This is a genomic window from Pseudomonas sp. RP-B7 (assembly GCF_059803535.1).
Map to the genome: position 1 here is coordinate 1 of NZ_JAPFHC010000020.1, position 57,512 is coordinate 57,512.

General features: G+C 61.6%; 50 protein-coding genes and 2 pseudogenes (1 of these 52 running past the window's edge). 21 read left to right on the forward strand and 31 right to left on the reverse strand.

Annotation, left to right across the window (positions count from 1 at the left end; all coding sequences use genetic code 11):
* Positions 1-136 precede the first annotated feature (136 nt).
* Positions 137-1,180: an LLM class flavin-dependent oxidoreductase gene (locus OPU96_RS18290; protein ID WP_498559455.1), complete on the reverse strand. Its 1,044-nt coding sequence runs from the start codon at positions 1,178-1,180 to the stop codon at positions 137-139.
* Positions 1,181-1,479: 299 nt separating this feature from the next.
* Positions 1,480-1,965 carry a flavin reductase family protein gene (locus tag OPU96_RS18295; RefSeq protein WP_498559456.1) on the reverse strand — a complete coding sequence of 162 codons (486 nt, stop codon included), beginning with the start codon at positions 1,963-1,965 and terminating at the stop codon, positions 1,480-1,482.
* A 323-nt stretch (positions 1,966-2,288) separates the two neighbouring features.
* Here OPU96_RS18295 and OPU96_RS18300 point away from each other — a divergent pair, with 323 nt between their 5' ends.
* The 3 genes from OPU96_RS18300 (at position 2,289) to OPU96_RS18310 (ending at position 7,198) form a co-directional block, all read left to right on the forward strand.
* Complete coding sequence (locus OPU96_RS18300; RefSeq protein WP_498559457.1) at positions 2,289-3,695, forward strand: purine-cytosine permease family protein; 1,407 nt, start codon at positions 2,289-2,291, stop codon at positions 3,693-3,695.
* 74 nt (positions 3,696-3,769) lie between these two features.
* On the forward strand, positions 3,770-6,100 hold the full coding sequence (locus tag OPU96_RS18305; protein WP_498559458.1) for an AAA family ATPase: 2,331 nt from the start codon (positions 3,770-3,772) through the stop codon (positions 6,098-6,100).
* A 3-nt stretch (positions 6,101-6,103) separates the two neighbouring features.
* Complete coding sequence (locus OPU96_RS18310) at positions 6,104-7,198, forward strand: HNH endonuclease (RefSeq protein ID WP_498559459.1); 1,095 nt, start codon at positions 6,104-6,106, stop codon at positions 7,196-7,198.
* A gap of 17 nt (positions 7,199-7,215) precedes the next feature.
* Here the strand turns inward: OPU96_RS18310 and OPU96_RS18315 are convergent, their stop codons facing one another.
* From OPU96_RS18315 to ribBA, 5 genes are all read right to left on the reverse strand, one after another.
* Positions 7,216-8,370 (reverse strand): ABC transporter ATP-binding protein, encoded by a 1,155-nt coding sequence (locus tag OPU96_RS18315; protein ID WP_498559460.1) that lies wholly within the window; start codon positions 8,368-8,370, stop codon positions 7,216-7,218.
* Positions 8,371-8,386: 16 nt separating this feature from the next.
* Positions 8,387-9,196, reverse strand: a complete 810-nt coding sequence (locus tag OPU96_RS18320; RefSeq protein WP_498559461.1) for an ABC transporter permease — start codon at positions 9,194-9,196, stop codon at positions 8,387-8,389.
* Positions 9,197-9,202: 6 nt separating this feature from the next.
* Entirely contained in the window at positions 9,203-10,108 is a 906-nt protein-coding gene (locus tag OPU96_RS18325) for an ABC transporter permease (RefSeq protein WP_498559462.1), read from the reverse strand.
* A complete protein-coding gene (locus tag OPU96_RS18330; protein ID WP_498559463.1) occupies positions 10,105-11,130 on the reverse strand; it encodes an ABC transporter substrate-binding protein in 1,026 nt (341 codons plus the stop codon). The genes OPU96_RS18325 and OPU96_RS18330 overlap by 4 nt, the downstream gene beginning before the upstream one ends.
* A 166-nt stretch (positions 11,131-11,296) precedes the next feature.
* Positions 11,297-12,406 (reverse strand): bifunctional 3,4-dihydroxy-2-butanone-4-phosphate synthase/GTP cyclohydrolase II, encoded by a 1,110-nt coding sequence (ribBA, locus tag OPU96_RS18335; RefSeq protein WP_498559464.1) that lies wholly within the window; start codon positions 12,404-12,406, stop codon positions 11,297-11,299.
* 70 nt (positions 12,407-12,476) lie between these two features.
* Between ribBA and OPU96_RS18340 the strand changes: the two genes are divergently transcribed.
* Positions 12,477-12,767, forward strand: a complete 291-nt coding sequence (locus tag OPU96_RS18340; RefSeq protein ID WP_498559505.1) for a DUF1330 domain-containing protein — start codon at positions 12,477-12,479, stop codon at positions 12,765-12,767.
* A 714-nt stretch (positions 12,768-13,481) separates the two neighbouring features.
* Here OPU96_RS18340 and OPU96_RS18345 read toward each other — a convergent pair.
* From OPU96_RS18345 to OPU96_RS18370, 6 genes are all read right to left on the reverse strand, one after another.
* A complete protein-coding gene (locus OPU96_RS18345) occupies positions 13,482-14,045 on the reverse strand; it encodes an NUDIX hydrolase (protein ID WP_498559465.1) in 564 nt (187 codons plus the stop codon).
* 2 nt (positions 14,046-14,047) lie between these two features.
* Positions 14,048-14,800, reverse strand: a complete 753-nt coding sequence (locus tag OPU96_RS18350; RefSeq protein ID WP_498559466.1) for a GntR family transcriptional regulator — start codon at positions 14,798-14,800, stop codon at positions 14,048-14,050.
* A 114-nt stretch (positions 14,801-14,914) separates the two neighbouring features.
* Positions 14,915-15,400: a flavin reductase family protein gene (locus tag OPU96_RS18355; RefSeq protein ID WP_498559467.1), complete on the reverse strand. Its 486-nt coding sequence runs from the start codon at positions 15,398-15,400 to the stop codon at positions 14,915-14,917.
* A gap of 12 nt (positions 15,401-15,412) precedes the next feature.
* Positions 15,413-16,894, reverse strand: coding sequence for an aldehyde dehydrogenase (locus OPU96_RS18360; protein WP_498559468.1), 1,482 nt, complete (start codon positions 16,892-16,894; stop codon positions 15,413-15,415).
* Complete coding sequence (locus OPU96_RS18365; RefSeq protein ID WP_498559469.1) at positions 16,891-17,724, reverse strand: alpha/beta fold hydrolase; 834 nt, start codon at positions 17,722-17,724, stop codon at positions 16,891-16,893. The genes OPU96_RS18360 and OPU96_RS18365 overlap by 4 nt, the downstream gene beginning before the upstream one ends.
* Before the next feature lie 44 nt (positions 17,725-17,768).
* Complete coding sequence (locus tag OPU96_RS18370) at positions 17,769-18,359, reverse strand: amino acid synthesis family protein (protein ID WP_498559470.1); 591 nt, start codon at positions 18,357-18,359, stop codon at positions 17,769-17,771.
* 250 nt (positions 18,360-18,609) lie between these two features.
* Here OPU96_RS18370 and OPU96_RS18375 point away from each other — a divergent pair, with 250 nt between their 5' ends.
* Positions 18,610-20,079: a DUF262 domain-containing protein gene (locus OPU96_RS18375; RefSeq protein ID WP_498559471.1), complete on the forward strand. Its 1,470-nt coding sequence runs from the start codon at positions 18,610-18,612 to the stop codon at positions 20,077-20,079.
* The gene (locus tag OPU96_RS18380; protein ID WP_498559472.1) at positions 20,076-22,049 is read left to right on the forward strand and encodes a DUF262 domain-containing protein; all 1,974 of its coding nucleotides are present in this window, start codon (positions 20,076-20,078) and stop codon (positions 22,047-22,049) included. Before OPU96_RS18375 ends, OPU96_RS18380 begins: the two co-directional genes overlap by 4 nt.
* A 240-nt stretch (positions 22,050-22,289) precedes the next feature.
* Here OPU96_RS18380 and OPU96_RS18385 read toward each other — a convergent pair whose 3' ends face one another.
* Entirely contained in the window at positions 22,290-23,249 is a 960-nt protein-coding gene (locus tag OPU96_RS18385; RefSeq protein ID WP_498559473.1) for a sugar phosphate isomerase/epimerase family protein, read from the reverse strand.
* Between the two features lie 188 nt (positions 23,250-23,437).
* Here OPU96_RS18385 and OPU96_RS18390 point away from each other — a divergent pair, with 188 nt between their 5' ends.
* Both OPU96_RS18390 and OPU96_RS18395 read left to right on the forward strand, forming a co-directional pair.
* Positions 23,438-24,460, forward strand: coding sequence for a LacI family DNA-binding transcriptional regulator (locus OPU96_RS18390; protein WP_498559474.1), 1,023 nt, complete (start codon positions 23,438-23,440; stop codon positions 24,458-24,460).
* Between the two features lie 104 nt (positions 24,461-24,564).
* Positions 24,565-25,341: an ABC transporter substrate-binding protein gene (locus OPU96_RS18395; protein ID WP_192300873.1), complete on the forward strand. Its 777-nt coding sequence runs from the start codon at positions 24,565-24,567 to the stop codon at positions 25,339-25,341.
* Positions 25,342-25,511: 170 nt separating this feature from the next.
* On the opposite strand, the gene OPU96_RS18400 is transcribed toward OPU96_RS18395, so the two are convergent.
* From OPU96_RS18400 to OPU96_RS18415, 4 genes are all read right to left on the reverse strand, one after another.
* Positions 25,512-26,141 (reverse strand): helix-turn-helix transcriptional regulator, encoded by a 630-nt coding sequence (locus OPU96_RS18400; protein ID WP_192300874.1) that lies wholly within the window; start codon positions 26,139-26,141, stop codon positions 25,512-25,514.
* Entirely contained in the window at positions 26,141-27,274 is a 1,134-nt protein-coding gene (locus tag OPU96_RS18405; protein WP_498559475.1) for an NAD(P)/FAD-dependent oxidoreductase, read from the reverse strand. Before OPU96_RS18405 ends, OPU96_RS18400 begins: the two co-directional genes overlap by 1 nt.
* Positions 27,271-28,215 (reverse strand): ornithine cyclodeaminase family protein, encoded by a 945-nt coding sequence (locus OPU96_RS18410; protein ID WP_498559476.1) that lies wholly within the window; start codon positions 28,213-28,215, stop codon positions 27,271-27,273. The genes OPU96_RS18405 and OPU96_RS18410 overlap by 4 nt, the downstream gene beginning before the upstream one ends.
* A 68-nt stretch (positions 28,216-28,283) precedes the next feature.
* Positions 28,284-29,222, reverse strand: a complete 939-nt coding sequence (locus OPU96_RS18415) for a LysR family transcriptional regulator (RefSeq protein WP_192300877.1) — start codon at positions 29,220-29,222, stop codon at positions 28,284-28,286.
* A 122-nt stretch (positions 29,223-29,344) separates the two neighbouring features.
* Here OPU96_RS18415 and OPU96_RS18420 point away from each other — a divergent pair, with 122 nt between their 5' ends.
* From OPU96_RS18420 to OPU96_RS18430, 3 genes are all read left to right on the forward strand, one after another.
* Positions 29,345-30,844: a CoA-acylating methylmalonate-semialdehyde dehydrogenase gene (locus OPU96_RS18420; protein ID WP_498559477.1), complete on the forward strand. Its 1,500-nt coding sequence runs from the start codon at positions 29,345-29,347 to the stop codon at positions 30,842-30,844.
* 252 nt (positions 30,845-31,096) lie between these two features.
* A complete protein-coding gene (locus tag OPU96_RS18425) occupies positions 31,097-31,834 on the forward strand; it encodes a hypothetical protein (protein ID WP_498559478.1) in 738 nt (245 codons plus the stop codon).
* 29 nt (positions 31,835-31,863) lie between these two features.
* Positions 31,864-32,196 carry a hypothetical protein gene (locus OPU96_RS18430; RefSeq protein WP_305392428.1) on the forward strand — a complete coding sequence of 111 codons (333 nt, stop codon included), beginning with the start codon at positions 31,864-31,866 and terminating at the stop codon, positions 32,194-32,196.
* Positions 32,197-32,326: 130 nt separating this feature from the next.
* On the opposite strand, the gene OPU96_RS18435 is transcribed toward OPU96_RS18430, so the two are convergent.
* The 5 genes from OPU96_RS18435 to xylA all read right to left on the reverse strand — a co-directional run bounded on the left by OPU96_RS18435 (position 32,327) and on the right by xylA (position 38,294).
* Entirely contained in the window at positions 32,327-32,623 is a 297-nt protein-coding gene (locus OPU96_RS18435) for a DUF6124 family protein (RefSeq protein ID WP_226456003.1), read from the reverse strand.
* A 479-nt stretch (positions 32,624-33,102) separates the two neighbouring features.
* Entirely contained in the window at positions 33,103-34,239 is a 1,137-nt protein-coding gene (locus tag OPU96_RS18440) for a sugar ABC transporter permease (RefSeq protein ID WP_305392429.1), read from the reverse strand.
* The gene (gene xylG / locus OPU96_RS18445; protein WP_498559479.1) at positions 34,240-35,790 is read right to left on the reverse strand and encodes a D-xylose ABC transporter ATP-binding protein; all 1,551 of its coding nucleotides are present in this window, start codon (positions 35,788-35,790) and stop codon (positions 34,240-34,242) included.
* Between the two features lie 5 nt (positions 35,791-35,795).
* Positions 35,796-36,788 (reverse strand): D-xylose ABC transporter substrate-binding protein, encoded by a 993-nt coding sequence (gene xylF, locus OPU96_RS18450; protein ID WP_192300882.1) that lies wholly within the window; start codon positions 36,786-36,788, stop codon positions 35,796-35,798.
* A 189-nt stretch (positions 36,789-36,977) separates the two neighbouring features.
* Positions 36,978-38,294, reverse strand: a complete 1,317-nt coding sequence (gene xylA / locus OPU96_RS18455; RefSeq protein ID WP_498559480.1) for a xylose isomerase — start codon at positions 38,292-38,294, stop codon at positions 36,978-36,980.
* Between the two features lie 139 nt (positions 38,295-38,433).
* Between xylA and OPU96_RS18460 the strand changes: the two genes are divergently transcribed.
* Complete coding sequence (locus OPU96_RS18460; protein ID WP_305392431.1) at positions 38,434-39,603, forward strand: XylR family transcriptional regulator; 1,170 nt, start codon at positions 38,434-38,436, stop codon at positions 39,601-39,603.
* Here OPU96_RS18460 and OPU96_RS18465 read toward each other — a convergent pair.
* Positions 39,600-40,313: an autoinducer binding domain-containing protein gene (locus tag OPU96_RS18465; protein WP_192300885.1), complete on the reverse strand. Its 714-nt coding sequence runs from the start codon at positions 40,311-40,313 to the stop codon at positions 39,600-39,602. The two genes, OPU96_RS18460 and OPU96_RS18465, sit on opposite strands and share 4 nt — an antisense overlap.
* Before the next feature lie 175 nt (positions 40,314-40,488).
* Between OPU96_RS18465 and OPU96_RS18470 the strand changes: the two genes are divergently transcribed.
* Both OPU96_RS18470 and OPU96_RS18475 read left to right on the forward strand, forming a co-directional pair.
* Positions 40,489-41,073: an acyl-homoserine-lactone synthase gene (locus OPU96_RS18470; RefSeq protein ID WP_305392432.1), complete on the forward strand. Its 585-nt coding sequence runs from the start codon at positions 40,489-40,491 to the stop codon at positions 41,071-41,073.
* 12 nt (positions 41,074-41,085) lie between these two features.
* Positions 41,086-41,784 (forward strand): lysophospholipid acyltransferase family protein, encoded by a 699-nt coding sequence (locus OPU96_RS18475; protein WP_192300886.1) that lies wholly within the window; start codon positions 41,086-41,088, stop codon positions 41,782-41,784.
* Here the strand turns inward: OPU96_RS18475 and OPU96_RS18480 are convergent.
* Positions 41,781-43,046 carry a carbohydrate porin gene (locus tag OPU96_RS18480; protein ID WP_498559481.1) on the reverse strand — a complete coding sequence of 422 codons (1,266 nt, stop codon included), beginning with the start codon at positions 43,044-43,046 and terminating at the stop codon, positions 41,781-41,783. The two genes, OPU96_RS18475 and OPU96_RS18480, sit on opposite strands and share 4 nt — an antisense overlap.
* 56 nt (positions 43,047-43,102) lie before the next feature.
* Positions 43,103-45,511 (reverse strand): glucose/quinate/shikimate family membrane-bound PQQ-dependent dehydrogenase, encoded by a 2,409-nt coding sequence (locus tag OPU96_RS18485; RefSeq protein WP_498559482.1) that lies wholly within the window; start codon positions 45,509-45,511, stop codon positions 43,103-43,105.
* A gap of 196 nt (positions 45,512-45,707) precedes the next feature.
* Between OPU96_RS18485 and ltnD the strand changes: the two genes are divergently transcribed.
* From ltnD to otnI, 5 genes are all read left to right on the forward strand, one after another.
* Positions 45,708-46,682 (forward strand): L-threonate dehydrogenase, encoded by a 975-nt coding sequence (ltnD, locus tag OPU96_RS18490; RefSeq protein WP_498559483.1) that lies wholly within the window; start codon positions 45,708-45,710, stop codon positions 46,680-46,682.
* Between the two features lie 10 nt (positions 46,683-46,692).
* A complete protein-coding gene (otnK, locus tag OPU96_RS18495) occupies positions 46,693-47,985 on the forward strand; it encodes a 3-oxo-tetronate kinase (protein ID WP_498559484.1) in 1,293 nt (430 codons plus the stop codon).
* Positions 47,982-48,626 carry a 3-oxo-tetronate 4-phosphate decarboxylase gene (gene otnC, locus OPU96_RS18500; protein WP_226455993.1) on the forward strand — a complete coding sequence of 215 codons (645 nt, stop codon included), beginning with the start codon at positions 47,982-47,984 and terminating at the stop codon, positions 48,624-48,626. The genes otnK and otnC overlap by 4 nt, the downstream gene beginning before the upstream one ends.
* A 91-nt stretch (positions 48,627-48,717) precedes the next feature.
* A complete protein-coding gene (locus tag OPU96_RS18505; protein ID WP_226455992.1) occupies positions 48,718-50,178 on the forward strand; it encodes a GntT/GntP/DsdX family permease in 1,461 nt (486 codons plus the stop codon).
* Between the two features lie 15 nt (positions 50,179-50,193).
* A complete protein-coding gene (gene otnI / locus OPU96_RS18510; protein ID WP_498559485.1) occupies positions 50,194-50,967 on the forward strand; it encodes a 2-oxo-tetronate isomerase in 774 nt (257 codons plus the stop codon).
* Between the two features lie 39 nt (positions 50,968-51,006).
* Here the strand turns inward: otnI and OPU96_RS18515 are convergent, their stop codons facing one another.
* From OPU96_RS18515 to OPU96_RS18535, 5 genes and pseudogenes are all read right to left on the reverse strand, one after another.
* Positions 51,007-51,822 (reverse strand): DeoR/GlpR family DNA-binding transcription regulator, encoded by an 816-nt coding sequence (locus OPU96_RS18515; RefSeq protein WP_192300894.1) that lies wholly within the window; start codon positions 51,820-51,822, stop codon positions 51,007-51,009.
* A 94-nt stretch (positions 51,823-51,916) separates the two neighbouring features.
* Positions 51,917-52,432 (reverse strand): annotated as a pseudogene (locus OPU96_RS18520) (methyl-accepting chemotaxis protein); the annotation flags it as partial.
* Positions 52,433-52,777: 345 nt separating this feature from the next.
* Positions 52,778-53,965 (reverse strand): annotated as a pseudogene (locus OPU96_RS18525) (HAMP domain-containing protein); the annotation flags it as partial.
* A 42-nt stretch (positions 53,966-54,007) separates the two neighbouring features.
* Positions 54,008-54,898 carry a bestrophin family protein gene (locus tag OPU96_RS18530; protein WP_226457796.1) on the reverse strand — a complete coding sequence of 297 codons (891 nt, stop codon included), beginning with the start codon at positions 54,896-54,898 and terminating at the stop codon, positions 54,008-54,010.
* An 85-nt stretch (positions 54,899-54,983) separates the two neighbouring features.
* Entirely contained in the window at positions 54,984-55,295 is a 312-nt protein-coding gene (locus tag OPU96_RS18535) for an ArsR/SmtB family transcription factor (RefSeq protein ID WP_498559486.1), read from the reverse strand.
* Positions 55,296-55,375: 80 nt separating this feature from the next.
* Between OPU96_RS18535 and OPU96_RS18540 the strand changes: the two genes are divergently transcribed.
* Positions 55,376-56,467 (forward strand): NADH:flavin oxidoreductase/NADH oxidase, encoded by a 1,092-nt coding sequence (locus OPU96_RS18540; protein ID WP_192300898.1) that lies wholly within the window; start codon positions 55,376-55,378, stop codon positions 56,465-56,467.
* 212 nt (positions 56,468-56,679) lie between these two features.
* Positions 56,680-57,512 carry the start of a TonB-dependent siderophore receptor gene (locus OPU96_RS18545; RefSeq protein ID WP_498559487.1) on the forward strand. The gene runs 1,303 nt beyond the window's last position, so 833 of the gene's 2,136 nt are visible here — the first part of the coding sequence; it begins with the start codon at positions 56,680-56,682; its stop codon lies beyond the right edge, outside the window.

Sequence of the window (57,512 nt, forward strand, 5' to 3'; positions counted from 1 at the left end):
CACCAATCCTCTGTGGGAGCTGTCGAGCTTTAGCGAGGCTGCGAAGGCGGCGGCACTGTTGGTAGACGTGTTGGCTGGACCACCGCTTTCGCAGGCAAGCCAGCTCCCACACTGGCCAGGTTTCACGCAGTACCGCTCAACGAAACGCCGGCACCACATGCTTGATAAACAGCTCCAGCGACTTTTTCTTCTCGGCATGGGGCAAGCTGTTGTCGCACCAGAAACTGAACTCATCCACCCCCAGTTCCTGGTAGTACCTGATGCGCGGGATGATTTCTTCTGGTGTGCCGATCATCGCGGTCTTGTGCAGGCTTTCCAGCTCGAACTCGGGGCGGGCGGCGAATTTCTCTTCCGGGCTGGGCTCCAGGAACCCATTGACCGGCACCGTCTTGTTGCCGAACCAGGCATCAAAGGTGCGATAGAACTTGGAGATCGCCTTGGCCCCGACTTTCCAGCCTTCGGGATCGTCGATGCTGTGCACGTGGGTGTGGCGCAGCACCATCAATTGCGGGCGCGGCACGTCCGGGTTGTTGTCGAGGGCGGCCTGGAATTTGTTTTTCAGGTCGAGGACTTCTTCGTCGCCCTTCATCAGCGGCGTGACCATCACGTTGCAGCCGTTGGCCACCGCGAAGTTGTGCGAGTCCGGATCACGGGCGGCGATCCACATTGGCGGGTTGGGTTGCTGGATAGGCTTGGGCACGCTGGTGGAAGTGGGGAATTTCCAGATGTCGCCGTCGTGGGCGTAATCACCCTGCCACAGGGCGCGCACCACCGGCACCATCTCGCGCAGCGCCTGGCCGCCGGATGAGGCGGGCATGCCGCCGGCCATGCGGTCGAACTCGACCTGATAGGCGCCACGCGCCAGGCCGACTTCCATGCGGCCGTTGCTGATCACATCGAGCAACGCGCATTCGCCGGCCACCCGCAGTGGGTGCCAGAACGGCGCGATGATCGTGCCCGCGCCGAGGTGAATAGTAGTGGTCTTGGCCGCGAGGTAAGCCAGCAGCGGCATCGGGCTTGGCGAGATGGTGTATTCCATGGCGTGGTGTTCGCCAATCCACACGGTGCTGAAACCACCGGCTTCGGCCATCAGGGTCAGTTCGGTCAAGTCTTCGAACAACTGGCGATGGCTGATGCTTTCATCCCAACGCTCCATGTGTACGAACAGGGAAAACTTCATGACGCTTACCTCGGATCTATTGTGATCGGCCTGTCGACTGCAGGCCCTTGAGTGCTCTCGCCGAGGGTGAGTCAGCGGATTAATTTCTGGTATACCATAATACAAATAAACCGCAAATCATTTCTCTTCAAGGGTTTCACACTGACCTCACCCGTCGTGTGGGAACACGGTCAACTGTGGGCGCTGGCTTGCCTGCGAAGACGGCGGCACAGGCGACATCCCTGTAGGCAGGCCCACCGCCTTCGCAGCCTCGCTATAGCTCGACAGCTCCCACAGGTTGTCTTGTGGTGCTTTGGACATCAGGCCACTGCCGGCAGCGCCCCCATCTTGCCACTGCAATACACCAGCGGCCCGGCGTTCTGAGCCGGCACGATCAGGTTCTTCACCGCCCCGACCATGATCGCGTGATCACCGCCTTCATATTCACGCCACAACTCGCATTCGATCACCGCCGTGGCATTCGCCAGGATCGGGTTGCCCAGCGCGCTCAACGTCCACTCGATGCCCTGTGCCTTGTCCTTGCCCTTGCGCGCAAACGCATAGGCCTCGTTCTGCTGCCCACCGGACAGCACGTGTATCGCAAAACGCTTGTTCTTGATCAACACCGGGTACGAATCCGAACTGTAGTTGGGGCAGAACAGCACCAGCGCCGGGTCCATCGACAACGAGCTGAAGGCGCTGGCGGTCAGGCCGACGATTTGCCCGTCGTCATCCAGGGTGGTGATCACGGTGACTCCGGACGGAAACGAACCCATCACTTGTTTGTAGATGGCGGCATCGATCATGGGGCGGTCCTCTGGCGGTAATGCGGGTTTTTATAGGTTTGTAGGTCTGATGGTATACCGTAATACGGTCGATGCAAGGGCTTTTTCAACCCGCCGATAAACGCGCACCTTTGGTCTTATAACCAATAAATACGGGGCTAAAGGTGCGAAAAAGCAAGGGGCCGTATGGCACACTTGCGGATCAGATGGACGTCAGGACTACGGATCAGTCTTGTGAAAATGTTGGAATACCATAATATGGTGTTCGTCTGAGGGGCTGCCAGAGAGCGCCCCCGGTTTGGCGTCAAACAACTATAAGATCAGACCAACGCGAGTTCATTTCCATGCCCCAGATGTCACGGCAAGACCCCCTGATCGAGAATCACACGGTCGATTACGTCCCCCTCGCAGAGCGCCATGGAAAGGCCCGCGACCTGTTCACCTTATGGTTCAGCACCAACATCGCGCCATTGCCCATCGTCACCGGCGCGATGGTCGCCCAGGTGTTCCACCTCAACCTCGTATGGGGCCTGCTGGCGATTGCCCTCGGCCACCTGCTCGGCGGCATCGTGATTGCCCTGGCTTCGGCCCAGGGCCCGCGCATGGGCATCCCGCAGATGGTGCAAAGCCGCGGCCAGTTCGGCCGTTACGGTGCACTGCTGATCGTGTTTTTCGCCGCGCTGATCTACATCGGCTTTTTCATCTCCAACATCGTCCTGGCCGGCAAATCCATCGTCGGCATTGCGCCCTCGGTGCCGGTGCCCGCCAGCATCCTGATCGGCGCCCTCAGCGCTACCGCCATCGGCGTGATCGGCTACCGCTTCATCCATACCCTCAACCGCATCGGCACATGGGTGATGGGCAGCGCGCTGCTTGCCGGCTTCCTCTACATCTTCGCCCATGACCTGCCGGCCGACTTCCTCACCCGCGGCGGTTTCAACTTGGCTGGCTGGCTGGCCACCGTGTCCCTCGGCGTGATCTGGCAGATCAGCTTTTCGCCCTACACCAGCGACTACTCGCGTTACCTGCCCGCCGACATCGGCATCAGCCGCCCCTTTATCGCCACCTATCTGGGCGCCACCCTTGGCACCATCCTGTCGTTCGCCTTCGGCCTGGTGGCTGCGCTGGCAACGCCGGAAGGCACCGAAGCCATGGTCGCCGTCAAGCAAGCCACCGGCTGGCTCGGGCCGATCCTGATGGTGCTGTTCCTGCTCAACATCATCAGCCACAACGCCCTGAATCTGTACGGCGCGGTGCTGTCGATCATCACCTCGATCCAGACCTTCGCCAGCCACTGGACCCCGAGCATCAGAGTGCGCGTGGTGCTTTCCGGCGTGATCCTCGCCGGTTGCTGCGTAGTCGCGCTGGGTGCTTCGGCGGATTTCATCGCGCAGTTCATCGGCCTGATCCTCGCATTGCTGCTGGTGCTGGTGCCGTGGGCGTCGATCAACCTGATCGACTTCTACGTGATCAAGCGTGGGGTGTATGACATAACCTCGATCTTCCAGGCGGATGGCGGCGTTTATGGACGCTTTAATCTGCATGCAATCGTCGCGTATTTCATCGGGATTGTGGTGCAACTGCCGTTTGCCAATACGTCGTTGTATGTGGGGCCGTGGGCCAACTGGGTGGAAGGCGCGGATTTGTCGTGGCTGGTGGGGTTGGTGGTGACGTGTCCGTTGTATTACTGCCTGGCGACGCGGGGGAGGGTGGTGCGTGAGCCGGTGGGGAAGTTGAAGTATGTGAAGTAAATGCTGGGCGGTGCTTTCGCTTAGTGGCTTGTTGCTATTAATCTCGTCTTTTTTGGGTCTTAGGGACGAGATTGATGCAGTTTTTCGACCGTGGTTCTGTAGCACCACCGAAATTTTTTCGCATGCCGGCAGCGAGTAAGGCGCGGGCCAGGTTACTCAACTTTTTCAAAACGGACCCTTTGGAGCGCTCACAGACTCGACTTTCTGGACACTCGCTGGACGTTAACGACGTCTCCGTACTCGATGGTCTGACGACGTTGTTCCGCGGCAAGTGCGCGTTTTGCGAAACCGAGCGTGGGACGCTGGCTTATCGTTTTCGACCGCAGGCATCTGCCACGCCGGAGGGCAGTGACAGCCATCTGTATTACACCTGGCTGGCCAATGCCTGGGAGAACATCTATCCGATTTGCCGGGAATGCATTCCGAACCAGCCTGAGTATTTTCCGGTAGCAGGTGAACGCATGCCCTTGCCATCCATCGAGCGTTTGCAAGTCTATGTTGATGAGGACCTGGGCATGTGGCGGTCGTACCCACTGGGTGAGAAACATGATTTGCTCGATCCCTGTGACGACAGGGCTTTTCACAAGCACTTTTTCATCTCGGTCAGTGGCGAGATTGAAGCTCTTAGCCCGCGTGCAGCACTAACCATCAAACACTTCAAGTTGGATCGGCGCGAACTGACCCTAGAGCGAGAGGAGGCCCTGAGTGGGTATCGGGCTCGGCTTTTTGCTCCGGGGCCCGTCAAGTTTCGCGCAAATGATCTCTTTGACTTCAGCAATATGGAGTTTGGCGGGTTGTGGCATTTGCAATGCCGCTTGATTGTTTCGTTCTTGTCCAGGGCAATCAGGGGCCGGCCCACATTGATTTCTCGTTCACAAATCTCGAACTCCTATAGACGGCTTCGAAATGAGCCGGAGTTTAATCGTCATATGTCGCGGTTGGTCGAGTGGATCGAGAAAGAGAATTTTGGACGCTACGCCAAACCCTCTGAATCATTGCCCACAACCGCGAAAAACCCGCCCAAGGAAAAAGCTCCCACACCGATTGCTCCCCCTCCGGTCTACCCCACACTCCTGTCCATCGAACTGACCTGTTTCAAGGCTATTGATCAGCTCCAACTGACATTGGCGCAGCAGTCGGCGGAGTCGCTCTTGAGCCAAGAGCCGGTGCAACCCGCCATGCTGATTCTGGGGGAAAACGCTACCGGCAAAAGCTCGATCCTGGAGGCTACGGCGTTGGCATTGACTGACGAGAGCACTCGTACTTCATTGAAGCTGGATGTCGCTGACTTGGTACTCAACCCAACGTACCTGGGCCAGATCGACCATCCTCCCATGCCCTCTGCGCAGATTTGCCTGAGGTTCGATGAGAAGCCAGATGTCGTGCTCGAAATCAAAGGTTCGATCTGGGAACCACAAAGCCCGCGGGTAACTCCTCCGGTGTTTGCCTACGGCGCGTTTCGTCAATATCAGAAAAACAGCTCGGCCTATAAGGCCGGGCCTGGGATCTTCAATCTGTTCGACTCGGCACGCTTGCTGCCCAACCCCGAACCCTGGCTGCTTGGCCTGGAGGCGCGAGACCTGGCCGACGTTGCGCGTGCGTTGCGCTTCATCATGGCGGTTGATGGGGACTTCGATGTCATCGTGAAGTCTGCCGATAACCAGCGCTGCCTGATCGTCACACACCCAGGCGGGGTTGAAACCATCACGCCTCTGAGCCACACCTCGTCGGGCTACCGCTCGGTATTGGCGATGGCCTGCGACATCATGCGCAGGCTGATGGACCGCAGTACCAATCCGCACTACCAAAGCCTGGAGAACGCCCGCGCCATTGTATTGATCGATGAAGTGGAAGCGCATCTTCACCCACGCTGGAAAATCCAGATCATGAGTGCGCTGCGCAAGGCGTTGCCCAAGGTCACGTTCATTGCCACCAGCCACGATCCGCTGTGTGTGCGCGGTATGCATCATGGCGAGGTTGTGGTGGTACATCGCACTGCAAAACCCGTTATTGAGGGCAGTGCCGCGCACCTTGCTCATGTCGAGCAATTAATCGACCTGCCCGACATCACCCAACTGACCATCGAACAATTGCTTACCTCGGACTTTTTTAGCCTTGCCTCCACCGACCAGCCGCTGATGAACCAGAAGTTGGCTCAATTGGCAGACCTGCTGAGTGCGAGCTACAACGAAAAACCACTGGAACCTGATGAGCAGCAAGTGGTGAAGTTGTTCAAAGAGGAAATAAACGACGTACTCCCGGTAGGTGGTACCGAGGGGCAACGGCTGGTGCAAGAGGCGGTTGCCGAGTTTCTCCAAAAGCGCGTCACGGCCTCGCGGAAAAAGTTGAAAGAGTTTGATGATCAGGCCAAGCGCAAGATCCTCGCTGCGCTGGAGGGTTTCTGAGCCATGCGTTATGTGGATCGATCAAAATTTGTCACGCCACAGGTAATGGCAGTCGTTCCTGGACAGCGTTCGCCAGCCGACGAGGAGTTGGTGAAGGTGGCGGCCTATATCAAGAAAAAGGCACAGCTGCGGGCCAAGGCCGCGGTGAAAAGAGCCAAGGCGAAGGCGTCGGGTAAACGTGCTTCCAATGTGTCGGTTACGCAGGTTTCGCCTTTCAAGCTCTATAAGCACGATAGCGTCAAGGCCCGGCTCATCGAAATGTTCCACCGTAAATGCGCCTACTGCGAAAGCTTCTACTACGCGACCTCCGCGATGGAGGTTGAGCACTACCGCCCCAAGGAAGCCGTGTTCGGTGATGCAACGCATGAGGGTTACTGGTGGCTGGGCGTGACCTGGGACAACCTCCTGCCCAGCTGTATCTACTGTAACCAGCGCAGAACCCAAATCCTCCCCAAAGGCGCCGTTGGGCAGGTGGGGTTGCTGGAGGATGCAGGTCGCTTCACTCATGAGCGTTCGGTCACAACAGGCAAAGGCACCCATTTTCCGGTGCTGGGGCCAAGGGTTACGGATTCTGCTGGCGACTACTCCAAGGAGTTGCCACTGTTGTTGAACCCCTGCAAGGACCAGCCCCAGGATCATCTTGGGTACTGCCTCGAATCCGTGAATACCATCGCACTGACGCTGGCAAAACCGGGCGTCGAGGTTATCCCACCGAATATGGGCCTGGACCCAAAAACCCTAGCAGACTTCAAGGCCGAACTGTCCCGAACCCTCAAGTACAATCTGGACTTGAGGGGCTCGGTGTCGATCTTGATCTATGGTCTGAACCGCTTGGGGCTGGTGCAGGAAAGAACACGAGTGCTGCGCCAATTGATGTTTCTGGAGGTCCAGGTGGTCGAGCTTACCGATTACATCAACAAGTTGGAACGCCGTCCGCCGAGCTCAAAATACGCGCCGGAGGACAAAGTGATTGCTCAAGGCCTGGAGCAACTGCGTGACCGCACGGTGCGACAAATGAAATCATTGGCCAAGCCCCAGGCGCCTTATTCCATGATGGTCCGGGCCTACCTCGAAGAGTTTGCTGCACGCCTGGCCTGAACCGAATGGCGGATAACTCAATGCGCCCCGGCCGCCTTATTCAAATCACTCTCCGCCCACTCGGTATACACACACGCATCCGCCGTCGCCCAACGCACCCGCACCGGATCTCCCGCCTTGAGCGGCATCCCCGCAGCAGACAACGCCTTGACCGTCATCGAAGTACCACCGAGGGTTTTCACCGTGCAGGTCTGGCTTTCACCCAGGAACAGCACTTCACCGACGATTGCCGACACTTCATTCCAACCCGCTGCCAGCGGCTGTTCAGCCGCTTGTTCGACGCTCAATGCCAGGGCTTTTTCCGGGCGCACCATCAGCAACACGTCCTGTTCGATACGCAGCCCTGTGGTCAGTCGGATCGATAACGACTGCCCCTCAAACGATGCCGCCGCATTCCCCTGGGCCTTGAGCTTGAGGAAGTTGGAGTTGCCCAGGAACGACGCGACAAACGCATTCGGCGGGTTCTGGTACAGGTCAAAGCCGCTGCCCAAGCCGACGATCTTGCCGTGGCTGAAAATCGCGATACGCTGGGACAGGCGCATGGCTTCTTCCTGGTCGTGGGTCACGTAGACGATGGTGATGCCCAGGCGCCGGTGCAGTTGGCGCAGTTCGTCCTGCAGGTCTTCACGCAGCTTTTTGTCGAGGGCGCCGAGGGGTTCGTCCATCAGCAGGATGCGTGGTTCGTACACCAGCGCGCGGGCGATGGCGACGCGTTGCTGTTGGCCGCCGGAGAGTTGCGAAGGGCGACGGTGGGCGAACTGTTCCAGCTGTACCAGCTTGAGCATGGCGTCGACGCGTTTGTCGCGCTCGGCGCTGGCGAGTTTGCGGATCGCCAACGGGAAGGCGATGTTGTCGCGTACCGACAGGTGCGGGAATAGCGAATAACGCTGGAACACCATGCCGATGTCGCGCTTGTGCGGCGGTACGTTGACCAGGGATTTTCCACCCACCAGGATTTCGCCGCTGCTCGGCGTTTCGAACCCGGCGAGCATCGACAGGGTGGTGCTTTTGCCTGAGCCGCTGGAGCCTAGGAAGGTGAGGAATTCGCCGTCCTGGATGTCCAGCGAGATGTTGTCCACGGCGGCAAATTCGCCGTAGTGCTTGTTCAGGTTGCGCAGGCTGACCAGGGGGTGGCCGGGCTGCTGCGCGGGGGCTTTGATCACTGCACTCATGTTCTACTCCTGGCGCTCAAGCGCGGGTTTCGGTACGTCGACGTGCGACGGCGGCAATCACCATGACCAGTACCGACAGGCCGATCAGCAGCGTCGAGGCGACGGCGATCACAGGCGTTAGGTCCTGGCGCAGGGTGGTCCACATTTTCACGGGAAGGGTTTGCAGGGTCGGGCTGGCCATCATCACGCTGAGCACCACTTCATCCCACGAGACGAGGAAGGCGAACAGCGCACCGGCGACCATGCCGGGGCGGATCGCCGGGAACGTCACCTTGAACACCGCCTGCAAGCGCGACGCGCCGCAGATCACCGCCGCGTCTTCGATCGACTGGTCGAACAGCTTCAGCGAGTTGATGATCGAGATGATGGTGAACGGCAGCGCGACGATCACATGGCTGACCACAAAGGCGAACATCGTGCCGGTGTAGCCGAGCTTGAGAAACAGCGCGTACACCGCCACGGCGATGATCACCAGCGGCACGATCATCGGCAGGGTGAACAGGCCGTAGAGCAACTCACGGCCAGGGAAGAGTCCGCGCACCAACGCAAAAGCAGTCGGCAAACCCAGGGCCACGGCGAACACGGTGGTCAGTACCGCGACCTTGAGGCTGGCCGCGGCGGCGTTCATCCAGTCGGCGTTGGAGAAGAACTGGCCGTACCATTTCAGCGTCCAGCCCGGCGGCGGGAACACCAGCCACTGGGACGAACCGAACGACAGCAGAACGATAAACACGATCGGCAACAGCAAAAACAGGCCGATCAAGCCGGTGGTGGTGTAGAGGCCCAAGCGCATCCTGCGGCTCATGGCGTTGGGGGTCAGGAGCATGACGGCTTACCTCGCGTTGCTGGCGCCGACCGGGGATTCCGGTTGGAGCTTCAGGTAGAAGTAGAACAGCACCAGCGTGATAAAGATCAGCAACGCGGCGCCGGCGCTGGCCAGGCCCCAATTGAGGAACGATTGCACCTGCTGGATGATGAACTCGGGCAGCATCATGTTCTGCGCACCGCCGAGCAGCGCCGGGGTGACGTAGTAACCGAGGGACATCACAAACACCATTAAGCCACCGGAAAACAACCCCGGCCGGCACAGCGGCAGGAACACCCGGAAGAAGTTGGTCCAGGGGCTCGCACCGCAGATCGAGCCGGCCTGCAGGATCATCGGGTCGATGGCCTGCATGGTCGCCTGCAACGGCAGCACGATGAACGGGATCATGATGTAGCTCATGCCGATCACCACGCCGGTGAGGTTGTGCACCATTTCCAGCGGCTGGTCGATGATGCCCAGCGCCATCAGCGCCTTGTTGATCACCCCCGAGGCTTGCAGCAACACAAGCCAGGAATATGTGCGGGCGAGCAGGCTGGTCCACATCGACAACAGCACGATGCTCAGCATCCAACGGCCCCAACCGCGAGGCACCAGGGTAATCGCCCAGGCCAGCGGGAAGCCCAACAGCAGGCTGAACAGGGTCACCAGGCCCGCCACCGAGAAGGTGTTGAGCAGCACGCGGGCGTAGGCTGAGTTGGCGAACAGTTGTTGGTAGTTGCCCAGGCCCGGCTCCGGCTCCAGTACGCCGCGCAGCAGCAGGCCGATCAAGGGGGCGAGGAAGAACAGGCCGAGGAACAGCAGGGCGGGGATCAGGTTGCTCGATCCTTTCCAGCGCTGCATCAGGGCTGTGCCCGGAACCGCACCGGGGGCGCCGAGGGCGCTCCCGGTCGGTGTGGTTGCCGTCATTTTCATTTGACTAGCCATTCGTTCCACCGTGTTGCAATGGCCGGACCGTTCTTCGCCCAGTAGGCGAAATCAAGGGTGATCTGGTCGGCGGCGTAGGCGGTCGGCAGGTTTGGCGCGAGCACTGAGTCCAGGCGCTGCACGCTGTCAACGTTGACGGGAGCATAGGCGGTCAGGTTGGAAAAGTCGGCCTGGCCCTTGGCGCTGCTGGCGTTGGCCAGGAACTTCATCGCAGCCGCTTTGTTCTTGCTGCCTTTGGGCACGACGAGGATGTCGGCCATCACCAGATTCTGCTTCCAGCTCACGCCGACCGGCGCGCCGTCTTCTTGCAGGGCGTGGATACGACCGTTCCAGAATTGGCCCATGCTGACTTCGCCGGAGGCCAACAGCTGCTGCGATTGCGCGCCGCCGCCCCACCAGACGATGTCTTTCTTGATGCTGTCGAGTTTCTTGAAGGCGCGGTCCAGGTCCAGCGGGTAGAGCTTGTCGGCCGCGACGCCGTCGGCCAGCAGGGCGAGTTCGAGCACGCCGGGGCTGGGCCATTTGTACAGGGCGCGTTTGCCAGGGTAGGTCTTGGTGTCGAACAGCGCGGTCCAGTCTTGCGGTTTGCCGGCGCCGAGCTTGCCTTCGTTGTAGCCGAGCACGAAGGAGAAGAAGAACGAACCGACGCCGTGGTCGGAGACGAAGCGCGGGTCGATCTTGTCGCGCTGGATCACCGAGAAATCCAGGGGTTCGAGCAGACCTTCGGCGGCGGCGCGCAGGGCGAAGTCTGCTTCCACGTCGACCACGTCCCACTGCACGTTGCCGCTCTCGACCATGGCCTTGAGTTTGCCGTAGTCGGTGGGGCCGTCCTGCACCACGGTGATCCCGCTGGCCTTGCTGAACGGGTCAGCCCAGGCCTGCTTTTGCGCATCCTGGGTGCTACCGCCCCAGCTGACGAAATTGACGCTTTCGGCGGCCATGGCCGCGTGGCTGGCGGTTGCCAGCAAACCCGCGATCAGGACTGCGCTGATACGTTTGTTCAACACCATTTTTACGCCCTCATTGTTGTGTTTATGAGCGGGGCTTTTGAGTGCCCGCCTATCGGGAGCAGTCGGTGTGGATGACGTTTTTGGGGTCATCCAACCTGTGGAATATCATATTATGGTATTCCAATTTTTGCGCAAGCACTTTGCCATACCGGCTATCTGGCCGGGGTCATTCTACGAACGGGATACTCTCCACCACTTCCAGGTCATAACCGGTCAAGCCCGCGTATTTGAGCGGTGGTCCGAGGTGGCGCAACTGACCGACGCCGAGGTCTTGCAGAATCTGCGCACCGGTGCCGACTTCCGAATAAATCCGCGATTGCGAGCGGCTGAATTGGCGCGGCGTCTGGGTCAGTTGCGGTACGCGTTCGAGCAGCGCCTGGGAGGATTCGTGGTTGGCCAGCACCACCACCACGCCGCTGCCTTCGGCGGCGACGCGTTGCAGTGCGGCCCACAGCGTCCAGTTTGACGGGCCGCTGTACTCGGCGCCGACCAGGTCGCGCAACGGGTCGATCACATGCACGCGCACCAGCGCAGGGGTGTCGCGGCGCAACTGGCCCATCACCATGGCCATGTGCACGCCGCCGTCGATGCGGTCCTCGAACGTGATCAGGCGGAAGGTGCCGTGCACCGTCGGCAGGTCGCGTTCGCCGATACGCACCACGGTGCACTCGGTGCTGAGGCGGTAGTGGATCAGGTCGGCGATGGTGCCGATCTTGATGCCGTGCTTGCGTGCGAACACTTCCAGCTCGGGGCGACGGGCCATGGTGCCGTCGTCGTTCATCACTTCGACGATCACCGACGCCGGGATATGCCCGGCCAGGCGCGCCAGGTCACAACCGGCCTCGGTGTGGCCGGCGCGGGTGAGTACACCGCCGTCCTTGGCGCGCAGGGGGAAGATGTGGCCGGGCTGCACAATGTCCGCAGGGCCGGCGTTGGGAGCGACGGCGGCGGCGACCGTGCGTGCGCGGTCGGAGGCTGAAATGCCGGTGGTCACGCCGGTGGCGGCTTCGATGGATACCGTGAATGCGGTACTGAACACGCTGCCGTTGCTTGGCACCATCTGCTCAAGGCCCAGGCGCCGGCAGTGTTCGTCAGTGAGCGTCAGGCAGATCAGGCCACGGGCTTCGCGGGCCATGAAGCTGATCGTCTCAGCGGTGCAGCAGGCGGCGGGCAGCAACAGATCGCCTTCGTTTTCACGGTCTTCGTTGTCTACCAACAGCACCATTTTGCCTTGGCGGTAGTCTTCGATGATGTCTGCGATGCTGTTGAAGCTCATAGTGGGATGCTCGATTTGTTGGTTGTATGTATTATGGTATACCAAAAAATCTGAAGAGGAGAATATCTCGATGAAGGCTTACTGGATTGCGCATGTGGATGTGGCGGATGCCGAGCAATACAGCCAGTACACCCGCCGTGCGCCGGCGGCGTTTGCGCTGTATGGAGGGAAGATTCTGGCCAGGGGTGGGCGTAGTGTTGTGCTGGAGGGTGGGCCTGGGGCACCGCGTCATGTGGTGATTGAGTTTGAGAGTTATGAGCGGGCGCTGGCTTGTTATGAGTCTGCGCAGTATCAGGAGGCCAAGGGGCATCGCGAGGGTGTGGCGGTGGCGCAGGTTGTGATTGTGGAGGGGGTGGCGTAGTGGGGCTGAGTACATATCCGTTGTTTAGGTAACGGCGGCTTATGGTTCCACCCTTACAGCGGGTCACTTTTGGAAAGGCCCAAAAGTAACCAAAAGGCCTTCGCCCCAACACTCGGTACCTCGCCCAGGCTCGGTGTGCCCTCACTCCGGCTTGAATCCGTGGGCCGCCGCCACGCGCCATCCATGGCGCGGGGCGGCTAACCCGGCGTCCTGCCGGGTTGCCCACGGATTCAAGCCTGCGTTCGGCCAGCGTGTTTAACGGGGCGACCCGAGATCAAAAGCCAGAGCGCGGCGGCCTTGGAGCCGACCGGCATGGGCGGGGTGAACTGGGTCAAAACTGTGGGAGCGGGCTTGCTCGCGAATGCGGTGAATCAGCCAATGAATCCGTTGATTGATACACTGCATTCGCGAGAAAGCCCGCTCCCACATTTGGATCTCCATGTATCAGATGGAACTGTGGTTTGCTCTGGCTCTTGATCTTAGGCGGCCCCGCAAATCCATGGCGGATTACGGGCACACCGAGCCTAAGCGAGGTGCCGAGTGTTGGGGCAAGAGCGTTTTGCTTACTTTATGCGCTTTTCAAAAGTGAGCCGCCGTAAGGGCGGAACCATAAGCCGCCGTTACCTAAATAACGGATATGTACACCGACACACCGACACACCGTCATCGCAGGCAAGCCAGCTTCCACATTTTGAATGTTATCCGTCCAGGCAATCAGCGAATAAAGTGAATCTTCCCGCTGTCATCATTGCCAATGTAGATCCCATACACCCCAGCCTGCCGCTCCTCGATATACCGCTCAAGAATTTGCCGAATCGCCGGATAGTAGATGCTGTCCCAAGGAATCTCCTCGGGCGCGAAGAACTTATAGTCCAGCGTCTCCGGCCCAAACTCCCCGGTAATCTCCAGCGCAATCGCGCGAAAGATGATGTATACCTCGCTGATCCTGGGCACGCTGAAGATCGAGTAGGGCGAGACAATCTCCGCCCGCACGCCGCTTTCTTCCCAGACTTCGCGCAGCGCTGCCTGTTCGGTGGTCTCGCCACCTTCCATAAAACCCGCCGGCAACGTCCAGGTGCCCGGGCGCGGTGGAATCGCCCGTTGGCACAAAAGGTACTTGCCGTCCTGCTCGATGATGCAGCCGGCAATGATCTTCGGGTTTACATAGTGGATATAGCCGCAGCCCCGGCACATCAGGCGCTCATGAGTGTCGCCCGGTGGCAGCTGGTGACCGAGGTCACTGGCGCCGCAATCCGGGCAAAAGCGCGGGCTGGGCACGGTCAGTGACCTATGCGGGGTTCTTTGAGCGCGATGGGCAGGGTGATTTCCGGGATCTTGCCGGTCTCTTCCTGTTTGCGCTTGAGGTAGTCCAGGGCCACGGCCGCAGCGGCGCGTACGTGATCGACGCAGGCCTGGTGGGCGGCGAGCGGGTCGCCGCTCTTGATCGCCTGGACCATGCGTTCCATTTCCTGGTTGCTGGTGCCGCGACGGTTTTCCTGGGACACCGAGGTAGCGCGCAGGTAGCTGATGCGCGCCTGCAACTGGCGCAGCTGGGTGGCGGCGACGTGGTTGCCGGAGCCTTCGAGCAGCACGTCGTAGAAGCCCTGCACCGAATCGATCACCTGTTGCAGCTCGCCATCCTTGAGGGCCTTGCGGTTCTCTTCGAGGGCTTTTTCCAGGGCCTTGATGTCCTTGGCCTTGGCGCGCAGGGTGAACAGTTGCACGATTAAACCTTCGAGCACGCAGCGCAGTTCATAGATGTCGACGGCATCGGCCAGGGTGATCACGGCCACTTGCGGGCCCTTGGCGTCGGCGAATTCCACCAGGCCTTCGGACTCCAGGTGACGCAACGCCTCACGCACCGAGGTGCGGCTGACGCCGAGGCGGTCGCACAGGTCGCGCTCCACCAGGCGGTCGCCCGGCAGCAGTTGGAAGTTCATGATCGCGCTGCGCAGTTTCTCCAGCACGATTTCCCGCAGGGTGACCGGGTTGTGATTGACCTTGAAGCTGTCGTCGAGTGGCAGGCGTTTCATGGGCGTTGCTCTGTCTGTAACGGTTAACTGGGGGCCGAACGTGGGCCGAAAGTGACGGCGAGTTTATCACGCGGTGTCTTTTAAGCGACAAACCCTCACGGCCCCCCGCATGCCTCAGGCCAAGGCCGGCAACGGCCCCAGCTTGCCCTTGTGATAGATCATCGGCGTGACCGGCTGCGCGGGCAGGATCAGGTTTTTCACCGCGCCGACGATGATCGCATGGTCGCCGCCGTCGTATTCACGCCACAGCTCGCACTCGATGATCGCCGTGGCCTTGGCCAGCAGCGGGTTGCCCAGCTCGCTCAAGTGCCACTCGATGCCCTTGGCTTTTTCCTTGCCTTTGCTGGCGAAGGCATAGGCTTCGGCGGTCTGGTCGGCGGACAGCAGGTGGATCGCAAAGCGCTTGCTGTCGCGCAGCACCGGGTAGGTGTCTGAAGCATAGTTGGGGCAGAACAGCACCAGCGCCGGGTCGATGGACAACGCGCTGAACGCGCTGGCGGTGATGCCGACGATGCCGCCGTCCGGGTCAAGGGTGGTGACCACCGTGACGCCGGACGGGAACGAGCTCATCACGTCTTTGTAAATGCCGGGTTCTATCATGGTTGTGGCCTCTTAACGCATCACGAAAGGATCAGGCATGGGCGCCTGGGACAGGTTGATCCACACCGTTTTCAGCTCGGTGTAGGCCAGCACCGAATCGATGCCGCTTTCGCGTCCATAGCCACTGTTCTTGAAGCCGCCGATCGGCGCCATGGCCGACACGGCGCGGTAGGTGTTGACCCAGATGATGCCCGAGCGCACGTCCCGGGCCAGGCGGTGGGCGCGGCCGAGGTCGCGGGTCCAGATGCCGGCGGCGAGGCCGAACTGCGAGTCGTTGGCGATGGCCAGCGCTTCGGCTTCGTCCTTGAAGCGGATCACCGAGGCCACCGGGCCGAACACCTCTTCTTGCATGATCTTCATCGAGTTGCGGTCGCATTCGAACAGCGTCGGCTCGTAGAACCAGCCTTCACCCAGGTTCTGCGGGCGCTTGCCGCCGGTGCGCAGGCGTGCGCCCTCGGCGATGGCGTCGGCCACCAGGCCTTCGACCACGGCCAGTTGCTGCGCGGTGGCCATCGGGCCCATCTCGCTGGCGTCGTCCTGGGGGTTGCCGATGCGGATGCGCTGGGCACGCGCCACCAGGCGTTCGACGAATTCGTCGTAGATTTCATCCTGTACCAACAGGCGCGAACCCGACACACAGCTCTGCCCGGACGCCGCATAGATACCAGCGATTGCGCCGTTGATGGCGCTGTCCAGGTCGGCGTCGGCAAAGATGATATTGGGCGATTTCCCGCCCAGTTCCAGGGACAGCTTGGCGAAGTTTTCCGCACTGCTGCGCACCACATGGCGGGCGGTGGCTGCGCCGCCGGTGAAGGCGATCTTGCGCACCAGCGGGTGGCGGGTGAGGGCGGCGCCGGTGCTCGGGCCGTAGCCGGTGACCACGTTGACCACACCAGGCGGAATCCCGGCTTCCAACGCCAGGCGCGCCAGTTCGAGGATGGTCGCCGAGGCGTGTTCCGACGGCTTGATCACGATGGTGTTGCCCGCGGCCAAGGCCGGGGCGAGTTTGATCGCGGTGAGGTACAGCGGGCTGTTCCACGGAATGATCGCGGCGACCACGCCCATGGCTTCGTGCACGGTGTAGGCGAACAGGTCCGGCTTATCCAGCGGCAGGGTGCCGCCTTCGAGCTTGTCGGCCAGGCCGGCGGTGTAGTGAAAGAACTCCGGCAGGTAGCTGACCTGGCCGCGGGTTTCGCGGATCAGCTTGCCGTTGTCGCGGCTCTCCAGCTGGGCCAGTTGCTCCTTGTTGTCGGCGATCAAGTCACCCAGGCGACGCAGCAACTTGCCCCGTGCAGTGGCAGTGAGGCCACGCCAGGCGGCGCCGTCGAAAGCGGCCTGGGCGGCCTGCACGGCGCGCTCCACGTCGGCTTCATCGGCGTCGGGCAGTTGTGCCCAGGGTTCGGCCAGGGCCGGGTTGAGGCTGTCGAAGGTCTTGCCGGACAGCGCATCGACCCATTCACCGCCGATGCACATCTGGAAGCGTGCGAGCGTCATGCAACGATCCCCTTTATCTGATTGTTCTGGGAGTGGGCCGTCTCAAGAAAACCCAGCAGCAGCTGGTTGACCAGGCGCGGCGATTCTACCGGCATCATATGCCGTTGTTCGGCGAGCACGGCGACCGTGGCACCGGGAATCCTGTCGGCCAGTTGGCGGGCCATTTCCGGGGTTGAGCCGGGGTCGAGCTCGCCGGTGGCGACCAGCGTCGGCACGCGGATGCCCTTCAGGTCATCGGCGCGGTACATGTCCTGGGTAGCAAACAATTCGTAGGTGGTCAGGTAGCCCTGGGGATCATTGCCCGCCAGGGTCTGGCGCAACGCCGCGATCTGCGCCGGGTTGGCCGCCTGGTATTCACGGCTGAACCAGCGCGACAGCGCCGCTTCGGCATTGGCATCCGGTCCGTGTTCGGCGGCCTGGGCGGTGCGCGCAATCACCCCGGCACGCTGCTCAGTGCTGCGGTTGAACACGCTGTTGAGTACCACCAGGCCGTGCAGGCGCTCCGGGTAATGCAGGGCAAACGCCCGCGCCACCAGGCCGCCCATGGAAAACCCGATGACCGTGGCCTGGGGCAGTTGCAGGTGGTCGAGCAACTCCAGCAACTGGTCGGCGTAACCCAGCAGCGGCGTGCCGCTGGCCGGGCGTGGGCTGGCGCCATGGCCAAGCATGTCGTAGGCGATCACGCGGTAGTTGGCGGCCAGGCCAACGACCTGGCCGCCCCACATCTCTTTATTCAGGCCCACGCCGTGGATCAAAACCACAGGCTGGCCTTGGCCGGTCGCCAGGTAACTGGTGCCAGCCGGGGTGTGTTCAGCGGTGAGCCGAATCATGGAGCGCTCCTGCATACCTTTTTATTAGGAATTATCGGCCGGGATTACTGGGCTTTTTCAGCGGCCAGTTCTTCCAGGTCGATGTAGCGGTTGCCGATACGCGGGTGCAGGCGGCCGCCGTCGGCGCAACCCAGCACGACGACGATTTCGTCTGCACGCGGCGCGTCTTCGATCTGCATTTCCAGGGTGATGTAGTGCGAGCGCAGGCCTTCGTCGTCCTTGTGCATCATCGGGATCTGGATCGAAGTGCCCGGGCCGCCGCGCTTGTTGGTAAAGCTCAGGTAGCTCTTGGCGTTGACCGCTTCACGGTAGTGGTTGCCGAAACGCAGGGTGTGGATGATCGCCGAAGCGTGCTCGATCTCGCCGTCGGCGCCCACCACGGCCGCTTTACCGTAGGCCTCGATGTTCTCGGCACCGCCGATGATGCCCACCAGGCGTTCAACCATCAGCGCACCGAGGTCGGAGCAGTTGGCGCGGATTTCCGGTTTGAGGTCCTCGACGAAACCACGGCCCAGCCACGGGTTTTTCAATACCACGGCCAGGCCGACCATTTTCACCGGGGTGTCAGAGGCTTTGCCGCCTTCGATGAAGGTTTCTTCGACGTAGCTGACGATCTTGCGGATTTCGAAACTCATGGCACGGCTCCAGTTTTTGTGATTGGGTTTGCGTATGATGGTATACCATAATACGTAAAGCGCAAGGATTTGAAACACCTTCGCGAGCAGGCGACGACTGCGAACTGATGGCACAGTGCCTTAAATTTGCTAAGGCTTTCGGTGTGGCTGCCGACTATGTGGGTAACCCCTTCTGTACTCGATGCCGGAAAAAGCAATCGAGAAGGCAATTGGCGTTGCTTGCGACGCTAGACAAAGGAAGAAATTCTGAATGAATCAGGCAGTCAAGGACGGCTATTTACTCCATGCAGCCCCCAGCGTCATGGATGGCATCGTGGTCGCCAGCACGTCGCTGGAAGCATTGCTCCAATCCCGCAAAATCCTCGCCAGCGACGCCAGCCTGGTGTTCGGTACATTGAGGTTGCCTGAGTATCAGCGGCCTTATCGCTGGGGCCCCAAACAGCTGGAGCGCTTACTGCTGGATCTGCAGGCGTTCTTTCCCAAAGCGGCAGTCGAGCAAGCGACGCCCTCCCATGACTTTTACTTGGGTAGCATCATCCTGCATCAGGTCGGCGGCAGTGATCACCGGCGCGGTCAGTTGAACATCATCGATGGGCAGCAGCGTTTGACCAGCATGGCGTTACTGCGGTTTTTGCAGTCGCGTGGTGCGGCCGCCTTTGATCTGAAGTTTTCTTCCCCGCAAAGCCAGAACCGGATTCGCCGAAACCTCGCCTGGCTGGAAGCGCAGGAGCTGCCGCATGTTGACTTCAATCGGATTAATATCAGTCTGGTCGTCACCCGTTCAGAAGATGACGCGTACCGGTTTTTTGAAACTCAGAACACCAGTGGCGTGCGCCTGGGTGGTGCGGACATTATCAAGGCTTTCCATTTACGCAGCGTGCCGCGTGCCGCTCAGGACGCCTATGCCCGGCAGTGGGAATCCTTCGGCGACCTGACCTCGCTGGTCGCGACACTGATGAAATCACGCAGTTGGCAGACGTTGAAATGGCGAAAGGTGGCCAGTGACCGCGAGCCGATTGCCGAGCGTGAACAGATCGTCGATGAGTTGGCAAAACGTACGGTTGCCGACGGTCGTGACGTGGCTTACCGCCCGGCGCAGATCAATCATGCTGGTGATGGTGAGTCCTGGCAGGCGACTCGGCCAGGCTACGGCATGCGCCAGCCGCTGAGCACAGGGGCGAATACCATCCGTTATGTGGCTTATTTTCATGAGCTGCAGGAGCGTTTGTTGATCAAGCGAGACGTGCCGGAGTTGGCTGAGTTCTATCGCTATTACGAACAACTTGCGATCAAGGCCCGTGGCAGTGTGTTCCTGCTGCGTTTGTATGACTGCGCTTTGCTGCTGTATGTGTGCCAGTTCGGTACCGCGCAATTGCTGCAAGCCAGCCTGTGGCTGTTTCGGATGACGTTTTCGGTACGCCTGACTCATCAGGTCAGCGTGCGTGAAATGGATGTGCAGCGGTTTGTGCGTGACAACCCGGTATTGGATTGGATCACCAGCAGTTTCAACCATGAGCAACTCATTCAGTACTTGCGCGATTACCAATACGAACTTGACCCTGCCGGGGTTGATACAAACACCATTAAGTCACGCTTTATTACCTCGGTCGCGGCAACGCTGCATCTACCTCTGCCTATGGATAACCCGCAGGCAATGATCACCGCGTACGATCTTCAGTTGCGCAAAGCGCTTGATTCATTGTGTGGGAGTCGTCCATGACCGCGCAGGTTCTTTCCCAGGTCCAGACAGCCGACGCACTGTGCCTGAATAACGTTGCACTGGTGATTCCCAGCTACCAGCGTCCGTATGTATGGTCGAGCGACGATGTGCTTGGGCTGTTGAATCAAATCATCAATGCTTGCATGAAAGGTGACGATCACTACTACATTGGTACGGTGTTGACCAGTCGCTTGCCAAACCGCAGCGACTCGGCGGCTGACGTCACGTACGAATTGATTGATGGTCAACAGCGCATGACTACGTTGTTGGTATTGGCACTGGCCTTCCATGCCGTTTCGCCAAGTCCGCGCTTGAAAGCGCTGGCCGTGCTGGGGGGCAAGCCGCGATTGGTTTTTGCGATTCGTGAGGAGGTCCAGGCCCGGCTCGCTGCCTGGGCAGGACTGAGTGACGACGAGCCTGTCGTCGACCTGCACGAAAAACCTTACCTGAAGCAGTTGGTCGCCGCTCACAAGACGGCAAAGGACCGCTTGCAGGAGCTGCGCAAACAACGAGGCCCCGACTGGTTGGCGGCGGTCGAGCGATTTTTGCTGAACCAGGTCAAGTGGGTGAATAACATCATGCCGGCCAGCATGGATTTGAACGGCCTGTTCGCCACCCTCAATACCAGTGGGATCCAGCTGGAGCAGACCGACATCCTGAAAGCGCGCCTGATGGACAAAATCTCCCATCACCGTGCGTGCTATGAAGGCATCTGGCAAGCTTGCGAAGACATGGACAGTTACTTCGAGCGCAGTGTGTCCCGCGTTTTCCCGGATGCCGCCTGGAAGCGCATGAGGTTTACGGACCTTGAGTGCTATTCGCGTGATGTCTTCTTCCTGGAACGTCCGTCAGAAGGTCGCGGTAACGGTCTGACGATTGCCGAAATCAGTACAAAACGCGTGTCCCGGGATGAACTTTATCCGGCCCCCGTAAAAGACATCGATGACGATGATCACGATGAGGGCAGTGTGCAATCGATCATCAGTTTCGGTGCGCTGCTGCTGCATACTTACCGCATTTACCTGCATCTGCACGGCGATGGAGAGGACATCGTTACGCCGCTCAACGAGTCGCGCCTGAACAGTTGCTTCAAGCAGTTTGTCGACGAAGCGAACGTGAACCAGGCCCGGGGATTCATCGAATGCTTGTGGCAGGTGCGTTATCAGTTTGATCTGTGGGTCGTGAAGTGGGTGCGTCTGGCCGAAGAGAAGGACAAGCACCTGCGGCTGAGCATTATCAATAGGCGCACAGTTGGCAAGGTGAGCGCCAGCCGCACCACCGAGTTGAATACACCCAACCTGGCGCAACTGCAGAGCGTGCGTTACTTCACCGGTGATCGCAGTGCCCAGTATTGGCTAACGCCGTTTCTGGGAGCGCTGGTCAACGATTCGAGCCTGGGCGGTCAACAGGTCGATACTTTGCTGGAATACATCGACAACCAATTGTCGATTGCTCCTGAAACCAGTACCCAAAAAACTGCGAGCTTTGTCTTGTTGTCAGGTAGTTGTGCATCACCTCAGCACATTACAGACAAACTCGCCTACCTCAGGGAAGCCAACGGCACAGGCTTTGAACGTTACTGGTTCCAGAAGCTGGAATACATCCTCTGGCGCGAACGCAATCAGCTCCGGTGCTTCCACAAGGAAACGCTGGAGAGCTATCGCATCGCTTCAAGAAATTCAGTTGAACACGTGCACCCTCAAAACGAGGAATACCAGAACCGTCTGGATGACCAATACCTTCATAGCTTCGGCAACCTGGTGCTGTTGAGCCCCGGCGAGAACTCCTCATACAGCAACCAGGCCGTACTGAAGAAAAAGGCTGACTTCATCGCCAAACGGCAGTACGACTCCTTGAAGCTGGCGCATATGTTCGATGTGTTGGGCGAGGGCGAAACGTGGGGGTGGGAGCAGATCGAGCGTCACCGCAAGCAGATGCTCGACCTGATCGAGGCCCACTACTTACGGTAGTGATGCCTTGCCCCGGCGGGCTCAGTACTCCCAGGTCACCGAAGCGGTCACATTGCGCAGCGCGCCGTAGTTGGTGGAACCGGCGGCCTGGTACAGCGACAGCAGGTATATCGGGTTGGTGACGTTGTTCAGGTTCAGCGATGTGCTCCAGTTTTCCGTAGGAGTTAGTTGTCATTGTGATATTCCGACTGAAACAACAGGGCGCTCAGCCACGGGCGTGGTTGAGCGCAGTGAGGGGGCTCAGATCGCCTGAGGCTTGAAATCGCTGGCCGCCACCGGCATCACCCCGTGCAGCAGCGCCACGGATTTCTCCAGGCCTTCGAGGCTGTTGAGCAGCACATCCTCGTGTTCGATGGACAGCCAGCCGTCGTAGCCGGCCATTTTCAGGCGGTAGCAGAACTGTCGCCACCACTGCTCGCCATGGCCGAAACCGAGGGTGATGTAGGACCAACTGCGTGCCGACACGTCCATCAGCGAGCCGTTTTCCAGCAGCGAATCCACCGCCTGCACCGGCGTGTTGAGCAGGGTGTCCTTGGCGTGCACGTGGTACAGCGCATCGCCCAGGGCATCGGCGGCGGCCAGTGGGTCGGCACCCATCCAGAACAGGTGCGACGGGTCGAGGTTGGCGCCGATCACCGGGCCGATGGCGTTGCGCAGCTTGAGCAGCGAGCGCACGTTGAACACGCACTGGCTGCCGTGCAATTCGAGGGCGATGCGCTCCACGCCGTGGGCCTTGGCCAGGTCGGCGATCTCGCTCCAGAACGGCAGCAGGCGCTCTTCCCATTGGTAGCGCAGAATGGTTTGCGTCTCCGGCGGCCACGAGGCTACGACCCAATTGGGCATGCGGTCGCCGGCCTGGCCTTCGGGCAGGCCGGACATGGTGCACACGGTCTTGATCCCCAGCTCACCGGCCAGGCGAATCGTGTCCTTGAGGCACTGCGCCTGCTCCGGCTGGGTCGGATGCAGCGGGTTGCCGTTGGCGTTCAGCGCGATGATTTCCAGGTTGTGCTGCTCGAAACTGCGGGTGAAATCGCGGCGGGCGGCGTTGCTGTCGAGCATGTGCTTGAGGTTCAAGTGTGGCGCGGTGGACCAGCCGCCGGTGTTCACTTCCAGGCCGGACAGGCCCATGCGTTCGGCGTGCTTGAGCACATCGCCCAAGGGCAGGTTGCCCAGGGTGTCGGTGACAAATCCCAGTTTCATAGCGCGATTCCTGACGGAGTGTTGTGGTTGTTGTGAGGCGATTATTCGCAGCGACCACGCCGTGTTCAAGGCTGAGCAAGGGCAAAGTCTGATGTGAAAACCATCAAATAAGGACGCTTAAAAAACTGCGTAAATAGAGGTTTGCGGTTTATAACGGAGGGTATTTACATCATTCAGGATGCGCCGCCATGCCTCAGCAAAGCTCCACGCAACTCTGGAAGGGCCCTACCGTGGAGCAGATCGCCAGGGTTGCCAGGGTCGGCGTCGCTACCGTGGACCGCGTACTCAATAACCGCGCCGGGGTGCGCGAAAATACCCGGCTCAAGGTGCTGGCGGCGTTGGACAAGCTCAAGCAGGACCTGGCCAACGGCACGGCCACCCTGCATATCAAACTGTTCTGTGAGTCGGGGGAAACCTTCAACGCCACGCTGGCCAGTGCGCAGGAGGAGATCAACAGTTCGACCCCCGGCGTGGTGGTGCACGGCAGCTACGTGCCGAGCAATCAGGTCGATCCTGCGGCATTGGCCGACCAGGTGCAGGCCGACGGCGCCACGGCCGACGGTGTGATAGTGGTGTGCCGCGAACACCCGGCGATCAATCGTGCCATCCGCGCCTTGTGTCGCCAGGCGATCCCCGTGGTCTGCCTGACCACCGACCTGCCCAACTCGGGGCGCAGTGCCTATGTGGGCAACGATCAATATGCGGCCGGTAGCGTCGCCGGACTGTTGATCGGCAATCGCCTGGCGCGGCAGAGGGCCAAGATCCTGCTGGTCACGAGCATGGCGTTTCGCTGCCAACAGGAGCGGGAAATGGGCTTTCGACGGGTGCTGCGCGCGGAGTTCCCGCACTTGAAAATCGATGAGCGAATGATGTCCGACGACAGCCCGCAGACCACCGCCGAGCAGTTGCTGCGCTATTTCTCCAAGCACGACTACCCGGCGGCAATCTACAACGTGGCCGGCGCCAACCGTGGTGTGGCCCAGGCCATCGGCACGATTCCCGCCGAGCAGCGCCCGGTATTCGTCGGCCACGAGTTGACCGGGCATACGCGGGCGATGCTCGAATCCGGGGTGATGGACTACGTGGTGTCCCATGATGTCGTCGGCGAACTGGCGGCGGCGGTGCGCTGGATTCGCGGTGCGCGGGAAGGGGCGCGGGCCGCTCCGGCGTTTACCCGGGTGTTGGTACACACGCGCTACAACTGCGATTGACGATGAAGACGTAAAAGTCCAGTATGGAATTATAAGTACAAAACAGTTGCAGCAGCGCTTTCTTCTCTCTTGCCAAACCAACAACAACCCGCGAGAACCTCATCATGAAGAAACTCCCCCTCATCACCGCCCTGGCCTTGGGCCTGCTTGCGTCCTGCCCGTTGATGGCAGCCGAGAAAACCCTGCGCATCGGCATTGAAGCGGCGTACCCGCCGTTTGCCTCCAAGACGGAAAAAGGCGAGATCGTCGGTTTTGACTACGACATTGGCAACGCCCTGTGCGCGCAGATGAAGGTCAAGTGTGTGTGGGTCGAAGGTGAGTTCGATGGTCTGATTCCGTCCCTCAAGGTGAAGAAAATCGACATGGCCTTGTCGTCCATGACCATCAATGAAGACCGCAAGAAGTCGGTGGACTTCACCCACAAGTACTATTTCACCTCGTCGCGGCTGGTGATGAAGGACGGCGCGGTGGTGGATGACGGCTACGCCAGCCTCAAGGGCAAGACCATCGGCGTGCAGCGTGCGACCACCACCGACCGTTATGCCACCGAGGTATTTGAACCCAAGGGCATCACCGTCAAGCGCTACAGTAATAACGAAGAAATCTACATGGACCTGGCGGCCGGTCGGCTGGATGCGATCTTTGCCGACACCATCCCGCTGAATGACTTCCTGCAGATGCCTCGGGGCAAGGGCTATGCGTTTGTCGGGCCCGAGCTGAAGGACCCGAAATACGTGGGCGAGGGCGCGGGGATCGCGGTGCGCAAGGGCAATGAGGCGTTGGTCACGCAGTTGAACGCGGCGATTGACGGGATTCGGGCGAGCGGTGAGTACCAGAAGATTTCGCAGCAGTACTTCAAGTCCGACATCTACGGCGATTGATGCCCACACAACCCGGCCCCCCCTATTGTAGTGAGCGGGCTTGCCCGCGCTGGGTGGCGCAGCCGCCCCAAATCCAGGCACCTCGGTCTTCCTGAAACACCGCGGTGGATCGTTTGGGGCGGCTGCGCCGCCCAGCGCGGGGCAAGCCCGCTCACTACGACCGAGGTGCCTCAATGGCCTTTCAATTCCTTGAGGTGTTTGTAGACCGTCGCCCGCCCCATGCCCAGCACGTTGGCCACGTAGTTCGAGGCGCTCTTGCCTTTGAACGCGCCCTCGGCATGCAGCGCCAGCACCAGTTCGCGCTTGTGGTCGCGGGTCAGCAGGTTGAGGCTCAGTTGCCGCTCGCGCATCCAGGCATGCAAAAACGTGTTGATGCGCTCTTGCCAATCATCGCGAAACAGCGAGTCCGGCTGTGGGATCAGTTTGCTCGGCGAGAGAAACAGGTCCAGCGCCGCCTTGGCGTTTTCAAACAGTGAAATATTCAGGTTGATGCACAGCACCGCCAGGCGCCGACCTGTGTGGTCGTGCAGCACGGTGCTCAGGCTGCGAATTTTCTGACCATCCCAATTGAGCTTTTCGTACGGGCCGATATTGACGTCGCTGATGTCGTCACTGAGCATGTCCTCCAGCGCCGAGTCGTCGCCAATTGCCCGTTTCGACAGGTTGTTGGCGATGTAGTCGACCTTTTGCGAGCGCAAATCGTGCAGCACTGCTTCGGCGTGGGGAAAGAACAGCGTGGCGATGGCGTCGGCCATCGCCCGGAAGTTCTGCATGATCTGTTCTTGTTCGGCGCTGTTCATCAATGGGGCTCCAGGCGTGCGGGGGAGAGCATACCAGCGTCGAGGCCGAACCGCGTCAGTGGCTCCGGCAATGGCGCCCCGCGCACCAGCGCCGCGCTGGCCTGGCCCATGGCCGGGGAGGTCTGGATGCCATACCCGCCTTGGGCGGCCACCCAGAACAGGCCGGGCACCACGGGATCGAAACCTGCAAGCAAATCGCCATCCTGCACAAAGCTGCGCAGCCCGGCCCAGGTACGCGTTGGGCGGCGAATGGTCAGGGTGGTGGCTTCTTCGATCTGGTAGATGCCCATGGCGATGTCCAGCTCTTCGGGCTGGATGTCCTGGGGTTCGACCGGGTCGGCGTTGGCCGGCGAGCCGAGGAACATGCCGGCGTCGGGTTTCATGTAGAAGGATTCGTCCAGCGCCACCAGCATCGGCCAGTGGTGGCTGTCGACGCCTTCGGGGCCGGCAAAGATGAAGGCCGAGCGGCGCTTGGGTTGCAGGCCGATAGGCGCGGCACCGGCCAGCGCACCGAGCCTGTCGGCCCAGGCACCGGCGGCGTTGATGATGACGGGCGCGCTGTAGGTGGTATCGCCGGTTTGCACCTGCCAGAGGCCGGCGGCGTCACGGCTCAAGCCGATGACGTGGCTGTCGGTGCGCACCTCGCCGCCGTTGCGGCGGATGCCACGCAGGTAGCCCTGGTGCAGCGCGTCGGTGTCGATGTCGCTGGCGGTCGGGTCGTACAGCGCGCCGTGGACTTTTTCGCGGCGCAGAATCGGCATTTTCGCGCAGGCTTCGTCGGCGCTGAGCAGTTCAACCTGTGCCACGGTGGCCTTGGCGCTCAGGTACTGGGCGTTCAATTCGGCCGCGTCGCCGATAAAGTCGACGGTGATTTCGCCCCGTGGCGTCAGCAGCGGGTGTTCGCAGAAACCCGGCGGCGGGTTGTCGAAAAACGCGCGGCTGGCCAGGGTCAACGCGCGCACTTGCGCGGTGCCATAGGCGGCAGTGTAGAGCGCCGCCGAACGCCCGGTGGAGTGATAACCCGGATGGCTTTCACGCTCCAGCACCAGCACCTTGCCGTGCGGCGACAACCAGAAACCCGTGGACGCGCCGGCAATGCCGCCGCCGATGATGATGAAATCTGCGTGGCTCATAAGTGTCTCCAGAGTGCATTGGCCAATGCGATGTCTTCCAGGCCCAGGCCGATGGAGCGGAAGAATACGTGACGGTCGTAGGACGGGCGCGGTACGTGTTCGCTGAGCAGTTCGGGCAGGTCGCCGACGATGTGGCGTTTGTCCCAGCCGTGCTGTTCGGCGGCGATGAGCATTTCCCCGGCCGAGCCTGGGGTGGTCTGGCGATAGTCGCAAAATACCTGCATGCCGTTCAGGGATTCGGGTGGTACTTCGTGGGCGCGCGGGGCGTTGGTGCTGATGGAGGTGATCAACGCCGGCTTGCCCAGGCGGCTTGGATCGATCACCGGCCCGGCGGATGAGGTGCACAGCAGGATCACGTCGGCGTCGTCCACAGCCGCATCGCACGTAGGCGCGATGGTCAGCCGTGGGTCCAGGCTGTTGAGGTGGGCGATGGCCTGCGGTGCAGCTGCGCCCAGGCTTGGCGAAAATACGCGGATGCTTTGCCAGTCCCGGAGGTTTTTCACGTAATGCAGATGCGCCTGGGCCACCTTGCCACTGCCGATAATCGCCAGGCGCCGTGCCGACAGAGGCGCCAACGCCTCCACCGCCAACGCGGTCGTTGCGGCCGTGCGGGCGGTGGTCAACTCGGCGGCATCGCACAGCAGCAGGGGTTGGCCGGTGTGCATCGACATCAACAGCGTCCACGCCGTCACCAGCGGCCCCTGTTCACGCACGATATACGGTGAGGTCTTGACGCCATAAACGCCTTCCTCGGCCAGCACGCCCAGGTAGTTGATGAAGTCGCCGGCACCCTGTGGAAATTCGACCAACTGTTGCGCCGGCTGCACCGCCTGCCCGGCGGCCAGGTCGCGGAACAGCTTGTGCAGGATCTGCGGTACATCGACTTGGGCGAGCAGCTCGCGGGCCTGGGTTTGGTTGATCACTTGAGGCGTGCTGGGCATGGGATGCTCCGTGACTAAACTAATTTGTCCATTATGGACTATTGGTTCTATCCGGCAAGCGCTAAACCTCAGCCTGTGAACCTGAATCCGCCCGACAGTTTGTCCTTCAAATACCCGACCAACACACTCACCGACTTCGGCACATGGGGCGAATACGGCCGGATCAGGTAAATCTCATCGGCAAACGCGCCCTTGAGCGTCCAGTCCTTGAGCACCTGCACCAACTTGCCGCTGGCCAGCGCGGCATGCGCGCTGAAATCCGGGAGCAGGGCGATGCCCAGGTGATTGAGGGCCGAGTCTCGCAGGGCTTCGCTGTTATTGGTGGCGAAACTGCCGGAGATCGGCACCGTGAGGCGTTCGAGGTGTTTTGTGCCGCGCTCGAAGGTCCAGGCGGGCTGGTCGGTGCCGCGTGGGTAGAACAGGCAGTTATGCGCGGACAACTCGCCCGGCTCGCGGGGTTCACCGTGGCGTTGCAGGTAGTCTTGGGTCGCGACCAACACCGAAGTGGTGTCGCACAGCTTCCACGCCACATGGGTTTCCGGCACCTGGAAACCATGGCGCACCGCCAGGTCGTAGCCTTCGGCAGCGAGTGAACTCAGGGCGTCGGATACGTCCAGCTGGATACGCACCTGCGGGTACTGCTGCAAAAAGTCCGACAGATGCGGCACCAGTTGCTGACGAGCGAAGGCCACCGGCGCGGTCAGGCGCACCAGCCCGCGAATCTCTCCGACCGAGTCGCGCACCGACGAGAAGCTGCGTGCGATTTGTGCGTAGGCGCTGCGTACTTCTCGGGTCAGCGACAACCCCGCGTCTGTCAGGCGCACGCTGCGTGTCGTGCGGGTGACCAGGCGGGTGCCGGTGGCTTTTTCCAGGTCGGAAATGCGCTGGCTCACAGCGGACTTGCTCACACCCAGGCGGGCGGCGGCGGCAGTGTAGGTGCCGTGCTCTTCCAGTACTGACAGCCAGTGGATATGGGTCCACAGCCCTTCGATCTCAGCCTTTTCCATGATGGGATAGTTCGCGTATGTGGACAATAAGTTCAGGATTCTGCTCTGGTTAGGAACAAAGCGAAAGCCTATCGTGTGTCTGACTTACTGACCTGCATGCTACCCACCTGGGATCTACTGCCATGACAACTACAATCGAGCACTACATCAACGACCAGCGCGTGTCCCGCGATGATCGTTATCAGGACGTCTTCAACCCAGCGACCGGTGAAAAGACCGGCCGCGTCGCCCTGGCCAGCCGCCAGACCGTGGCCGAAGCCGTCGCCGCTGCCCAGGCCGCCTTCGCCGGTTGGGCCGACACCCCGCCGATCCGCCGCGCCCGCGTGCTGTTCGAGTACCTGCACCTGCTGCGTGAACGCAAGGACGACCTGGCGCGCATCATCGTTGCCGAACACGGCAAGGTGTTCACCGACGCCCAGGGCGAAGTGGACCGTGGTATCGACATTCTGGAGTTCGCCTGCGGTATTCCGAACCTGCTCAAGGGCGAGTATTCCGACCAGGTTTCCCGTGGCATGGACAACTGGACCATGCGCCAGCCGCTGGGCGTTGTAGCGGGCGTGACGCCGTTCAACTTCCCGGTGATGGTGCCGATGTGGATGTACCCGATTGCCATCGCGGCGGGTAACACCTTCATTCTCAAGCCAAGCCCGACCGATCCAAGCGCTTCGCTGTTCATGGCCGAACTGCTGCGTGAAGCCGGCCTGCCCAAGGGCGTGTTCAACGTGGTGCAGGGTGACAAGGAATCGGTGGATGCGCTGATCGAACACCCGGACGTCAAGGCCGTGAGTTTTGTCGGTTCCACGCCGATTGCCCAATACATCTACGAAACCGGCGCCCGCCACGGCAAGCGCGTGCAAGGCCTGGGCGGGGCGAAAAACCACATGGTGGTGATGCCCGACGCCGATATCGAAAAAACTGTGGATGCCTTGATGGGCGCGGCCTACGGCAGTGCCGGCGAACGCTGCATGGCGATCTCCGTGGCAGTGTTGGTGGGCGATGTGGGTGACAAAGTCATCGCCGCGCTGACCGAGCGCGCCAAGCAACTGCGCATCACCGACGGCCGCGACCTGAAAGCCGAGATGGGCCCGATCGTGTCCCGTGCTGCCCTGGAACGCATCAGCGGCTATATCGAGCAAGGCGTGCAGGCCGGCGCACAACTGCTGCTCGACGGACGCGACTACGTGCCGACCGAGGCGGGCCTGGAAAACGGCTTCTGGCTCGGCGCGACCTTGTTTGACCACGTGACCAAAGAGATGAGCATCTACCGCGAAGAAATCTTCGGCCCGGTGCTGGCCTGCGTGCGCGTGAGCGACTTCGGCGAAGCGGTGAAACTGGTCAACGAACACGAATTTGGCAACGGCGTGAGCTGCTTTACCCGCGACGGCAACATCGCCCGCGAGTTTGCCCGGCGCATTGAAGTGGGCATGGTCGGCATCAACGTGCCGATCCCGGTGCCGATGGCGTGGCATGGTTTTGGCGGCTGGAAGAAAAGCCTGTTTGGCGACATGCATGCCTACGGCACTGAGGGTGTGCGGTTCTACACCAAGCAGAAGTCGATCATGCAGCGCTGGTCGGAGAGCATCGAGCAAGGCGCCGAATTCGCCATGCCGGTCTCCAAATAACTTCAGGTTGTAGAAGATCCAATGTAGGAGCGGGCTTGTGTGGGAGCGGGCTTGCTCGCGAATACGGTGTGTCAGTCGAAATATAGTTGACTGACAGTCCACATTCGCGAGCAAGCCCGCTCCCACATTTTTTTGCCCATCTCCAGCAGATGCCCCAGCGCCAGGAGCGAGGCGCTTGCCCTACTTGAAGGAACTTGGCACGCTCACCCAGCGAGCGAACACAGTTAAGTCAATCAATAGGGAAATGCCACGTTGAGCTGGGTAAAATTCGGAGTATTGCTGGCCTTGCCGGGCGCGCTGCTGTCAGTCCTGAGCATGTACATGGTGCTCAAGGACGACAACAAACTCGAGGCCGATCTTTCCTACCAATACGACAGTGCGCCACGTCTCTTCACCGAGCGCTTGGACACGGTTAAGGAACACCTCGATTACACGCGCCTGTATGACGACATCAAGCAAGCCGGCAACGGTGCCCTCAGCCACGAACAGATCAACAAGATCGTTGACCTGAGCCAGGCCCCCTATCAGGCCTTGTTCGCCGCTCCGTTCGAAAGGGGGCCCGACAACTACCCCGTCAGGCTGTTGATCACCCTCAGGAACACCGGCAGCAAGGTGATCAAGGAAGTGCACATCAAGCTACCTGAGAAAGGTATCGTTCAGATCCGCGACGAATCACGTATCGATACCCTCAAACCGGATTTGCTGAGCAGCGTGGAGATTCCGGCGATTGTGCAAAACGGCGTCTACCGGATCTGGATTTATTTTCAGGGTGATCTGAAAACGCTCATGGAGAAAGACGTGCACATCGGCTACAGCGATGGCGTGGCACAGGTTCGTGTGTTTGAGGAGGTCATTGGCCTCGACGCGTATATGGCCCGATATGGGGTTTTCTGGTTGTCTATGTTGACGCTGGTTTACGCGTTGCTGGTCGCCCTCTACATGCTGGTTTCAACTTATAAAGAAGATGAAACCAGCCCGGCGTCACGATAAATGACTATCCCCGTCCACTGGAGAATGCGTTGAAAGCAATCATGGGTATCGCCTTGTTGGGCTCGTTGCTGGCGGGCTGTGCGCCGTCTCACTCGGCATGGACGGGCGTCAGGAACGCGTTTGTCGGCACGCGCTTCGATGCCCACCTCTATGACGACTGCAGCCGCGGCTGTGGCGACTCCTATTGGTCCCCGGTCAACAAGAACAAAGTCTATGACCAGGTTGTGAAGGAGGGCGATGGCCAGCGCTACTTCGTGACCTGGATCCGCGACTGTCGATACTCTGTGCTCGTATCGGGTGAGGGCGTTATCCAGTCGTGGCGCTATGAGAATGAAAACCGTAGCAGCTGTTACATTTTTTGATCGTTCCCCAAATAACCAAAGCCTGTACGCGGTCACACTGTGGGAGCGGGCTTGCCCGCGATGAGGGAATGTCAGTTAGCCTGTTTGGCACTGATAGACCGCTATCGCAGGCAAGCCAGCTCCCACATGTTTAAACGAGTTTCAGGCAGTTGATGGAGCGATCCACCGTGGTGCGGGCAATCTCCAGCAGGTGCCACACCGCCAGAATCTTCGCCCGTTCGGGGCTCTCCAACTGCTCACCACAATCCAGCGCCGTCGCCGAAGCACTGTCCAGCAAACTGGCGGTGTAGAGCAGGGCGTCTTCGAAACTCAGGTCTTCGTTGACCGAGTGGAAGCCTTGGGCTGGCAGGTAATGGTCGATGGCGCGGTTGAAGGCGGCGCGGTCTTTTGCCGGGTCGATAGGTGGATCGGGTAGGGCTTTGTTCATGGTGTAACTCCTATTGGGCAATGGAGCTACCGTCAACGCTGCTAAACGTGGGTGGTAGCTGTACGCGGGTTAGCAGACCGGTCAATAGGAAAACCAGCGCACCCGAAAGTGCCCCGCGCACAGCCACCATAAACGCAGATGTGAACCGTGTGCCTATTGAAGTCAGGCTGCTAAACCCGGTCACTGAATTGGCAGTGACGGACCGCAGATTAGCCACCGATTCCAGCAGGCACAAGGCGGCGGGGATTGTCTCGGAAACGTCCCGCAATTTAAAGCGACACGACTTGCTGGCCCTTTACGAACCATGACAAAACTCCAGCAACCCCAGCGCCCTAATGCTGAAATGCAGTCAAAAATGTGGGAGCGGGCTTGCTCGCGAATGCGGTGGATCAGCCAATGAATGAGTTGACTGAACCACCGCATTCGCGAGCAAGCCCGCTCCCACAAGGGTTCTAGGGTGTTTTGGAGAATGGGGGAACTTACCGTCGCCCAGCCCGCGTACTCACATCCACCCAAACCGCCAACACCAGAATGCTGCCCTTCACGATCATCTGCCAGTAACTGTCCACGTCCAGCATCGACATGCCGTTGTCCAGGCTGGTAATCACCAACGCCCCCAGCAACGCGCCATACACCGTGCCCGAGCCGCCGCGCATCGAAGTGCCGCCGATAAAGCACGCGGCAATGGCGTCCAGTTCGCCCATGTTGCCTGCTGACGGTGAGCCGGCAGCCAGCCGCGCAGTGTTGACCAGACCGGCGAGCGCGCACATCACGCCCATGATCCCGAAGATCCACAATTTCACCGCCTGCACATTGATGCCCGACAGCCGCGTGGCCTCCATATTGCTGCCCACCGCATACACCCGGCGGCCGAACACGGTCTGGCTGGTGACATAGCTGAACACGCCGAGCAGCACCATCAACAGCAGCACCGGCACCGGAATGCCGTCATAGCTGTTGAGGGTGGTGACGAATCCGGCGAGCACTGCGCCGATCACTGCCACACGCACCAGGTCACGCACCATCGAGTGCGCCGTCAACCCATGCAATGCGCGATTGCGGCGCTGTTTCCAGGTCAGGAACAGCGTCAACGCAAACAACAGCACCCCAAGCCCAACACCCACCGCATGCGGCAAATACCCCTGGCCTATGTACACCAGCGACGGCGACACCGGCGCGATGGTGGTGCCGCCGGTGATCCCCAGCAGAATCCCGCGAAACGCGAGCATCCCGCCCAACCCGACGATAAACGACGGGATGCGCAGATAGGCCGTCATGTAGCCGTTGGCCAAGCCAATCATCAGCCCGCACAACGCCACCAGACTCAGGTTGGCCAGCAATGGCACGTGATACACCACGTCGAGGATCGCCGCCAAGCCACCGAGCAACCCCAGCAACGAGCCTACCGACAAGTCGATCTCGCCGCTGATGATCACCAGCACCATGCCGCACGCCAGAATCCCGGTGATCGCCATCTGCCGCAACAGGTTGGACAGGTTGCGCGGCGTGAGAAACCCGCCCTCGGTCTGCCAGCTGAAAAACACCCAGATCACCGCCACGGCGATGACCAGGGCAAGCATTTTGTAGCGAGTAAACAGCTGTTTGACCTGGTTCATCTACGCGGTCTTCCGATCATTATTATTGTTGTTGTGGCTGAGCGCTGCGGCGAGTACCTGTTCCTGGGTGAGCCCGTCGTTGACGAAGTCGCCGCGCAGTTGGCCGTCGCCGATCACCAGCACGCGGTCGGACACTCCCAGCACCTCGGCCAGTTCCGACGAGACCATGATGATCGCCACCCCTTCGGCTGCCAGCGCGCCCATCAGTTTGTAGATCTCATACTTGGCGCCCACGTCCACGCCGCGTGTGGGCTCGTCGAGGATCAGCACCCGCGGCTTGGCCATCAGCATTTTCGCCAGCACAGCCTTTTGCTGGTTGCCGCCGGACAGGCTGGTGATCGGCAGGAACGGGCTCGCGGTCTTGAGGTGCATGCGCGCGATCTGCCGGTCGATGCTACCCAGTTCGGCTTCGGTATCGATGCGCGTCAGCTTGGCATAGGTGTCGAGCACGGCCAGGGTGATGTTCTGGCCCACGCCGAAGTCGGGGATGATGCCTTGGCGCTTGCGGTCTTCTGGCACCATGCACAGCCCGGCGCGGATCGATTTGAGCGGTGTGCGGGTGTCGATCCGCTGGCCGTCCAGCCACACCTCACAGCTGTAGCGTCCGGGGTAGGCGCCGAACAGGGCCGACACCAACTCGGTACGCCCGGCGCCAACCAGCCCGGCGATGCCGAGGATTTCGCCGCGCTTGAGCGCAAAGGAAATGTCGTCGACGCGTTTGCGCCTGGGGTTGTCGACGTCGTAGCAGGTGACGTTGCGCGCCTCGAAAACCACCTCGCCGACTGTGTGGGGTTGCGTGGGGTAGAGGTTGCTCATCTCGCGGCCGACCATCTGCGTGATGATCGTGGCGATGTCCATGTCGGCCATGGCGGTGGTCGCGATGTGCTTGCCGTCGCGGATCACCGCGATGGTGTCGCACACTGCCGCCACTTCATCGAGCTTGTGGGAGATGTATACGCAGGCCACGCCCTTGGCTTTCAGGTCGCGGATGATGTCCAGCAACACCTCGATTTCCGAGCGCGTCAGGGCCGAGGAGGGCTCGTCAAGGATCAACAGGCGCGCGCGTTTATTGAGGGCCTTCGCGATTTCCACCAGCTGCTGGTAGCCGCCGCCGTACTGCGACACCGGCAGCGACACGTTCATGTCCGGCACCTTGAGCTCGCGCATCAGGGCTTCGGCGCGGTGGATCATCGCCGGGTAGTTCATGCGCCCGCCGGGCAGGGTCAGCTCGTGGCCCATGAAGATGTTCTCGGCCACCGACAGGTCGGGCACCAGGGTCAGTTCCTGGTGGATGATCACGATGCCGGCGGCCTCGGTTTCGCTGATGGATTGGGCCTTGAGCGGTTGCCCGTGCCAGAGGATTTCACCGTCCCAGGTGCCGTGGGGGTAGACCGCCGACAGCACCTTCATCAAGGTGGATTTACCGGCACCGTTCTCGCCGCACAGGCCGATGCATTCCCCCGGCCGCACCTTGAGGTCGATGCCGTTGAGGGCGTTGACACCGCCAAAGCGTTTGACGATGCCGTTCATTTGCAGCAGGTAGTCGGCCATGGCGGTCACTGCCCGGCAATCTGCTCTTTGGTGTAGAACCCGTCTTTCTCCAACAGGTCGATATTGGCCTTGGTCAGCGGGGTCGGGGTCAGCAGGATGGTGTCGACCTTTTTGCTGCCGTTGTCGTATTGCGAGCCGTAGGCCGGTTTTTCATTGCGCGCCAACTGCACTGAAAGCTTGGCCGCTTCGGTGGCGATCAGCTTGAGCGGTTTGTACACGGTCATGGTCTGGGTGCCGTCGATCACGCGCTTGACGGCGGCGAGGTCGGCGTCCTGGCCGGAGATCGGCACCTTGCCCGCGAGTTGCTGCGCGGCCAGGGCCTGGATCGCGCCACCGGCGGTGGCGTCGTTGGAGGCGACGATGGCGTCGATCTTGTTGTCGTTGCGGGTCAGCGCGTTCTCAACGATGCTCAGGGCCTCGGTGGGGTTCCATTCCTTGACCCACTGTTGGCCCACCACCTTGATGTCGCCCTTGTCGATGGCCGGTTGCAGCACCTTCATCTGGCCTTCGCGCAGCACCTTGGCGTTGTTGTCGGTGGGCGCGCCGCCGAGCAGGAAGTAGTTGCCCTTGGGCGCCGCTTGCAACACGCCACTGGCCTGCATCTCGCCGACTTTTTCGTTATCGAAGGAGATGTAGGCGTCGATGTCGGCGTTGAGGATCAGGCGGTCATAAGACACCACCTTGATCCCGGCCTTCTTGGCTTCGGCCACGGCGTTGGTGAGGACGGTGGCGTTGAACGGCACAATGACGATCACGTCGACGCCCCGGGAGATCAGGTTTTCGATCTGGGAAATCTGCTTTTGCTCGTTGGCGTCGGCCGATTGCACGAAGACCTTGGCGTCGAGTTTTTCGGCGGCGGCGACGAAGTAGTCACGGTCGCGTGACCAGCGTTCCAGGCGCAGGTCGTCGATGGAAAAACCGATTTTCGGGTGGGCTGGGTCGGCCATGACGGGCAGGGCGAGCAGGGCCAGGGCGGTGGCGATAAGTGTGCGTTTCATGGGTGTGCGTCCTTTTATTGTTGTTGGAAAGACTCAGGTGAAACGGGTTTTTGTAGTGAGCGGGCTTGCCCCGCGCCGGGTGGCGAAGCCGCCCCAAATCCAGACGCCTCGGTCTTTCTGATACACCGTGGCGCCTGGGTTTAGGGCGGCTTCGCCACCCGGCGCAGGGCAAGCCCGCTCACAACGCGTTCAGCGGTAGATAAAGCGGTTGACGATGCCTTCGAGCATTTCCTGGCGGCCGCTTACCGCCTGCGGGTTCAACTCATTGGCAAACGCATGCTCGGCCAGCGACGCCAGGCTGAATTCACCCGCCAGCACCGCCTGGCCCAACGGTTGCTGCCAACCGGCGTAACGCTGGTCCTTGAACTGTTGCAGCCGATCGTTCTGCACCATCGCCGCTGCGCGTTCCAGCGCCAGGGCCAACACATCCATGGCCGCCACATGCCCGTGGAACAGGTCCACTTCGTCCAGGCTCTGGCGGCGCACCTTGGAGTCGAAGTTATAGCCGCCATTCTTGAAACCGCCAGCCTTGAGGATTTCATAGGTGGCGAGGGTCATTTCCTCGACGCTGTTGGGGAATTGGTCGGTGTCCCAGCCGTTCTGTGGGTCACCGCGGTTGGCGTCGATGCTGCCGAAAATCCCCAGGGACACGGCGGTGGCAATTTCGTGATGAAAACTGTGCCCGGCCAATGTCGCGTGGTTGGCTTCGATGTTCACCTTGATCTCATGTTCCAGGCCGTATTCATGCAGGAAGCCGAACACCGTGGCGCTGTCGTAATCGTATTGGTGCTTGGTCGGCTCCTGGGGCTTGGGCTCGATCAGCAGGTCGCCCTTGAAGCCGATCTTGTGCTTGTGCTCCACCACCATGCGCATAAAGCGCCCGAGCTGTTCGCGTTCGCGCTTGAGGTCGGTATTGAGCAGGGTTTCGTAGCCTTCGCGGCCGCCCCACAGCACATAGTTGGCCCCGTTGAGCCGGTGCGTGGCGTTCATCGCGCTGAACACCTGGGCGGCCGCCACGGCAAACACCTCGGGGTCTGGATTGCTCGCGGCGCCGGCGGCAAAGCGCGGGTTGCTGAAGCAGTTGGCGGTGCCCCACAGCAGTTTGATGCCGGTCTGTTCCTGATGCCGCTCCAGGTGATCGACCATCTGTGCGAAGTGGTGGCGGTACTCCTTCAACGAGTGGCCTTCGGGGGCGACATCCGTGTCGTGAAAGCTGTAGTAATCGATGCCCAGCTTGGAGAAAAACTCAAACGCCGCCTCGGCCTTGCCGATGGCCACGGCCATTGGCTCGCCGCTGCGCTGCCACGGGCGCTGGAAGGTGCCCACGCCAAACATGTCCTCCCCCGGCCAGACAAAGGTGTGCCAATAACAGGCGGCCATGCGCAGGTGTTCACGCATGGGTTTGCCGAGGATCAGTTTGTTTGCGTCGTAGTGGCGAAAGGCGAGGGGAGCGTCGCTGTTTGGGCCTTCGAAGCGAACCTTCTCGACACCTGGGAAGTACGGCATGGCGTTTTCCTTATTATTCTTGGCGGTGTCTCGATACTAGCAACGGTGTTGGGGCTGGCGATTATGAAAATCACCAAGGGATGGTGCGATTTTGAGTGGTGGGGTCTAGTCTGTCCCGACCGGCCCCAGGACAAAAACAATGAAAACCCTACCGCCCGTGCACCGCATTGCCTTGCTGTTCAACGGCAGCAAAATCTACGACCGTGGCATCATCGCCGGCATCGGCAATTACCTGAGCAGCACCCGCGCCTCCTGGGACTTGTTCCTTGAAGAGGACTTTCTGTGCCGCCTCAAGGGCATCGAACGCTGGCAGGGCGATGGGATCATTGCCGACTTCGACGATCCGCTGATTGGCGAGGCGCTGGCCGGGAGCCGACTGCCGGTGGTGGCGGTGGGTGGTTCCTATGAGGATGCGCGGGCGTATCCGAAGGGCATTCCCTACGTGGCCACCGATAACCACGGCTTGATGAAGCTGGCCTATGAGCACTTGATCGAAGCGGGCCTGACGCGCTTTGCCTGTTTCAGCCTGCCCGAGGCCCAGGCCAATCGCTGGGCCCAGGAGCGGGAAAAAGCCTTTCGCCGCCTGATGCAGCGCGACGGCCTGCCCGTCGAGATCTATCGCGGCCTGGGCACCAGCGCACCGCTGTGGGACAGCGCCGTAGAGCAGCAGATCGCCTGGCTGCAGGGCTTGCCCAAACCCATCGGCATCATCGCCGTCACCGATGCCCGTGCGCGGCAGTTGTTGCAAGCCTGTCTGACCGCCGGGATTGCCGTGCCGGAGGAGGTCGCGCTGATCGGCATCGACAACGACCCACTGACCCGCACGCTCACGCGGGTGCCGCTGAGTTCGGTGATTCAGGGCACCGAAACCATGGGCCGCACGGCGGCGGCGCTGTTGCACCAGATGCTGCATGGCAAGCCGTGCAAGGCCGAGCAGATCCTGGTGCCGCCGGAGGCGATCAATGTGCAAGCCTCCAGCCTGCATCAACCCTTGGGCAACCCGTATGTGATGCAGGCGCTGCTGTTTATCCGCCAGTACGCCTGCCAGGGCATCAAGACCGCCCAGGTGGCAGCGTATGTGGGGGTATCGCGTTCATCCCTCGAGGCGCACTTTCGCCGCGAACGCGGGTGCAGCGTGCATGACGAGATCCTGCGTTTCAAGCTGGCGGCGGCCGCCAAAGGCCTGGAAAACCGTGGCCTGGCGATTGCCGACATTGCGCAGCGTTGCGGCTTCAAGTCGGCGCAGTACCTGCACACGGTCTTTCGTCGTGAGTTTGGTTGCACGCCAGGAGAGTATCGCCAGGGTTAAAAAAGCAGCCCCAGCAAGGCCGCCTTGACGGCCGCCTCGGCCTTGTTGCTGGCCTGGAGTTTGCGCATGGCGTTGACCAGATGAAACTTCACCGTACGGATGTCGATGGTCAGGATCATGCTGATCTCGAAATAGGTCTTGCCCAGTGCCGTCCAGCGCAAGGTTTCTTTCTCGCGCACGGTCAGGGGGCGGTCGATTTCAGGCAGGTATTTGTCAGAGAAAAAGCGTGTCATGGACTCGTGCGCCAACTGCGTCAGCCAGATCAGCTTGTTTTCGACGCTCTCCAGCTCCAGCGCAGAAATATATTCACTGGAGCGTGAAACCGAGAGCAGGCCAATCGCGTTGGGCCCCCGCTGGGAAGACAGGCACCAGCCGTGGTTCAGCTGGTAGTGCCGCGCTTCCTCCCAGAAGGCCAATTGTTTGTGCTGTTGCGCGGCGGACCAATGCAGGGGGATGGAACGGGTCAGGCCATGTTCGACGGTAGGGTCCTGGACGAAGTAGTTCTCGCTGACGTACTTGCTTTCCCAGGCGCTCGGGTAGTTCGACAGCAGGACATAGTGCGGTGCGCCCAACGGCAGCGGAATTCTTAGACCGTAGGAGCAGAATTCAAAGCCCAAGCCGGACGTAATGGCATGCAATTTATTGAATAGTTCATGTTCGGTCGTGCAGCCCGACACTGCCTCGACTAACGTTTCGCGCCAGTCATTCACCAAGAGTTCCTTCCATGCTCGACGCCCGTCATAGCTGGGCGGAGTCGAATTATACAGGCTGTTCCAGGCGGCGGATGCATAGTTTATGGGGGTAGTCCACCTGCCCATTCGGGCAGCTACTCACAAAATCAACGGTTTGCTGTACTCGGCCAATAATATTGGTTGGGTGGTTGGCATGCTTACGGCAGTAACAGGGACAGTGGGTGAACTATTGCCAGGCATGGCGAGTGCCCTGGCGAAGTATCGGTATGAGGTATTTGTCAAAGCCCTGGGCTGGCCCTTGCCGTGCGAAGAGGGGCGTGAGCTGGATGCGTTTGATCGCCCGGATACCGTCTACGTTCTGGCCTGTGACCGTGATCGCGAGATCTTCGGTTGCGCCCGCCTGCTGCCCACCAATGGCCCGTACCTGCTGGGTGAAGTGTTCCCGCACTTGATGGGGGAAAGCCCGCCGCCGTTCTCGGCGGATATTTGGGAGCTGTCACGCTTTGCCATCAGCCAGCCCAAGGGGCAGGTGTTGAGCGCCGAGCAAGCGTGGCAGAACACGGTAAAGCTGGTTCGCGAAGTGATTGATGTGGCACGCTCCAAGGGCGCTTTTCGCCTGATTGCGTTCAGCGCGGTGGGCAACGAGCGCCTGCTCAAGCGGATGGGCGTTACCACGCGCCGGATCTCGGCGCCGCACCTCATCGACAACCAACGCATCGTGCCATTCTGGATCGACATCGACGACACCACCACCCGCGCCTTGTGCCTCGCGGCCTGAAGCGGGTTATTTATGATTGCGTTGGCCAGAGCCTTGTTGGTGCTGTTGTTGATCGTGTCGAGCTTTCCGTTTTTATGCCTCTACATGCTGATCAACCCGTCGAAGAACCGAAACCTGTACGTGGCCTGCCGAGTCTACGCGCTGATCAATCGCATCTGTGCGGTGCGTGTCGAGGTGCACGGCTTTGACCGCGTGCCCACCACCCAACCCTATATTTATGTGGCCAACCACCAATGCAACCATGACGCGCTGATCGTGGCGCAAGCGCTCAACCCCGGTACGGTGATTGTGGCCAAGCACTCACTCAAATGGTTGCCGCTGCTAGGGCAGTTGTATTGGTTGACCGGCAGCCTGTTCATCGATCGAAGCAGCCCACGGGCGTCTATCGAGGGGTTGCGCAAGCTGGCCAGGCGGGTGGTGGCCGACAACACGTCGCTGTGGATCTTCCCGGAAGGCACGCGCACCCATGGCGAAAAGATGCTCGCGTTCAAGAGCGGTGCCTTTCGGCTGGCCAAGGAGATGGGGGTGGGGATCGTCCCGGTGACGATCAGCCCGGCGGTGAACCATATCGCTTACAACGCCTTGCGCAGGACGCAGGTCAGCATCGTCGCCCATCCGCCCATCGAGGCGGATGAGGTCGCGGCGATGAGCGCCAAGCAACTGGCGAACTACGCACGCGAGATTATCAACAACGCGCTGCCGGTGGCTTAGAAGGTCGCCTTGACCTGCAAACCCAGGACCAACGCGTCGTCGATCTTGTCCCCGGAAAACGCCCCCGGTTCGATGATGTATTGCACATCCGGACGCAAGGTCAGCCACGGCGTGGCCTGGTAGCCGTAGCTCAGTTCGATCAACTGCTCGGCGTTGTTCAGGTTGGGGTAATCGGTACCGGCGTTGAACGCCGCCAGTTCCTGCACCTCACGGCTGCGCGGGTTCGGCACGGCACGCCCGTAACCGAGGGCGAGGGTGTCACGCGGGCGGCCTTCGAACGGTTTGTACAACACCACGCCCGCGCCATACCACTTGCTGAACGGTGAGGCCGCTTCACTGGCCGCCGAGTATTGGCCAAAGGCATGCAGCACGCGACCGGCGGATGTATCCGAGGCCCACACGGCCTGGTCGATCAGCAGGTAGTGCCCGCTGCGTCCACTCACTTCCTTGGTGCTGCCGATGCGTTTGACGTCGGAGCTGTCGTAGTAATAACCCACCTTGTATTCGCCCGGCAGGGTGCCCGCGTGCTTGTAGATCAGCTCGATGGGCACCACGGTGCCGGTGGTGTGCTTGGGCGTCAGATGCCAGGCGCGGCTGGAGTTGCCGTTGCTTTGCGGGTCGACGTTGAATGCCGCCACGCGCAGTTGCCAGTTTGGCGAGAGGTCGTATTTGACCCGTGCACCGAGGCGCGCATTCGGGTAGTTGGTCCAGCCGCTGCCGCCGGACATGTTCAGCGGGTGCCCGCAGAAACCGGCGTTCATGAAGTTGCACAGAACGCCGCTGTCGAGGCCGCCGAGGTCGTTGCCCATGGCCATGTAGCCAAGCTTGACGTTCAGCGCCGGGGTGAACAGCGTGCGCTCATAGCTCAACTCGGTGAGGCGGGTGTAGAGGCCGCCGTAGTTTTCCTGGATCGGCAGGCGGTTGCCCACCAGGTCTTCGGAGGCGCTGTTGCCGCGTCGGTCGTTGATGGTCAGCTGGATGCGGTCGCCGTTGTTGAAACCGTAGAGCTTGCCCAGGTCGAACTGCACGCCGAGCTTGAGGTTCTGCGAGTAGCGCGCCGAGCGGTGCATGCCGCCGTGGGCGTTGTAGGCGGTCTCGCCGCTGTAGTCGCCGGTGAAGCGGATGCCTTGTGCGTCGAGCTCGCGGCGCAGGCCGCCCCAGTCGCCGGTCAGGGTGCTGTTATCGGCTTGTACGGGCAAGGCTGCGCCCAGGGCCAGGCCGAGCAGCAGGCGCCCCAGGGACGTGTGAGAAGTGAGGGTCATGCGGGTTCTTCCAGACAGAAAGCGCGGTGCAGAGGGCACCGCGCTTGATCGAGGGGTTAAGGCAGGGCGTAGGCGATCACGTAGTCGCCACGGTCAGTGGACTGGCGTGCACCGCCGGCGGTGATCACCACGTATTGCTTGCCGGTTTTCGGCGAGACGTAGGTCATCGGGCCGCCTTGGCTGCCGACGGGCAGGCGGGCTTTCCAGATTTCATCACCGTTGGCGCTGTTGAAGGCGCGCAGGTAGAAGTCCTGGGTGCCGGCGATAAAGATCAGGCCGCCTTGGGTCGACAGCGTGCCGCCGAGGGTCGGCAGGCCGATCTTGATCGGCAAGTGCATGCGGATGCCCAGGGGGCCGGTGTCTTCAACGGTGCCCACCGGCACTTGCCACGCGACCTTTTGGGTCTTCATGTCGATCGCGGTCAAGGTGCCGAACGGCGGCGCCTGGCACGGAATACCGGCCACCGACAGGAAGCGGTTTTTGTTCACGGCATACGGCGTGCCCTTGAGGGGCACGGCGCCCATGCCGGTGTTCAGCGCTTCGCCGCCGGACGCGGCCTGGGCCTTGTTCTGCGACGGTATCATCTGGATCCACAGGCCCAGGCGCATGTCGTTGACGAAGATAAAACCGTGCACCGGGTCGGTGGAAATGCTGCCCCAGTTCATGCCGCCCAGGGAGCCCGGGAAACTCAGGGATTTATCGGTGCCCGGCGCGGTGTACAGGCCGTCGTAGCGCATGCCCTTGAAGTCGATGCGGCACAGCAGTTGGTCGAACGGGGTGGCCCCCCACATGTCCGACTCGGTCAGGGTTTGCGCGCCGATCTGTGGCATACCCACAGATTTAGGCTGGGTCGGCGAGTAGGGTTCGTTGGGGATGTTGGCGGCCTTGACCGGTACTTCCTTAACCTCGGTCAGCGGCTTGCCGGTGGCGCGGTCGAGCACGTAGATCTGCCCGGCCTTGGTGCCGATCACGACTGCAGGCACGGCTTTGTCGGTGCCGGGTGCAGTGAAGTCGATCAGGCTTGGCTGCATCGGCAGGTCGAAGTCCCACAGGTCATTGTGGACGGTCTGGTACACCCACTTTTCGGCGCCGGTGGAGGCGTCCAGCGCGAGGACCGACGCGCCGTATTTGTGGTTCAACTGCGTGCGTTCAACCCCGTAGATGTCGGTGGACGAGCTGCCCATCGGCAAGAACAGGGTGTTCATCAGCGGGTCATAGGACATCGGCGCCCAGCTGTTTGGCGTGCTGCGCACGTAGGTGCTGCCCTCGGCCGGGGCTTGTTTGTCCTGTGGGTTGCCGGGGTCGAAGGCCCAGCGCATTTGCCCGGTGATCACGTCGAAGCCACGGATCACGCCGCCGGGCATGTCGGTCTGGACGTTGTCCGCCACGCGCCCGCCAACCACCACGGTGGTGCCAGCGATCAATGGCGCCGAGGACAGTTGGTAGTAGCTGTCCGGCACGTTGCCCAGGCCGGCTTTCAGATCCACTTGGCCGTGGTTACCGAAGTCTTCGCAGAACTTGCCGGTGTCGGCGTCCACGGCGATCAGGCGCGCATCGATGGTATTGGTCAGCAGGCGACGCTGGCACTGCGCACCGGCGGCGACACTGGCAGCAATGATCGGCGAGCTGTTGGGCTGGGTCGGCTGGGCAATCGGCGCGGTGGCGTCGAAGTAAGCCATGCCACGGCAACGCTGCCACACCGCCGACTTGGCGTTGACGTCGTTCTTCCACAGCTCTTTGCCGGTGTCGGCGTCGAGGGCGATCAGGTTGTTGTGGGGGGTGCAGATGAAGACTTTGTTGCCGATCTGCAAGGGCGTCAGTTGGTCTTCGGCGCCGTTGCCGTCGCTGAGGGCGACGTCACCTGTGTGGTAGGTCCACGCCACTTTGAGTTTGTTCACGGTGTCACGGTTGATCTGGTCCAGCGCGGCGAAACGGCTGCCGCCTTCGGTGTTGCCGTAGTGCGCCCAATCTTTCTGCGCATCGGCCGCCGCCACCGGGGTGATGCCCGGACCGGCACCCGTCGGCGCGACGCTGGGGTGGGCGACAAACATATTGCCCGCCGCCACTGCCACGCCGACCGCCAACACGGCGGCGACGCCATACGCGCCACGCGCCGGCTTGCCGGCCAGCAGCGGGTAAACCAGTGCCACCACCATGCCGATGGCCGCGAACATGAACAGCCGCGAGAACAGCGGCCAGAACACCAGGCCCACATCCGCCACGGCCCAGATCGCCGTGCCGACCAGGAACGCGGCGAACAGCCACGCGCCGGCTGGTTTCTGCCGCGCAATCAGCAGCCCGGAGACCGCCATGGCCAGGCCGCCGATCAGGAAATACCAGGAACCTCCAAGGCTGACCAGCCTGGCGCCGCCAACGGCCAGCGCCACGCCGAGCAGGGCGAGGATGACGCCCAATCCCAGCAGGAGAAATCTAGAGGCGCCCGTGGCGCGTGATGCTTGTTTCATGTCGACAGCACTCAAGGTGAATGGCAAAGAGAGAATGTTAGCAAGATAAGTAACTGGTTAGTACATTCTTGCGATAAGACGTAAGTAGCAGGTGATGTGATGATTCAAGCAGGGAGCGCGGCGCTTTGCCGGAAAAGACGCGATGTTAAAAAATGTTAGATTGAAAAAATACTTCACATAATCTGTTCATTGGTGGATGATCGATAGCAATTCCAACGCGGCTCGCCGGTGTGGCCTCAGCCGCCGTTTTCCCCTGGAGTACCCCATGAATAATAAGAATGTTGGTGTTGTCGGTCTGGGCGCGATGGGCCTGGGCATTGCCCGCTCGCTGCTGCGCGACGGCTTCAATGTGCATGCCTGTGACGTGCGTGACGCCGTCACCCGGCAGTTCGCAGGCGAAGGAGGGGTGGCCTGCACGTCTGCGGCGCAGATGGCCGAAGCCTGCGATGTGATCATCACCGTGGTGGTTAACGCCGAGCAGACCGAAACCGTGTTGTTCGGTGAAGGCGGGGCGGTGGCGGCACTGCGTCCGGGCGGCCTGCTGATCGGCTGCGCCACCGTGGCGCCGACCTATGCGGTTGACCTCGGCCAGCGCCTGGCGGAGCTGGGCCTGCTGTACCTCGATGCGCCGATCTCCGGCGGTGCGGCCAAGGCTGCCGCCGGTGAAATGACCATGATGACCTCCGGCCCGCACGCTGCTTACGCCAAGGCTGAGGCCGTGCTGGCCGGCATGGCGGGCAAGGTCTATCGCCTGGGCGATGTCCATGGCCTGGGCTCCAAAGTCAAAATCATCAACCAGTTGCTCGCCGGCGTGCACATCGCTGCGTCTGCCGAAGCCATGGCCCTGGGCCTGCGCGAAGGCGTCGACGCCGATGCCTTGTATGAAGTCATCACCCACAGCGCCGGCAACTCGTGGATGTTCGAAAACCGCGTGCCGCACATTCTGAAGGCGGACTACACGCCGCTGTCGGCGGTGGATATTTTCGTCAAGGACCTTGGCCTGGTGCTGGATACCGCCCGTGCGAGCAAATTCCCGCTGCCGCTGTCGGCCACCGCACATCAGATGTTCATGCAGGCCTCCAGTGCCGGTTTCGGCCGCGAGGACGACTCGGCGGTGATCAAGATTTTCCCCGGCATCGACCTGCCGACCGCCAAGCCCGACTCTGTTTAAGGAACGCGTCATGACGACTGCCAACGCGCGCCCATTGCTGGGCTGCATCGCCGACGATTTCACCGGCGCCACCGACCTTGCCAACATGCTCGTGCGCGGTGGCATGCGCACGGTGCAGAGTATCGGCATCCCCAGTCGCGAAGTCGCGGCCGGGCTGGATGCGGATGCAATTGTCATCGCCCTGAAGTCGCGCACCACCCCGGCAGCCGAGGCGGTTGCTGAATCCCTGGCCGCACTGGAGTGGCTGCGCGCACAGGGCTGCGAGCAGATTTTCTTCAAGTACTGTTCCACCTTCGATTCCACCGCCGCGGGCAATATCGGCCAGGTCAGCGAGGCCTTGCTCAAGGCCCTGGGCAGCGACTTCACCCTGGCGTGCCCGGCGTTTCCGGAAAACGGTCGGACGATTTTCCGTGGCCACTTGTTTGTGCAGGACCAACTGCTCAGCGAATCCGGCATGCAGCATCATCCGTTGACGCCGATGGGCGACGCCAATCTGGTGCGTGTGCTGCAAAGCCAGACCCAGCTGCCGGTCGGCCTCCTGCGTTACGACGCGATTGGCGCCGGGGTCGAGGCGACCCGCGCCAAGATCGCCGAACTGCGTGGGCAAGGCGTGGGCATCGCCATCGCCGATGCGCTGTCGGACCGCGACCTCTACACCCTGGGCAGTGCCTGCGCGGACTTGCCGTTGCTGACCGGCGGCTCGGGCCTGGCATTGGGCCTGCCGGACAATTTCCGCCGCGCCGGCAAATTGCGTGACTTCGATGTCGCCACGTTGCCCTCGGTCAGCGGCGGCGAAGTGGTGTTGGCGGGCAGTGCATCGGTAGCGACCCTGGGCCAGGTGGCAGCCTGGCAGGAAGCCGGGCGCCCGGCGTTGCGCATCGATCCGCTGGCCCTGGCGGCCGGTGAACCGGTGGTGGCCCAGGCCCTGGCGTTTGCCCGCGACAGCGCGCACACCGTGTTGATCTACGCCACCAGCACCCCGGCCGAGGTCAAGGCGGTGCAACAACAATTGGGCGTCGAACGCGCCGGAGCCCTGGTCGAGGACGCGCTGGGCGAGATCGCCAGCGGCCTGCGCACAAGTGGCGTGCGGCGCTTTGTGATCGCCGGCGGCGAAACCTCCGGCGCGGTGGTCAAGGCGCTGGGCGTCAACCTGTTGCAGATCGGCGCGCAGATCGATCCGGGCGTGCCGGCTACCCTCAGCGGTGGTGCCGAGCCGTTGGCGCTGGCGTTGAAATCGGGCAACTTCGGCGGTCGCGATTTCTTCGCCAAGGCCCTCGCGCAACTGGCCGGAGGTGCGCAATGAGCGGCATCGACGAACAGGCCCAGCGCGACGAAATCTGCGAGGTTGGCCGCAGCCTGTATCAGCGCGGCTACACCGTGGGCAGTGCCGGCAATATCAGCGCGCGCCTCGACGATGGCTGGCTGATTACGCCGACGGATATCTGCCTCGGGCGCCTGACCCCGGCCGCCATCGCCAAGGTCAACCTGAAAGGCGAGTGGGTCAGCGGTGAAAAGCCGTCCAAGACCCTGGCCCTGCATCGCCAGGTGTACGACCGCAACCCTTCGGTGGGCGGCGTGGTGCATACCCATTCGACCCATCTGGTGGCGCTGACCCTGGCCGGGGTGTGGCGCGCGGACGACATCTTGCCGCCGCTCACGCCGTATCAGGTGATGAAGGTCGGGCACATTCCCTTGATCGGCTACCAGCGCCCCGGCTCCCCAATGGTTGCCGAGCAAGTTGCACAACTGGCCAACAGCGTGCGCGGTGTGATGCTCGAACGCCTCGGGCCGGTGGTCTGGGAAAGCTCGGTGGCCAAGGCCAGCTACGCCCTGGAAGAACTGGAAGAAACCGCGCGGCTCTGGTTGATGAGCAACCCACGGCCCGCGCCGCTGGACCAGGCTGCACTGGATGAACTGCGCGAGACGTTCGGCGCGCACTGGTAACCCCAACATTGCACGCGTTGCCCCGAGGCCCTGGTCAGGGACTCGACGGCCCCGGCTTGCGTAAAAAACAATAACAACAGGACATTTTCGAATGAGCCCACTGATTTTGATGTTGACCGCCGGTGCGGGTATCGCGCTGTTGCTGTTTCTGGTCCTCAAGTACAAATTCCAGCCGTTTGTCGCGCTGATGCTGGTGAGTATCGTGGTGGCCCTGGTTGCCGGGGTGAAACCCGCCGACCTGGTCGCGACCATCGAAGGCGGCATGGGCAAGACCCTTGGCCATATCGCGATCATCATTGCCCTGGGCGCGATGATCGGGCGCATCATCGAACTCTCCGGCGGCGCCGAGGCCCTGGCCAAATCGCTGATCGAGCGCTTCGGCAACAGCCGCACGCCGCTGGCGCTGACCATTGCCGGGTTCATCATCGGCGTGCCGGTGTTCTTTGAAGTCGGGGTGATCATCCTGATGCCGCTGGCCTATGGCGTGGCTCGCCGCGCCCGCAAACCGCTGCTGATTTTTGCGCTGCCGATGTGTGCGGCATTGCTGACCGTGCATGCGTTCCTGCCACCCCATCCGGGTGCCGTGGCGGCCGCCAGCCAACTGGGGGCGGACCTGGGGCGGGTGCTGATGTTCGGCCTGCCGATGACCGCATTGCTGTGCTACATCGGTTATCGCGTGGCGGGGCGCATGACCCGCCGTTTCTACCCGATGACCGACGACATCCGCGCCGAAGTCTACGGCCCGCACGTGACCAACGCCGACTTGCAGGCCTGGAACAATGGCGGCCAGCAGGCCGTACAACAAGCGGCCGTGGCCGAGTCCCACATGGGCCTGGAAGAATCCACCAGCGCCATCGCCGCCAAGCTGCCGGCGGCGCCTGCACCGGGTTTTGGCTTGATTGTCAGCCTGATCCTGCTGCCGATTGTGTTGATCCTGTTGGGTACCCTGGCGACTTCGCTGTTGCCGGTCGAGTCGACCTTGCGTGGAGTGATGACGGTGCTCGGCGCGCCGCTGGTCGCGCTGCTGATCGACACCTTGCTGTGCGCCTGGCTACTGGGCTCGCGCCGTGGCTGGAGCCGCAGCCAGGTATCGGATGTGATTGGTTCGGCGTTGCCGGGCGTGGCCATGGTGATCCTCATTGCCGGTGCCGGTGGTGTGTTCGGCAAGGTGCTGGTGGACACCGGCATCGGCGCGGTAGTCTCCGACATGCTGCGTACCACCGGCTTGCCGGTGCTGGCCCTGGGCTTTTTGTTGACCATGCTGCTGCGTGCGGTGCAGGGTTCCACGACCGTCGCGCTGGTGACCACGGCCGGGATCATCAGCCCGTTGATCGTCACCCTCAACCTCACGCCCAACCACCTGGCGCTGCTGTGCCTGGCCATGGGCGGTGGCGGGCTGGCGATGTCGCATATCAACGACGCCGGCTACTGGATTTTCACCAAGCTCGCCGGGCTCAACGTGGCGGACGGTCTGCGCACGTGGACGGTGATCACCACCTTGCTCGGCACCTTGGGGTTCTTGATTACCCTAATGATCTGGCCTTTTGTCTGACTTCCAGGAGTTCCCATGCCTCGCTTTGCTGCCAACCTGAGCATGCTGTATCCGCAACACGACTTTCTCCAGCGGTTCGCCGCGGCGAAAGCCGATGGGTTTGATGCGGTGGAATACCTGTTTCCCTACGACTACAGCGCGGCCGAGCTCAAGCAGCGCCTGAGCGACAACGGTTTGGTCCAGGCCCTGTTCAATGCACCGCCGGGTGACTGGGCGGCGGGGGAGCGCGGCATCGCCACGCTGCCGGGGCGCGAGGCCGAGTTTCGCCTGGGCTTCGACCGCGCGCTGGAATACGCCGCCGTGCTCGGCAACGACCGCATCCACGTGATGGCCGGCCTGTTGCCGTCGGAAAGCCTGCGCCAGCGCCACCACGCCGTGTACCTGGAAAACCTCGCCTACGCCAGCGCCGCAGCGACCCGGGTCGGGGTGACGGTGTTGCTGGAGCCGATCAACACCCGTGACATGCCGGGGTTCTTCCTCAACCGCCAGGACCAGGCCCAGGCCATCTGCCGTGAAGTGGGGGCGAGCAACCTCAAAGTGCAGTTCGACTGCTACCACTGCCAGATTGTCGAGGGGGATGTGGCGACCAAGCTGCGGCGTGATTTCAACGGCATCGGCCATATCCAGATCGCCGGCGTACCGGACCGCCATGAGCCGGACTCGGGCGAGTTGAACTACGGCTACCTGTTCGGCCTGATGGACCAATTGGGCTACACCGGCTGGGTTGGCTGCGAGTACCGGCCAAGGGGCGACACCTCGGTGGGCCTGCAATGGTTGCGTGATCTGTAACGGACCCGCGTTCGGCAAGCCCGCTCACTACGGGTTTTATCAGTTTGGTTGGGTTGGCAGCATCAGCTCGATGCCGCGCTTGCGGATGCCGTCCGCCGCCGCCGGGGCGAGGGCGTCGTCGCTGATGATCACGTCGAACGGTTCCAACCCGGCAATCCGGTACATGCTGAAGGTGCCGTACTTGGAACTGCTTGCCACCAGCACCACCTGCGCCGCCGATTGCATGGCCACTTGCTTGACCTCCACCTTCAGCGCCGAGGGGGTGGTGATGCCACGGTGCAGGTCCCAGGAGCTGGTAGACATGAACGCGATGTCGGTGACCACCTGACGCAAGGTCGCCACCGCCAGCCCGCCGACCGAAGAATGGTTGTCATGGTCCAGCTGCCCGCCGGTGTGGATGACGGTCACCTGTTGCGCATCCATCAAGGCCTGCACAATGCCGAAGTCGTTGGTCACCACCGTCATCCCCGACAGCGCCTTGATATAGGGCACGATCTCCAGGGTGCTGGTACCCGCATCCAGGTACACCGTCATGTCCGCGTGCAGCAAACGCGCGGCCAGGCGCGCCATGGCCTGTTTCTGCGGCAGTTCCACCACGGCCTTGGACTGATGGCTCGGCTCGCTGTGCAACTGGCTGGCGATACGCACCCCTCCGGTGACCGAATAGGCCCGGCCTTCCTGCTCCAGCAGCGCGATGTCGCGGCGCACGGTCATGTGCGAGCAGTCGAACATCTCCATCAGCTGGTGCACGCTCATCACCTGATGCTTGCGCAACTGCCGCAGGATTTGCTCGCGACGCTGCTCGGGAATCATCGGGGTGCTGCTGTCGGCAGCAGTGTCCTTGGGGTTGGGCATTGGCGTTCCGGGTCGGTCTGGGGGCTGGTGCACATAGTAGCGAATACACGCAGCGTTCGCCTGCTCCCTGCAGGCGAACCCAGGCTGAGGTTATCTAGTATTTGAACCGGCCCACCAACCCCTTGAGCTGCCCCGAAATATCCGTAAGCCGGCCTGAACCGGCCTGCGCCGAGTGGGCGAAGCCTTCAACCAGTTGCGCATCGGCATGAATCTGCGCGATGTGCCGGTTGATCTCTTCGGCCACCTGGTGCTGTTCTTCGGCGGCGGTAGCGATCTGGGTGTTCTGGTCGCGGATCGAGTCCACCGAGCCCAGAATCTTGTCAAAGCTGTCGCGGGCCTGCTGGATGCGATCCACGCTGGTCTGCGAGACCAGCAGGCTGCCCTGCATCTGCAAGGTGACTTCCTGGGTGCGCCGGGCGAGGTTGCCCAGCAGGCTGTCGATCTCGCCGGTGGAATCGGCGGTGCGGCGGGCGAGGGCGCGCACTTCGTCGGCCACCACCGCAAAGCCGCGACCTTGGTCGCCGGCACGCGCGGCTTCGATGGCGGCGTTGAGCGCGAGCAGGTTGGTCTGTTCGGCAATCGAACGGATGGTGTCGAGGATGGTGTTGATGTTCTGGCTGTCCTGCTCCAGCAACTGCATGGTCTGGGTCGACTTTTGCAGGTCTTCGCTGAGCTTGAGTACGCTGCCGGTGGCTTCGCCGATGTGCTGCTGGCCGTTGTGTACGTCGCGGTAGCCCTCATCGGCACTGGTGGCGGCGGCGCTGCACGAGCGTGCGACTTCGTTGGAAGTGGCGACCATCTCGTTGAACGCGGTGCTGACCAGTTCCACGGCTTCGCGCTGGCGGCCGGCGGCCTGGTTCATGTTGTTGGCGACGTCGCTGGTGTCGGCGGCGGCGCTTTGCAGGTCGTTGGACGCACTGCCGATACGCTGCACCAACTGCGCAATCGCGCCGAGGAACTGGTTGAACCAGCCGGCCAGGGTTGCGGTTTCGTCCTTGCCTTGCACGCTGAGTTTGCGCGTCAGGTCGCCTTCACCTTCGGCGATTTCCTGCAGGCCATCGGCCACGCCGCGGATCGGCCGCACGATCATGCTGGCGAAACTCGCACCGACGAGGGCGAACACCACGGCCAGCGCGGCGGCGATGGCGGCGATCAGCCAGGTCAGGCTGGAGGCGCCGGCCATCACCTCGTCGCGCTTGATCAGGCCGATGAAGCGCCAGCCCAGGTCTTTGGAGCTGACCACGTTGACCATGTAAGGCACGCCGTCGATCTCGATCTGGGTCGCGCCGTCAGTGCGCTTGGCCAGTTCGGCGTATTGCGGGCCGAGGTCGGCCAGGGGCTTGAAGTTGTGCTTGGCATCGCTGGGGTCTACCAGCACGTTGCCGTTGCCTTCCACCAGCATCAGGTAACCGCTGTCGCCCAGTTTGATGTTGCGCACCAGTTCGGTGAGTTGCTTGAGCGACACGTCCAGGCCAACCACGCCGAGGATGTTGCCGGTGGCGTCGGCAACGGTGTGCACGGTGCCGATCAGCACCACATCGTCCGGCGCCCAGTAGTACGCTCCGGTACGCACGGTAGTGCCCGGTGCGGCGATGGCGGCTTTATACCAAGGGCGCACGCGTGGGTCGTAGTTGTTCAGCTTGGTGTCGTCGGGGTAGCTGGCGTAACCGCCGTCGGCGAGGCCGAGGGACAGGTAGGCGGTGCTGGGATGGCTTTTGGCGAACTGGTCGAAAATCGCCAGCAGCTCTTTATTCGTTTGGGTCAGGGGGATTTGCGCGGCGTCGGCACCGGCGTAGCTCTTGAGGTCTTTGGCCGCGACAACGCGCGGGTCCTTGGCCACATATTCAACGTTCTGGCTGATGCCGTCGAAGAATTGCTTCATGCCATTGTCGATCTGGCGGATCTCGCGGCTACTGCTGTCGAGGAAGTTGGCCACGGCCGCATCCCGCAGGTTCAGTACCACCAGCACGGCCACCAGGATCACCGGCACGCATGCGATGGTCGCAAACGCCCAGGTCAGCTTGTGTTTGATATTCATGACATCTCCCGCAGGGTACTTATTAGAGTTGGCAAGGCGGAGAAAAGCAGCGAAGAGCGTCGCATGTGTTGTTTTTAGGGGGGGATTGCCCATGCGTACCCCCATATATCGACCAGCAGGGCACGCACTTTAGGCCTTGGGCAGCGTTTAGCCGATACGCTCGCCACCCAGTGCATCGCGCTGCATCGATTGCAGGTTTTTTTCAATGGTTTCGCAGATGGTGTCCATCTGGATCTGGTGTTCGCTGGAGTAGAACGGGCTTTGCAGGTCGGTGCCGATACGCTCGATGGCCAGCAGCATGAAGCCCACCACCGTGGAGGCCAGCGGGGTGAACCAGCCGAGGGACTCCACCAGGCCCACCGGCACGATCAGGCAGAACAGTGAAATGAATAGGCGCGGGAAGTACACGTAGGGGTAGGGCAGTGGGGTGTTGGCGATGCGCTCCATGCCGCCCTGGGCGTTGGACAGGTCCACCAGGGTCGATTCCAGCCGCGCCAGGCGGATGCTGTCGAGGTGGCCGGCCTTGTACTCCCTGGCGAGCAAAGTCGCCGAACCGGTAAGGATGTCGTTGGCAAAATTGTTGGTGGCGCCGCTGCGGGCGAACTCATCGGCGGGGATAAACGCACGGACCTCGTCAGGGCACGGCTGGCCCTTGAGGTGCGCGGCCAGGCAATTCACATAGGCCACATGCCGACGCAGCAGGGTGGCCTTGACCGGGTTCACTTCGTCGTCCGGGTCATCCAGCAGCGTCAGCACCTGGCGCGCAAAGCTGCGCGAATTATTGACCATCGCCCCCCACAGCGTGCGCGCCTCCCACCAACGGTTATAGGCGCTGCTGTTGCGAAAACTGATCAGCACCACCAGCGCCGAGCCGAGCAGGGTCAAGGGCATCAGCGGCAGGTTGATCTTGTAGGTGAGGAACAGCATGAAGTCCACGGTGACGGCGACGTCCCACAGCAACAGCCAGAACAGGGCCCAACCGACGTAGCCCATGGTTTTGATGATCAGGCGGTATTTCTTGATGATGGCGGCTTTCAAACGACGACCTCGCGACGAGCGGTGGGCAACAGTGCCTTAGCTCGGACGCGGGGTAGGGGGGAAAGGTTCGCTGCTGAAACGTTTCTTATTGCTGGGCGAGGATGCTGGCGAGCAAGCCCGGGAAGCGGGTTTCCAGCTCATCGCCGCGCAATGAGTTCATGTGCGTGGTCCCCACATTGCGCGTCTGCACCAGCCCGGCATCGCGCAACACACGAAAGTGGTGGGACATGCTCGACTTGGGCCGCCCGCCATCCAGTTCACCACAGCTGGCTTCGGCAACACCGGCCAGGCAACGCACGATTTCCAGGCGCACCGGGTCGCTCAGCGCGTAGAGCACGCGTTCGAGGGTGAGGTCTTGGATAAGGGGGTGTTTGAAGGCTCGCATGAAACGAATCATAACAGGGGGCTATCGCTGAATACCATAGTTCGATTACCATCGAACTATCGAATCAACCACCCCCTTGCTGGAGTCGTCCCATGGCCGCCTTGTTCGAACCGTTCAAACTCAAAGACGTCACCCTGCGCAACCGCATCGCCATCCCGCCGATGTGCCAGTACATGGCCGATGACGGCATCGTCAACGACTGGCACCACGTGCACCTGGCCAGCATGGCCCGTGGTGGGGCAGGGCTGGTGGTGGTCGAGGCCACCGCCGTGGCGCCGGAAGGCCGTATCACCCCGGGTTGCGCGGGGATCTGGAGCGATGCCCATGCGGCCGCGTTTGTGCCGATGGTCAAGGCGATCAAGGCTGCCGGCTCGGTGCCGGGCATCCAGATCGGCCACGCCGGGCGCAAGGCCAGTGCCAACCGCCCGTGGGAAGGCGATGACCATATGCCCGCTTCCGACGCCCGCGCGTGGGAAACCATCGCGCCGTCGGCGATTGCCTTTGGTGCCAACCTGCCACAAGTGCCTCGCGCCATGACCCTGGACGACATCGCCCGCGTACGCCAGGACTTCGTCGACGCCGCTCGCCGTGCCCGCGACGCCGGTTTTGAATGGATCGAGCTGCACTTCGCCCACGGCTACCTGGGCCAGAGTTTCTTCTCCGAACACTCCAACCAGCGCACCGACGCCTACGGTGGCAGCTTTGACAACCGCAGCCGCTTCCTTCTGGAAACCCTGGCCGCCGTGCGCGAAGTCTGGCCGGAAAACCTGCCGCTGACCGCGCGTTTCGGTGTGCTCGAATACGACGGCCGTGACGAGCAGACCCTCACCGAATCCATCGAACTGGCCCGTCGTTTCAAGGCCGGTGGCCTGGACCTGTTGAGCGTCAGCGTCGGCTTTACCATCCCGGACACCCATATCCCGTGGGGCCCGGCATTCATGGGTCCGATTGCCGAGCGCGTACGCCGCGAAGCCGGTATCCCGGTGACTTCGGCGTGGGGGTTTGGCACGCCGCATCTGGCGGAAGAAGCCTTGCAGGCCGGGCATCTGGACCTGGTTTCGGTCGGCCGTGCCCATTTGGCTGATCCGCATTGGGCGTACTTTGCGGCCAAGGAACTGGGCGTGGAGAAGGCGTCGTGGACCTTGCCGGCGCCTTACGCGCATTGGTTGGAGCGCTATCGCTGATTGGCGATAACGCCAAGGCTGGAAAAAATCCAACGGTGGAAGGGGGCTTGCTCCCTCCCACCGTTGCTTCGCGTCAAGCCGATACAAAGTGGTTACCCGAAAAATAGTGAATGAGAACGCATATCAATTGGTCTGCGGTTGGTATAGCATCGCGCCGCGAAAATCTGGCAGCTATGCCGCTCCATTTGGCTCATTCACTAGGTTCATCATTCATGCGTCGTACCCTGGTTTCCATTTGTGTGCTTCAGGCGTTTTCCCCCGTCACCTGGGCAGAAGTCGCCCCGACCGACAAAGCCAGCGTGGAGTTGCAAGCCACCTCCATCACCGGCACCGCGGACTACGAGACCGCCCAAGGCCCGGTCAAGGGATACCTCGCCACACGTTCCGCCAGTGCGACGCGCACCGACACCTCGATCCATGAAACCCCGCAATCCATCAGCGTAGTGACCAAGGATGCCGTCGAAGACATCGGCGCCACCCGTCTGCAAGACGCGCTGGACTACGCCGGCGGCGTCGGGCGTGCCAACAACTTCGGCGGCCAGGGCCTCACTACCTTCACTGTGCGCGGTTTCACCACCGGCGAGTTCTACCGCAACGGGTTCCCGATCAACCGTGGCTACCCGAACATGCCGGACGCCAACACCATCGAACGCCTCGAAGTACTGCGCGGCCCGGCCACTATGCTTTACGGCCGTGGCGACCCAGGCGGCACCTTCAATGTGGTGTCCAAGCAACCACTGCCCGAGCGCACCGTGACCCTGGGCAGCCAACTGAATGACCAAGGCATGAAGCGCGGCACCCTCGACGCCTCCGGCCCGCTGGATGACGAAGGCCGCTTGGCCTATCGCCTGAACGTGGTGGGCGAGGGCGGCGAGACCTTTCGTGATCATGTGGAAACCGAGCGCTACGGCGTGACGCCAGTGATCACCTGGCAGGCCAGCGACGACACCAAGGTGATCTTCGAAGGCGACTTCATGCGCAACAACCACCCGCTGGACCGTGGCCTGACGCGCTTCGCCAATCAAAAAGGCACCGCGTCCCGCGA

Coding starts and splice junctions, on each gene's coding strand:
- ribBA (WP_498559464.1), bottom strand. CDS start 12,406: ATGAGCTTCAACAGCATCGCAGACATCATCGAAGACTACCGCCAAGGC.
- OPU96_RS18480 (WP_498559481.1), bottom strand. CDS start 43,046: ATGACCCTCACTTCTCACACGTCCCTGGGGCGCCTGCTGCTCGGCCTG.
- otnK (WP_498559484.1), top strand. CDS start 46,693: ATGACGACTGCCAACGCGCGCCCATTGCTGGGCTGCATCGCCGACGAT.
- OPU96_RS18470 (WP_305392432.1), top strand. CDS start 40,489: ATGCTTACGGCAGTAACAGGGACAGTGGGTGAACTATTGCCAGGCATG.
- OPU96_RS18315 (WP_498559460.1), bottom strand. CDS start 8,370: ATGAGTGCAGTGATCAAAGCCCCCGCGCAGCAGCCCGGCCACCCCCTG.
- OPU96_RS18485 (WP_498559482.1), bottom strand. CDS start 45,511: ATGAAACAAGCATCACGCGCCACGGGCGCCTCTAGATTTCTCCTGCTG.
- OPU96_RS18295 (WP_498559456.1), bottom strand. CDS start 1,965: ATGATCGATGCCGCCATCTACAAACAAGTGATGGGTTCGTTTCCGTCC.
- OPU96_RS18405 (WP_498559475.1), bottom strand. CDS start 27,274: ATGAGCCACGCAGATTTCATCATCATCGGCGGCGGCATTGCCGGCGCG.
- xylG (WP_498559479.1), bottom strand. CDS start 35,790: ATGGCCGACTACCTGCTGCAAATGAACGGCATCGTCAAACGCTTTGGC.
- OPU96_RS18440 (WP_305392429.1), bottom strand. CDS start 34,239: ATGAACCAGGTCAAACAGCTGTTTACTCGCTACAAAATGCTTGCCCTG.
- OPU96_RS18365 (WP_498559469.1), bottom strand. CDS start 17,724: ATGATTCGGCTCACCGCTGAACACACCCCGGCTGGCACCAGTTACCTG.
- OPU96_RS18350 (WP_498559466.1), bottom strand. CDS start 14,800: ATGAAACGCCTGCCACTCGACGACAGCTTCAAGGTCAATCACAACCCG.
- OPU96_RS18380 (WP_498559472.1), top strand. CDS start 20,076: ATGACCGCGCAGGTTCTTTCCCAGGTCCAGACAGCCGACGCACTGTGC.
- OPU96_RS18375 (WP_498559471.1), top strand. CDS start 18,610: ATGAATCAGGCAGTCAAGGACGGCTATTTACTCCATGCAGCCCCCAGC.
- OPU96_RS18535 (WP_498559486.1), bottom strand. CDS start 55,295: ATGATTCGTTTCATGCGAGCCTTCAAACACCCCCTTATCCAAGACCTC.
- OPU96_RS18305 (WP_498559458.1), top strand. CDS start 3,770: ATGCAGTTTTTCGACCGTGGTTCTGTAGCACCACCGAAATTTTTTCGC.
- otnI (WP_498559485.1), top strand. CDS start 50,194: ATGCCTCGCTTTGCTGCCAACCTGAGCATGCTGTATCCGCAACACGAC.
- OPU96_RS18475 (WP_192300886.1), top strand. CDS start 41,086: ATGATTGCGTTGGCCAGAGCCTTGTTGGTGCTGTTGTTGATCGTGTCG.
- xylF (WP_192300882.1), bottom strand. CDS start 36,788: ATGAAACGCACACTTATCGCCACCGCCCTGGCCCTGCTCGCCCTGCCC.
- OPU96_RS18300 (WP_498559457.1), top strand. CDS start 2,289: ATGCCCCAGATGTCACGGCAAGACCCCCTGATCGAGAATCACACGGTC.
- OPU96_RS18290 (WP_498559455.1), bottom strand. CDS start 1,180: ATGAAGTTTTCCCTGTTCGTACACATGGAGCGTTGGGATGAAAGCATC.
- OPU96_RS18355 (WP_498559467.1), bottom strand. CDS start 15,400: ATGATAGAACCCGGCATTTACAAAGACGTGATGAGCTCGTTCCCGTCC.
- otnC (WP_226455993.1), top strand. CDS start 47,982: ATGAGCGGCATCGACGAACAGGCCCAGCGCGACGAAATCTGCGAGGTT.
- OPU96_RS18310 (WP_498559459.1), top strand. CDS start 6,104: ATGCGTTATGTGGATCGATCAAAATTTGTCACGCCACAGGTAATGGCA.
- OPU96_RS18420 (WP_498559477.1), top strand. CDS start 29,345: ATGACAACTACAATCGAGCACTACATCAACGACCAGCGCGTGTCCCGC.
- OPU96_RS18340 (WP_498559505.1), top strand. CDS start 12,477: ATGAAGGCTTACTGGATTGCGCATGTGGATGTGGCGGATGCCGAGCAA.
- OPU96_RS18370 (WP_498559470.1), bottom strand. CDS start 18,359: ATGAGTTTCGAAATCCGCAAGATCGTCAGCTACGTCGAAGAAACCTTC.
- OPU96_RS18400 (WP_192300874.1), bottom strand. CDS start 26,141: ATGAACAGCGCCGAACAAGAACAGATCATGCAGAACTTCCGGGCGATG.
- OPU96_RS18460 (WP_305392431.1), top strand. CDS start 38,434: ATGAAAACCCTACCGCCCGTGCACCGCATTGCCTTGCTGTTCAACGGC.
- OPU96_RS18410 (WP_498559476.1), bottom strand. CDS start 28,215: ATGCCCAGCACGCCTCAAGTGATCAACCAAACCCAGGCCCGCGAGCTG.
- ltnD (WP_498559483.1), top strand. CDS start 45,708: ATGATCGATAGCAATTCCAACGCGGCTCGCCGGTGTGGCCTCAGCCGC.
- OPU96_RS18395 (WP_192300873.1), top strand. CDS start 24,565: ATGAAGAAACTCCCCCTCATCACCGCCCTGGCCTTGGGCCTGCTTGCG.
- OPU96_RS18505 (WP_226455992.1), top strand. CDS start 48,718: ATGAGCCCACTGATTTTGATGTTGACCGCCGGTGCGGGTATCGCGCTG.
- OPU96_RS18325 (WP_498559462.1), bottom strand. CDS start 10,108: ATGAAAATGACGGCAACCACACCGACCGGGAGCGCCCTCGGCGCCCCC.
- OPU96_RS18415 (WP_192300877.1), bottom strand. CDS start 29,222: ATGGAAAAGGCTGAGATCGAAGGGCTGTGGACCCATATCCACTGGCTG.
- OPU96_RS18320 (WP_498559461.1), bottom strand. CDS start 9,196: ATGCTCCTGACCCCCAACGCCATGAGCCGCAGGATGCGCTTGGGCCTC.
- OPU96_RS18540 (WP_192300898.1), top strand. CDS start 55,376: ATGGCCGCCTTGTTCGAACCGTTCAAACTCAAAGACGTCACCCTGCGC.
- OPU96_RS18435 (WP_226456003.1), bottom strand. CDS start 32,623: ATGAACAAAGCCCTACCCGATCCACCTATCGACCCGGCAAAAGACCGC.
- OPU96_RS18515 (WP_192300894.1), bottom strand. CDS start 51,822: ATGCCCAACCCCAAGGACACTGCTGCCGACAGCAGCACCCCGATGATT.
- OPU96_RS18390 (WP_498559474.1), top strand. CDS start 23,438: ATGCCTCAGCAAAGCTCCACGCAACTCTGGAAGGGCCCTACCGTGGAG.
- OPU96_RS18330 (WP_498559463.1), bottom strand. CDS start 11,130: ATGGTGTTGAACAAACGTATCAGCGCAGTCCTGATCGCGGGTTTGCTG.
- OPU96_RS18385 (WP_498559473.1), bottom strand. CDS start 23,249: ATGAAACTGGGATTTGTCACCGACACCCTGGGCAACCTGCCCTTGGGC.
- OPU96_RS18360 (WP_498559468.1), bottom strand. CDS start 16,894: ATGACGCTCGCACGCTTCCAGATGTGCATCGGCGGTGAATGGGTCGAT.
- xylA (WP_498559480.1), bottom strand. CDS start 38,294: ATGCCGTACTTCCCAGGTGTCGAGAAGGTTCGCTTCGAAGGCCCAAAC.